Below are 57044 nucleotides of genomic sequence, written 5' to 3'. Positions count from 1 at the left end.
CCGGATGATCGCTGACGCCTTGGAAGAGGGGCAGGCGCAACAGATTTGGACGGAACGCTCACCTGGTCACTATCGTTTCCGACATGCGATGCTACGCAACGCGATTTATGACATGCAACTGGTTGTGGTGCGAAGAAACCTGCATCGCCAGGCCGCACAGACATTAGAGAGCTTGTCTGGGGAGGGTGACCTCGACCGGATGGAGGCCCTGGCCTATCACTTTGAACAGGGGGAAATGCCGGAAGAGGCGCAGCACTACCTTCGGAAAGCCGGTGACATGGCGCATCAAAGGCTGGATGCTCCAAGAGCGATCTATCTTTATCGGCGTCTCTTGAAATACAGCATAGAGCTGGACCTGCAAGTTTCCATCAGTGCGCGCCTGGGAGCGTTACTGGCTCTGACAGGGGATTGGGAAGAGGCCGTCCAAGTGCTGGAACACGGCCTTTCCGGCATTCTCGCGGCCGAAGACCCTAGGCAAGAAATCGACATGCTGATCGTTCTTGGTGATGTTCTGCGCCAATCGGGGGATGTTGCCAGGGCACGGGAACGACTGGAATTGGCTTGGGCCATCGCGCGCCGCGCAGATGATCAGGAGATGGTCGGCAAATCTCTCAGCATGCTTGCGGGAACTTACAAGTACTCCGGAGATTATTACCACGCGCAGGAATTCTATCGGCAATCCCTCGCGGTCGGTGAGCGGCTTGAAGACCAGAACCTGATTGCAATTTCGTTGGCCGGTATTGCTTCGGCTCACGGGCTCTTGGGCTCTTACAGACAAGCGATCGAAAACAACCGACGCGCTATCCCTATACTCGAGCAGCTCGGCAACAAACAGGAACTGGCCTATCCCATCGGAAACCTCGGGATAGACCTGTTCACTGTTGGAGAATACGACGAGGCGCTTGAAGTGCTGGAACGGGCGCTCAAGGTGTCCAATTCAATCGGGGATCGGCCGGGGGTCTGGTTTGCCAATCATTTCATAGGTCGCGTTCATCACGAGTGCGGGAAACTGGGTCTCGCCATCAAAGCCTATGAGCAGGCCATGCGAGAGCGACGGGTGCTGGGCGGAGATGCCATTCCCTATGAGACATTGCCGCATTTTGCTGCTGCTAAGGCGTCCTTGGGCGCGGACGCCGAGGCCATTGACGCTCTTTCCGCGCATCTGGACATGTTGCAAGGCGGCGAAGCCGACCATGAACACGGACTCACGTATCTGGGAGTTGCGAAGCTTTTGAGAAAGAGATCCAGCTTGACAGCCGAAGCCCGATCCAAACTGGATCAACTGTCGCGTCGCGGACTTGGAACCACCGGATTGGTGTGGCTACGCAAGGCGGACCAAAGCGCACGGGCCGGGCGTGCCATGGGACTTGGCTCCAGAATTCGGGTCTTGGTCGAATGTGCGTCGCAATGGATTGAGCCAGGGGAAGACCAACGGATGGCTATAGGTTGCCTTGCCGCCGCGCATCAGCTTGCCTCTGACTACTCTCTTGCCGGAGAGCGCAGATTCGTCTTGACCGCGGTGCGGGACATGGGGTTGGACATTGAAGCATTGAAGCGCGTGCCAGCGCTGCTATTACCATTCGCCAAGGATTGAAATAAAAGGCAGTTAATCTGCCGTGGCATGGTCAGCACGCTTTTCAAACACCATCAACTGCATCGCCAGCGGAATCGTCGCTGGTTTGTTTTTGTGCGCATCAAACAACTTTAGGACCGCCGTTCGAACGCGGTCTCGCCCGGAGTGGCTCAACAGTTCCCAAAGGTACTCTCCCTCGAGAAAACTCAAGTACTCCCAAGATGCCATTCTCAGCAGTAATTCAAAAGGTTTGACATCGTTTTCCAAAATCAGATCGGTGTGCCGGGCCGTCAGTTCACACAGAGACACGGGGTCGCAGACCCTTTTGTCGCCGGTGGCATGCAAAATCAGGTCTGGTTGTTCTTCAGCGACGGCTTGATAAATGATTTTCGCATACATTTGGTCGATCGTGTCCGGTCGGGCCCGTCCATCGACGATGATGGCAAGTTTCCCACCAGGAGGCAGAACACGGTTGATTTCGTTCAGTGTGCGCTCCAGTGGTAGCATGGTTGCCAACCCCATGTGGATGACAATACGATCGATCGAGCCGGAGCCGAACGGCAGATTCTGAGATTGTGCGCAGATCAGTTTGACTGCGGTGTCACCCAGACGTTGCTTTGCGCGGGCGATCTGCTCGGGTACGAAATCAACACCGTGCAGGTTTTCTTGCGGAGATCCAAGTTCGACAAGGATCTGCAACAGCCGTCCAGAACCGCAACCAAGGTCCAGGATCACCGGCGGCTTTCCCGAGTTTGTCGGTTGCAGTGCAATTGAACTCAGAAGCATGTAACTGCTCGGCCCGAGGGTTGAGGGCACTTCGGGAAACGATCCGTCAAACATCTTGTGGAAATGATAGACAAGATCCCGGGTTGTGGCAGAACCACTCCTGTCCGGACCGGCGGTGTCGGCTGGGCCATTCATATGCTTTACGGGCTCCTGAAAGTGAAACGATGCAACCGTTCAATAAATCTTTCGCTGTCGTGCAGTCCAATAGCCTGTCCGAGTTCAGTGGCGGTTTGATCCAGTCCCAAGCCTGCCTGACGGCAATATCGCTCCAGCACCGCCCGGTCGTCACCCTCACAAGGGCGCAGGCCGTCGCTTTGATCGCAGGCCACCGCTTGGCCAAGGACGGTGTCCAAACGCCCCTCTAACCGCAAGGCGTCAACAACTTCGTTTGCTCGGCCACCAGCTTGGGCAAGCGCGAATGAATCCGCGCCCGGAAACAACCTGTGGCCGTGCAGCCGGTAAAAGTCTGCCAACACGCTGATGGTTATGCGCGTATCGCCATCACGCGCCAGACAGGTATCCTGTTCCACGAGCCGGTCGAACTTGCTGGTCCGGTTAAACCGGAAATCCGGTGTGTCTACACCAGTGGCCGGGCCTTGGGCCATTCGTTCCAGCATTTCCAGAGCATCGCGCCGTTTCTGATCCACCCGTTCGCAGCGTTCCAGCGCTTTCAGCTCGCTGGCGGACAGTCCCAGTTTTTTCCCATCGGCCAGAAGCCTGTCAAAGCTTCTTTCCCAATAAGGTGTCGCCGCGCAGGCCTCCAACAGGGCTATGGCACTTTCTTTCGAAAGCTCGATGTTGCGAACCGCAAGATCAAGGGTGGCACGGATATTGACCATCGCTTCGCTCAGGGGGTGGTGGCCGATCTCGAAAGGTGAATGGATGACCGCGACCTCGTCATCGGCCTCCAGGAATCCGCTCCGGTACCACTGATAGATGCGCCCGACACCAACCATGCCGAACGCGTCCAACTCGGCGGCGCGCAGCGCGCCCATGCTGGCTGCCCCCACAACCGGAATGCCTTTGTCCAGCGCGTATAGGATCTCCTTGTGCCAGACGGCAGGCACGAGTTGAAAATATCCGTCGATGATTCCGATGGCCCGGGGGTTTTCATTCGCAACCGAGATTATGTCGCCCTGCGAGACAGGCGGCAGGAAATGCGCATCAAGGGCTCGCCTGGCTTCTTGGCGGGAAAGTGTAGGTCCCAAAAAGACGACAATGTCGTTCATGCCAGGTACCCCATGCGCCGCTTGTCGTACATCCCGGCCATGGACAGGTTCAACCGTTCAAGAAAGCCGTCGACCCTTTTGCCTCTTGGCGCCTGGTTCCCAATCGTCGGTTCGACCAGTCCCGGAATGATGACTTTGACAACCGGAATGCCGATCCTGGTCAAAGTGAGGTCAACCGATACGACCTGGTCAAAGCCCTGACGTGCGAGCATTTCAAGCATTGTCTCTAGGTCGAAAGACACGGCGTCGCTTGCCCAGCTTGGCGAGTGGCGAAAATCAATCATCGGGCCTTTGCCTTCCAGCCAGGAAAGCCAGCCACGGCGATTGCGGGCCGTTTGGATGCTGGCGTAATCGTCGCGAAACAAATCGTCGCGCGCCCCAGCGATATAGGTCAGCCGGGATTGGACAGCTTCGGTGATTGCGCGTGAGAGGGCAATCCCTCGGTCAGGATGGCATCCATATCCTTGGAATGTGCCAATCGGCGCGCCGGGAAACTTACCGCCGTGGCTGTCCGAAATCGCACATCCGAAAGAAGGTATCGGCAAGTCGCTAAGTTGGACCCATACATGCAAGTCAATTTCGGCGCTTGTGATCTGCTCCATCAACCATAGGCACAGGGGATCGTCTATCGTATCGGGATCGACCAGGGCCGGTTCGCCGCCGAACCGACCGCTTGCGGCCTGATGCAGACATGTCGCGTCGCGCTCGACGACTTCGCAGACAGCGTGAAGAATTGCTTCTTCATTTGTGTTTCCCGCGCCAAGCCCGTTGGAACTGGTCAGAAAGATTCCATCCGTCGGGGCATCGCGACGCAAATCACAGCTGACAAGATCGCGGGGCACGTGGACGAGGCGGTCATTGATCAGGTTATGGCCTTGGACCCAGTGGATCGGTATGCCCGACAATCCCCGGGCCTCGCCCCGAAGAAGGGACAGGTCGCGCGGGTCGACCGCGTTGCCACGTCCTATTCGTGTGAAACTGGTTCTTTCAACGTCACCAAGTGTTCTTTCGGCATGAAAGAGCTCTATCGCCTCCATCGCTGCGGAAACCCGTGCCTGTGGTAACCCGACCCCTTTTCCCTGGGAAACAGATAAAGATCGGGCATTCGGACGGATCGCATTGCAAACAGGAATCCCAATGCAATCCAGGCCGGTGACATCCGCGACCCGAGTTATTCCAATGTCCGGGAATAGTGGCTTAATGCGCGCCCACGTATCTGTGGGATCGGCCGTTCGATGTGTGCCAGACAAAAAGCACTTTTTAACAGAAGACACGTTACGCGCGGTTGGCATGAAGAAACTATACTCCCATTATTCGGAGAGAGGGAAGATCTTAGGTTTCAGATAACTATCCCGATTTGAGTTTCCATTTCTCTCTCAGATGGAGAGGTCCAGGCATGAAAAGACGCAGTACCGCCAAGCACGCAAAGGAAGTGCGCATTCATACCCGGAGTGCGGCTGCTTCCGAACAGGTCAGATGGCGCGCACCTTTCACGCATGATCAGCTTGCCACATTTGAGCGGCAGGTTCGAGGTAGGGTGGTGGTTCCGAGTGACCCTGACTATGAGATAGCCCGCCAGGTCTTTTACCGGCAATTCCAGTGCTTTCCCGAAATCATTGTCTATTGCGAGTGTTCCAGCGACGTTCGGAACTGCCTCGCCTTTGCCGCAACACACGATCTGAAACCTGTTTGCCGGTCGAGTGGTCACAGTTCGGCAGGTTTCTCGATCAACAACAGCATGGTCATTGACCTAAGCCAGATCAATTCAGTGTGGGTCGACCGGGTGATGCGGCGCGCAATTGTCGGCGGCGGAACGTCCTTTCACCGTCTTAACGCAGTGCTGTCCGATTTCGGCCTGCACGTGCCCGGTGGCGGCTGTGACGATGTCTGCGTCGGCGGGTATATGCAGGGCGGCGGATACGGGTTCACCTCGCGCGAGTTCGGGATGAATTGCGACAATGTCATGCAGTTCGAAATGATGTTGTGGAACGGTGGCATCGTCGTCGCTGATGAAACGACCAATTCCGATCTCTATTGGTGCGTTCGCGGCGGAATGGGGAGCAATTTCGGCGTCCTTCTCAGTATCACGTACCAGCTTCACGACGTGGGGGAGATGTACGGTTTCGGGCTGAGCTGGGACACCGCCGATGCCCCGGCAGCGCTGGTGATGTTACAGCAAGACTACATAGTTGGCCCGGCGCTTGAAAAACTGGGTTACCAGTGTGCGGTGATGATCGCCGATACGCGGCCGCGGTTTTACATGCGAGGCCTTTACAATGGTGATCAACGAAGCTGCGCGGAGATGATCGAGCCTTTGCGTGACCTACCCGGTACACATTTGGATATCCAAATGACCGGGCGCTATGTCGAGTTGAATCACAGGTTACTGGACGAGCCGGTGCCGATCCCGTCCGCTCCCGACTATGTGTTCGAAGAAAAACAGTCTGGCTACATCGACAAGACGCTCGACGCGAAGGACTGGAAGGCGATGCTTGACTTCATGGCGACCTGTCCGAACCCCTGGAACGATATCGGCATGGAGCCATATGGCGGGGCGATCGCACGAAGCGATGATCCGAATTCCTTTGTTCATCGCGATGCCTATATGAACTTTTTCCTGGAAGTCTTCTGGTTCAGGCAGGAGGATTATCAAACGAACATCGACTGGCTGAACGATTTCATGGAGTTGATGGCGCCGTTCATGAATGGCCAATCCTACCAGAATTATCCCCGGCCGGGTTTCAAGGATGCCGAGAACGCCTACTGGGGCGATTACCTGGGTACGCTTGCGCAGGTGAAATCCAAGTACAACCCATTCGACTGGTTTGCCAATCCACAGCATATTCAGCCTCCAATGACCGAGCCACCGGGCGCACCTCCGCCAAAGGGGCCCAAATTTCCGGACACGCCGATTGTCTATTCACAAGCGCCGCTACCATAGAAGAAATGTTCGGAGGCCTCACCAACAGCCTCTGGTTCGGATTGTACCGGGTCTAGAAGAGAGAGCCGACCCTCGACCTGATCGCTTCGCACTGGAGGACGGCGAAGCTGGGTGTTATGGGTTCTAAAACCTCGTTTGGGAGACACACAAATGACCATCACCCGTATCGGCACCGGCCAACGCATGAGCAAGATCGTCAAGCATAACGGCACCGCCTATCTGTGCGGGCAGGTGGGCGATGGCGCAACCGTGGCCGACCAGACCCGCGATTGCCTGTCACGTGTCGATGCCCTGCTGGCCGAAGCCGGCTCGGACCGGACACGCATACTGCAAGCCATCGTCTGGCTTGCCGACATGGGTGATTTCGCCGAGATGAACGCGGTCTGGGATGCCTGGGTGCCCGAAGGGCACGCCCCCGCGCGGGCCTGCGGCGAGGCGCGCCTGGCGCGCGATACGCTCAAGGTCGAGGTTATCGTCACCGCTGCCTGCGACTGACCTTGGTCGGCGTCGGGTCAGATCAGATAGCGCTGCTTGCGCGTTTGGCTTGGCCCTTCGCCGAAGCGGGCCGCATACTGGGCTGAAAACCGGCCCAGATGTGCAAAACCGGCGGCCCCCGCGATGCTGGCGATTGTGGTTTGTGGCGGGCTTTCCAACAACAGATAGCGCGCGTAATTCAGGCGCAGCAGCCGCAGATAGGCGAGCGGCGTCATCTCCAGCAACTGGCTGAAGCCGAGTTGCAGGTTTCGGGGCGAGGTTCCGGCCGCCGCCGCGATATCGCTCAATGTCAGCGGGTCGGCCAGATGCGCCTGCATGTATTCACGGGCGCGCCGAACATGCGGCGTCAGCGAGCTGGTTTCGGGGCGTTCCAGCAGGGGTGAGATCGAACTCGGTTGAGCCTGAAGGAACCCTATGATCAACTCGTCTTCGACCAGAGTGCGGCTCAGCGCCTGATCGGGGTCCAGCAACCCACCGTGATCCACCGCCGAGACCGCGCGCCGGAACAGCCCCAGCCAGCGCTGCATTTCGGGGCGGGTACGGTCGATGCTGGGATCAAAGCGAACCGGAGCCTGAAGGCTGTTTCCGGTCAATGCCTCTGCCACCGAGTTCAGCCGCGCCTTGTCTATCTGGAGGAGCACCTGTTCGCAGCCCTCCTTCCACCGCATCCGGGTATGCCGGTCGGGGTTGAGCACAGAGGCGGTTGCGGGGCCGGTCTCAACTTCGCTGGTGCCATTGCGGATCAGCGCGTTGCCCCGGATCGGAACCTGTATCAGATAGAACGATCCAAGCTCACCGGGTTCGATCGTGACGTCGGCGCCGTAACGGATGTAGTTGTAGAACAGCCCGTTGCCGCCCGCCCGGTGCTGGCAGGCATCGAGCCGGTCGGCGCGTGATTCTCTTTCAAGGCGATGCCCGCAAAAATTCCGGGCCACCAGCGCGCGCGCCTCGTCCAGTTCCCGTGTTTGGAACTGTCTGAACCGCAGTAGAGGCGTTTTTTCCGGTTTGCTGAGCATGTGAACAGCATGACTCGGGGAAACCGAAACACAAAGTGTTTCCACTTTCCGACCCGTAAAGATGCGCGGAAAATTTCGCTTTTCGGATATTCGGGGGCCGCGCCGCTTCATAGCGTTTCCCAAAATACCTCGCAAAAAGGAGAACAGGGAAATGGAAACAACTGCCGGAGTGACATCCGCCAAGGCCGGGCTGGAGGGGTTGGCCTGGAACGTGGTGGGTCAGACCTACACGCCAAAGCTGCACAGCGACAACGTGTTCATGTGGCATGCCGCGGTCCCGGCTGACACGTTTGTGCCGCCACATGTGCATCCGACGCAGGATGAATGGATCCTGGTGCTGGACGGTGAACTGGAAGTGGATTTTGGCTTCGAGACCGGAAATGTGACCGCGAACAAAGCCGGTCCCGGTGACGTTGTGCGGATGCCCAGAGGGGTCGCGCATGGCGTCTTCAACCGCTCGGGCAAGGATGCGACCTGCGTCTTTGGCGTGGCACCGTCGCGCAAGCTCTTCGATCTGTTCAAGGCGCTCGATGGGGTGACTGACCCGGCGGAACTGGTGCGGCTTTCAGCGCTGCACGAGGTTGATTTCCTGCCGCCGCCCGACGCCCAGTAAGCAGGAGACAGACCCATGGTAAAACGAAAGAACGTCGCCGTCATCGGCGGCGGGGTGTCGGGTCTTGCCGCGGCAAAGGCGTTCGATGAACGCGGGCATCGTGTTTTCGGGTTCGAACGGACCCATGATTTCGGCGGGGTATGGGAGCTGTCGCGCTCTTACCCCGATGTCCAGACCCAAAGCCCCAAGGATCTGTATTGCTACACTGACCTGCCGATGCCGGAGGATTATCCGGAATGGCCCAAGGGGCCACAGGTGCACGCCTATCTGCATAGCTATGCCCGAAAGCATGACCTGACCCGGCTGTTTCAGCTCAATACCAACATCCTGTCGATGGACCGCAGGGCCGATGGCAAATCGGGCTGGACCCTCACCATCGAGGCGGCAGGTCAGGTGCGGCAACAGGATTTCGACTTTGTCGCGATCTGCACCGGGCAGTTTTCCGACAAGAACATCATCTCCCATCCGGGGCAGGACGAGTTCGTGGCCGAGGGCGGGCAGGTGATGCACTCGTCGGAGTACACCGACAGCAATCTCGCACGGGGCAAGCATGTGGTGGTTCTGGGTGGGTCGAAATCGGCCACCGACCTTGTCGTGAACGCGGCCCGCAACGGCGCGAAATCAGTGACCTTTGTCTATCGCGAACCGGTCTGGCGGGTGCCCTACTTCGTGGGCGGGATCAATTTCAAACGGCTACTCTACATACGGGCGCAGGAGCAGCAGTTCAACCAATGGGGCAAGTCTCCGCTGCAACGGGTGATCGCCGCCGTTCTGAAACCGCTGGTCTGGCTGAACTTCCGCGGGCTGGAGATGATGCTGAAGGCCCAGTTGGGGCTGAAGAAATGGAACATGGTCCCCGATGTGCCGATCGAAAAGGACGTCTCGTGCTCAATCCCGATCGTCACGCCTGGCCTGTTCGAAGGGTTCAAGGACGGCTCGATCCGCCCCATACAGGGCACATACGACCATTATGAAAAGGGCCATGTGGTGTTGACTACGGGCGACCGGGTACCTTGTGATCTGTCGGTTCTGGCTGTGGGTTGGAAGCTGGGTATCCCCTATCTGGCGCAGGAGTACCTTGACAAGCTGATCGAGGCGGACGGCCAATACCGCGTCTATCGTCTGTCGGTAAATCCGGATGTGCCGGATATGGGATTTGTCGGGTTCAACTCGTCTTTCTGTACGATCCTGTCGGCCGAGATGATCGCCAACTGGCTGGTGCGCTATGCGGACGGGCAATTGGCGAACCAGCCCACGGCCCGGCAGATGAACGACAACATCGAGATGATGCTGAACTGGAAACGCAAAGAACGTCCGGCTGCGCAGGTCTATGGCGGGCTCTGCTCGGCACCGTTCCACTTCAAACATTTCGACGAGCTGCTGGCCGATATGGGGGCCAAGGTCCGCAAACGGGCAAATCCGCTGGCCGAGCAGTTCTCGTATCCCAACGCACAGGCTTTTGGGCGTTTCCTGGCGTCAACGCCGCAGTATCAGGCGGGATGAGCGTCGCGCGGGCAACCCATTGGGTTTGCCCGCGCAAAAGTGACTTACATCTGCCGAAAATGGCATGTTATCCTGACCCGGAACCTAGCAGGAGGCAGTGCAGATGGCATTGACAGTTAAGGACATGATGGCGGCGGCAAACGCGGCTGTGCCGCGTATCGACAGCGCGCGGGCAGAAGATCTGGTTGCGAAAGGCGCACTTTTACTCGATATCCGCGATGCGCCGGAACTGCAAAAGACGGGGCGCGCCGCGGGCTCGCATCACATTCCGCGTGGCATGCTGGAGTTTCGGGCCGATCCAGAAACTCCGTTCCACGACCCTGAACTGCGCAAGGATCGGGTGATCGTTCTGCACTGCGCCTCCGGCGGGCGGGCGGCGCTGGCGGGCAAGCTACTCAAGGATATGGGCTATGCCGAGGTCTACAATCTGGGCGGTTTCTCCGACTGGGAAGGCGCGCGGGTCGAGCCGGTCGATCCCGGAATGTGATCGAGATCAAGGAAATCACATTCGAATCTTAAGATATCACTGCCGGACGCGCCTGATTTTCTGGAGTACCGGCCATGATGCGCCTTGCCTCGATTCTGTTTAGCCTGATCTCGACCGCTCTGGCGGGCACAGCCGTTATTGCGGTGCTGACCGCCGGGCTGGTTTCGCTCAACGCGATCCTGTTGGCGGCCGCTGCGGGATTTGTCGTTGCGGCGCCCGTCAGTTGGTGGGTGGCCCGGCGGCTCTACGACCAGGAGGTCTGACTGCTGGCAGGGCACAAGTGGGACCGGCCCACCGGATTCCCGGGAGTGTTTCTTAGCAGAAAGAAGAAAATAGCGCTTTGAAAACCGCGCTCAGGCGTTCAGGAAGGTGCGCACGGCGGCTTCGAACTCGCGCGGTTTGTCCGCATGCAGCCAATGGCCGGCACCCGGTATCTTGGCAAAGCGGGCAGCGGGGAAGAGCGCACGTATACGGTCGCGATGCTCGGGGCGGACATAGTCGGACTCGGCTCCGGCTAGGAACAGGGCGGGTCCCGCCCAATGTCCTGACCGCTCGGGAAACGACATGATCGCGGGCATGTTCGCGGCCAGCGCGTCGAGGTTCAGCCGCCAGCGTTTGCCGGACAGGTCGAGCGACTGGGTAAAGAAGCTCTGCAACGCCTTTTCGACACCCTGTTCGGCCAGCATATCTTCGGCGTCCGAGCGGCGCTCGACCCGGGACAGGTCAACGGCACGCATTGCCGCGATGAACGGCAGCTGGGTGTGCGAATAGGGGACCGGCGCGATATCGGCCACCACGAGGCGGCGCACCACCTCGCCGTGGTTCAACGCCAGCATCATAACGGTCTTGCCGCCCATAGAATGGCCGATCACATCCGCTTGACCACCATGGTGGGCAATTACCTCGGTCAGGTCCTCGGCCATGCTCGGATAGTCGTGTCGGTCTGACCAGGGGCTGTCGCCATGGTTGCGCATGTCGACGGCGATGACTTGGCGCTGGTCGGCCAGACGCCGCGCGATTACGCCCCAGTTGCGGCCCGAACCATAGAGGCCATGGGCGATGAGCAGGGGAGGGTGTTCGGTTGGTGAGCCGTGGATGATCGTGTTCAGCATAGGGACGTGATATCGCGCCCGCTGTGGCGCGACCAGCCCCATTGAGACCGGCGCACAGAATGTCTAGGGTATCTGCCGGGGGATCCGGCGGATGACAGAACAGAACCAGATTCAGGACCAGATCGCGGTGACGGTGGCCTTGCTTCGCGAGCGTTTGGGCGTGCGTGGCAAGTCGCTGCGTCAGGCGTTGCGCCGGGCCAAGCACAGGCTGCCGCGCCGCATCTATCGCCGCGCCATGGATCTGGCGCGGATTGAGGCCATGGTCGATCATCCGAAACTGCGTCTGACGCTCGACAGCCCACACCTCTTGTCGGCTGCCGGAGAAGTACAGACACATTTGCGCAGCATAGACCTTGCAGATCGGCGCAAGGGATGGTGGCTGGGCATGCTGGGCGGGCTTGCGTTCAACCTGCTCGCTTTTGCTGCATTGTTGCTGGCCTTTCTGGCCTGGCGCAAGATCATATAGAGGCACCGCCCTCTGCGCGACATCCGGCTCAACGCCTCGGGGCGCATCTGTGAAGCGGAGTGAGGGGCCGAGTGTATGCTCTTTGTCTTGCCGAATAAACAACGCCGCCTCCGCGAATAGGCGGAGACGGCGCTGCAGTCAGCCTGTGGTAGACCCGATCAGAGATTCGGGTAGATCGGGAAGCGGGCGCAGAGCGCGGCCACCTCGGCCTTTACCTTTTCTTCAACAACGCTGTTGCCGTCCTCGCCATTGGCGGCCAGCCCATCCACGACCTCGATGATCCAGTCTGCGATCTGGCGGAACTCGGCTTCGCCGAAGCCGCGCGTGGTACCGGCGGGCGAGCCCAAGCGGATGCCACTGGTGATGGTCGGTTTTTCCGGGTCAAACGGTACGCCGTTCTTGTTGCAGGTGATATGGGCGCGCCCCAGCGCCTTTTCGGTGGCATTGCCCTTCACCCCTTTGGGGCGCAGGTCGACCAGCACCACATGGGTGTCGGTGCCATGGGTCACAGTGTCCAGACCGCCCTTGATCAGCTGGTCGCTCAGCGCTTGGGCATTGGTGACTACCTGCTGGATGTAGCTCTTGAACTCGGGCCGCAGCGCTTCGCCAAAGGCCACGGCCTTGGCTGCGATTACGTGCATCAGCGGTCCGCCCTGAATACCGGGGAAGATAGCCGAGTTGATCTTCTTGGCGATGTCCTCGTCATTGGTCAGGATCATGCCGCCGCGCGGGCCGCGCAGGGTCTTGTGCGTGGTGGTGGTGGCCACATGCGCATGTGGGAAGGGCGAGGGATGCTCGCCCGCAGCCACCAGACCGGCGAAATGCGCCATGTCCACGTGCAGATAGGCACCAACCATGTCGGCAATCTGGCGCATGCGGGAAAAGTCGATCTGGCGCGGGATGGCAGACCCGCCAGCGATGATCAGCTTGGGCTGGTGTTCCTTCGCTAGTGCTTCGACCTGATCGTAGTCCAGCATGTTGTCCTGCTTGCGCACGCCGTACTGCACGGCGTTGAACCACTTGCCCGACTGGTTGGGGGCCGCGCCATGGGTCAGGTGGCCGCCAGCGTCCAGCGACATGCCCAGGATGGTATCGCCCGGCTTGATCAGCGCCTGGAACACGCCCTGGTTGGCCTGGCTGCCCGAGTTCGGCTGCACATTGGCAAAGCCGCAGTTGAACAGTTTCTTGGCACGCTCAATGGCCAGGTTCTCGGCGATGTCCACGAACTGGCACCCACCGTAGTAGCGGCGGCCGGGATAGCCCTCGGCATATTTGTTCGTCATCACCGAACCTTGCGCCTCCATCACGGCGGCCGAGACGATGTTCTCGCTGGCGATCAGTTCAATCTCGTCGCGCTGGCGGCCGAGTTCCTGGGTGATCGCGCCGAACAGTTCGGGATCGCGGTCGGACAGGGCTTGGGTAAAGAAACCGGTGTCACGAAGATTGGCGTTCATGGGGGCTCCGCATGGCTGGGGGTCGATTTTTGCGATTTCCTATAGGAAACCGGACGTCCGCAAAAGGCTGTAAAGCGACGAAATGGCCAACTGCGGCGTCAAGTCTGGTCTAGGGCGGAAAGGTATGATTGTTTCGGAACCGAATGCGCAGCACCGGAAACTTGATTTGATGCCCCAGAGAATCGCCTTTTTGGCCAGCGATGCCCCGGTGGCCCAAACCGCCCGTGCCACGTTAGTGGGCCGATACGGAAATGTCGCCCCCCGGGATGCCGAGGTCATTGTCGCGTTGGGTGGGGACGGGTACATGCTGCGCACTCTGCACGGTACGCAACATCTGGATGTCCCGGTCTATGGTATGAATCGTGGCACCATCGGGTTCCTGATGAACGAGTATTCTGAAACCGATCTGATGGACCGGCTTGCCGCAGCCGAAGAAGAGATCATCAACCCGCTTTCGATGACCGCGATGGATCAGTCAGGCCAGATTCACAAGGCGCTGGCGATCAACGAGGTTTCGCTGCTGCGCGCAGGGCCGCAGGCGGCGAAGCTAAAGATCACGGTGGATGGGCGATTGCGCCTGGCGGAACTAGTTTGCGATGGTGCGCTCCTGTCCACACCTGCTGGCTCGACTGCGTACAACTACTCTGCGCATGGGCCTATTCTGCCGATCGGCTCGGATGTCCTTGCCCTTACGGCAATTGCCGCGTTCCGGCCTCGCCGGTGGCGTGGTGCGCTGTTGCCCAAGACTGCCAAGGTTCGATTCGACGTGGTTGATGCCGACAAGCGCCCGGTCATGGCGGATGCCGATTCAACCTCGATTCCCGATATCGACTGGGTGGAGATCCGTTCTGAGCCTACGATCCGGCACCGCATCCTCTTCGATCCCGGCCACGGGCTGGAAGAGCGGTTGATTTCCGAGCAGTTCACCTGATTTCCAGTTGTTTACGATTTTTTGCCGTTCTGTGACCAATATCACAGGCACATAAGGTTTTGTCTGTCAGTGTCGCAGGTGTCGGCGCACTTTGTAGGGTGGAGGTGAGTGGCCACCTTACTTGGTTTTTCGGGACGAGTGTGCATGTTTCGCGGGCGGGCGCAGGAACTGACTTGCGTCCGCAGCCAGGCCGCCGATGGGTGTATTCTAGAACTATATGACCCCGGGGTAACTCGCTAGTTCACCCGGGGTCAATTACGTTGAATTGGTACGGCAAGCGAAGCGAGTATTCTGTTTTTCGAGCTTTCTGTGCCATTCGTCTGAAAGAATCGCTTGCGCCTGTTACGTTCGGCCTTCTGACACGATGATCAGGGGGCGGAATACCTCACCGCCAACTGCCGTCATTGGGTGCTTGAGAACCCCGGCATATCCGGCCGCTCCGGACGGGGTGGTTGGAATACCTAGTTCGGTGACCGCATCGGCTGCGGCTGCGCCTTCCGCTTCGGAGAGTGCAAAATAAGTGACCCCGGCCGCCTCAAGCGCGGCCCAAGCGACGATGGAGGGCTCTTTGCAGTCAAGTCGCCCCATGTCGGATTCTGGGCCGTCGGCGCGGGCCGGGTGACCGGCGCGATGGCTGGTCTGCAAGCAGGCAGCGAATTCAGGTTCGACGACGATCAACTCGGGCTGTTGCGACCAGTTCAGACGGATCATGTACGCCATGGCGGCGGCCAGCCCGCCGACACCCGCCTGAAGAAAGACATGGGTCGGCCACTGGCCGGAGGCTTCGAAGCTTTCGCGCAGCTCTTCGGCGATGACGCAGTACCCTTCCATCACCCATTTCGGGATTTCTGTATACCCCGGCCAGGTGCCATCGGCGAGCAGGACGGCGCCGGAGCTTTCGGCATCGGCGACGGCGGCGGCGACACTTTCATCATAGACCTTGCCCGAGCGGACCACCTCAGCCCTCAAGGCGCGCAGACGATCCGCAAAACCGCCGGGCACCGTGGCCGCAAGATGGATACGCGCCTTGGCGCCCATCGCGGCCGCACCTGCGGCAACGCCCATTCCGTGATTGCCCGCGCTGGCGCAGACAAAGGTGAACTCTGCCGCGAAGGCACGCACATCGTCATCTTGATAGCGCGCGGGCGTCAGTGTCTCGCCGGTTTGCCGGTGCCAGGCGGCGTCCAATATGCGCGCAACGGCATAGGGCGCGCCCAGGGCCTTGAACGCTCCCAGACCCATCCGACCGGTTTCGTCCTTGGCAAGGACCGTAATGCTATCCCGTCCGGTCAATTGGTGCAGGGGCGAGACGGTATAAGACGCCTGAGTTCTGAAAAACCGCAAGGCGCGCGCGAAATCGGGGGTGAAGTCGAGGGATTGTGCGTGTGTCATGATCGGCAAATTACAGAAGGTTTGCGAGCCGATGTGTTCATATCTGGCCGGAAGACCGATAATATTTCTCGACATCCCGACCCATAGCGTAAGGATTCGACATGTCCCTGGTTCTCGATGACGCTGACCTGACGGTTCTGCGCGTGTTGCAGAAAGACAGCCGTGCCGGGCTGGAGCAGCTGGCCTATGAATGCGGCCTGTCGGTCCCCTCGGTTCAGCGCCGGCTCAAGCGGATGCGCGATGCAAAACTGATCCAGAGGGAAGTCGCGGTGCTCGACCCGTCGCAGTTCGACTGTCGCATGACATTTGTCGTTCTGGTCGAACTGGAACGGGAATCGCTGCAACAACTGGATCTGTTCCGTAAACGGGCCAAGGCCGAACCGCAGGTGCAGCAATGCTACTATGTGACGGGCGAGGCGGATTTCATTCTGATCTGTACCGCCCGCGACATGCAGGACTTCGAGGCGCTGACGCACCGGCTGTTCTTTGAGAATTCGAATGTCAGGCGGTTCCGGACATCTGTGGCGATGGAGCGGACAAAGGTCGGGCTGGAACTGCCGATCTGAGCAGCGCCCGGAAAGAGCTATCGAAACCGGTCGGCAAACCGCCCGTTCGCGAAAATCTTTTTGCCGCAGTGACCGCCCGGTGATGCCTAACCCGCAATCGATTGCGCTATGAATGGTGCAACTGGCCGGAAGGGACCTGGATGGGCGATTTTGAATCTCGGATGATGCTGCTTCGGCGCGACCTGCATCGGCATCCCGAGCTTGGGTTTCGGGAAGATCGTACAAAACGGGTCGTCGCCGCGTTCCTGCGCGACATCGGACTGGAGGTGCACGAAGGGGTGGGTGTTGTCGGGGTTCTGAGGAATGGCACCGGCAATCGTGCGATTGCGCTGCGCGCGGATATGGATGCGCTTCCGATCACCGAGACCTCGGCGCATGACTATGCCTCCGAGACCTCAGATGTGATGCATGCCTGTGGCCATGACGGCCACACGACCATGCTGCTCGGCGCCGCCGAGCGGCTGGTGGCCTCGCCGGATTTCGACGGCACTGTGGTCTTCCTGTTTCAACCGAACGAAGAACACGGGCTGGGTGCACGCGCCATGCTGGACGAGGGCGTACTGGATCGGTTCCCGGTGGAAGAGGTCTATGCCATCCACAACCTGCCCGGAGCACCGGTGGGGCAGGTGTCGACCCGTGCCGGGATCATCTGCAACAGCGAGACCTTGTTCGAGATCGAGATCAAGGGGCAGGGCGGCCATGCCTCGATGCCCCAGACCGGTGTCGATGCCATCACCGTCGGCGCCGAGATCGTGACCGCGCTTCAGACGATTGTCTCGCGCAAGATGGCCCCGGGTGCTGGGGTAGTGGTTTCCGTCACCGAGTTCCTGACCGACGGTCTGCGCAATGTGCTGCCGGGCAAGGCCACGCTAAAAGGTGATTTCCGGTCCCGGTCGCCGGAGGATCGGGGCACCGTGGAGCATCTCATGCGACAGATGGCACAGGGCGTCGCGGCAGCACATGGCATTTCCGCCGCTGTGGCTTTCGATACGCAGTTTGTCGAAACGATCAACGCCCCCGTCCCGGTCGAAGCTGTCTACAGGGCGGCCGAGGCCGCTGGCTGCGATCTGGTTCGCGACCGCGCGCCGATGAGTTTTTCCGAGGATTTCGCGCAATTTTCGGCCAAGGTGCCGGGGTGTTTCCTGCTGCTTGGTAATGGTGAAGAGGGCGCGCACGGCCAGCCGCTCCATTCCTCGAACTACGATTTCAACGATGCGCTGTTGCCAATTGGCGCAGAATTCTGGGTCAGGCTGGTTCAGGACCGGCTGCCTTGCCGACAGGAGCACGAATGACCACGATACCCGAAAGAGGTTTCCCCGAGGCCGAATTTGCGACGCGCACCGCCAAGGCGCAGGCAGCCATGGCCCGGGACGGGTTGGCGGGTCTGTTGCTGACTACGGAACCCGAGATGCGCTATTTCAGCGGGTTTCACACGCTGTTCTGGCAAAGCCCGACACGTCCCTGGTTCCTGTTCGTGCCCGCCACGGGCAAGCCGGTGGCGGTCATCCCCGAGATCGGAGCCGAACTGATGCGCGCAACCTGGATCGAGGATATCCGGACCTGGAGCGCGCCGGCACCTGACGATGACGGGATCAGCCTGCTGACCGAATTGCTTGCACCTCATGCGTCGCGCAGGGAAGTCGTTGGTTTGTTGAAAGGGCACGAAACCCATCTGCGTATGCCGCTCAATGATTACGAACGGCTGCTGGCCGGGCTTGCCGGGCTGCGGATCGCGGATGCGACTGGTCTGATCCGGGATCTGCGCATGGTGAAGTCCGAGAGAGAGGTCGAAAAGATTGGTTATGCCTCCGCAATAGCCTCGCGCAGCTTTGCCCGATTGCCCGAGATGGCGTATCAGGGGCAGCCGCTGGAGGATGTGTTTCGGACCTTCCGCCGCGAGATGCTGAGGCAGGGGGCTGATGACATTCCTTATCTGGTGGGTGGTGCCGATCAAGGCGGATATCACGACGTGATCTCGCCTCCCTCGCGCCGTCCGCTGGCGCGGGGCGATATCCTGATGCTCGATACCGGGTCGACCTGGGATGGATATTTTTGCGATTTCGACCGCAACTGGGCCATAGGCAGTGCCGACGACGCCTCTCGTCGGGCCTATGACGTGCTCTGGCGCGCGACCGAGGCCGGTTTGGCCACGGCACGCCCCGGAGCGACATGCCGAGATATTTTCAAGGCAATGCAGGGTGTTATCGCCGAGGTGGACAGCCGGGGTGGCGATGTCGGGAGGCTTGGGCACGGCCTGGGCATGCAACTGACCGAATGGCCGTCACATGCCGCTTGGGATACAACCGAAATCGTGGAAAACATGGTGCTGACGCTGGAACCATCGCTCAGCTATGGGGACGGGCGGATCATGGTGCATGAGGAAAACATCGTGGTGCGCAAGGGCGGGGCGCAACTTCTGACGGAACGGGCCGCGCCCGAGCTTCCCATCATCTAAGAGGTTGTAATGAAAATAGATTTCACCACTGACGAGGGGATCGGCACGCGGGCGACATTGGGTGTTATCGTGCTCGAGACCGACGAAACGCTGGAGCCTGAGTTTGCGCGAATGATGGATTTGGCCGGGGTCGCGCTCTATCACAGCCGCATCCCGATGGTGCCCGAGATCCGGCCCGATACTCTGGCGCGGATGGAGCAAGATTTGCCCGCTTCGGCCCGGCTGATGCCATCGTCGCTGCGCTTCGATGCCATCGGGTTCGGCTGCACCTCGGCCTCGACCGTGATCGGTTCGGCGAATGTGGCCCGTGCGATCGAGAGCGTATGCGCCGGAGCGCGGGTGACCGATCCGCTGGCCGCGATCATCGCGGCATGTCGGCATCTTGGGGTAAAAAAACTGGGTTTTGTAACGCCTTACATTCCCGAAGTTTCGGCCGGGATGCGTGGAAAACTGGAAGAGGCCGGGTTCGAGATCGCCGGTTTCGGTTCGTTCGAGGAAGGTGACGACCGGGTGGTGGCGCGGATTTCCGAGGCGTCGATTGCCGCAGCGGTCGAACGGGTTGCGGGGCAGGCGCCTTGCGATGCGGTTGTCGTATCCTGCACCAATCTGCGGTGCCTGAATGTCATTCCCGCCGTCGAAAAACGTATCGGTGTGCCGGTGGTGTCAAGCAACCTTGCCCTTGGTTGGCACATGCTGCACCTCGCGGGTATACGGGACAGCAGGCCGGAATTGGGCCGGTTGTTCAGTTAGAGCCGCCGACCAAAAACGGAACCAAATCAAACATGGCTGCCTTTCAATCAGGCCGGGCGCCACCGATCTGAGACCAGGCGGCCCACGATGCGGGCTGCCACCACGACAACGCCAAGGGTTGCCAAGATCCCCGATCAGAGCCCCAAATTGACCGTTTTGTACGTGCCTTTGGCCCCGGATTGACCGTTTTGTACGCCGTCGCGGAGCGTTTTCCGTGCTCCCTGACAGGTGAGAATGGCGGGCATTACCCCGCCCCCCACTTGTCAGGGCCGGACCCTCACCCCAGCAGGTCGAACACGTCGCCACCGATTTGCAGGTTGATCGAGGACTGCCCTTGCCCATCGACCAATGCCCACATGATCTGTCCGGTGGGCCGGTAGATCACAAAGGCCTCTTGCACCGCGTCATCCCCGGCGCGCTCGCCCTCGGCGCTGGCGGTATGGGCGAAGTTGACCTGGAAGTCGGCGCGGGTAGCGGCAGCATTGCCGAACAGCAGCACGTCGCCCTCGGCGGCATTATAGTCCTGCACCCAGTCAGAGCCATGATCAAAGATGCCCAGGTGATAGAACTTGTCCGCGCCGCTGCCGCCATTGATCCGATCATGCCCGAACCCCCCATTGACGAAGTCATTGCCCGCACCGCCGAACACCAGGTCGGAGAAGGCCGAGCCGGTGATGACGTCGTCACCGTCTTGGCCCTGGATCTCGTCGACCCCAAAACCCCCCGCGATGGTGTCGTTGCCGCCCTGGCCGAAGATCAGGTCATTGCCGGAGCCTGCGTCGACGCTGTCGTTGCCTTCGCCGCCAAAGATCACGTCGCGTAGATCCGAGGCCGTGTCGCCACCAAGGATGAGGTCGTCACCGTCGCCGCCATTGAGCGTGTCGGCGCCATCGCCGCCCCGCAGCGTGTCGTTGCCGCCAAAGCCGCGCAGAACGTCATTATCGCCCAGGCCCGAGAGGTCATCATCGCCCTCGCCCCCTTCGAGCGTGTCAGGGGCAGGGGTGCCGACAAGGGTCAGCGACCCGCTGGTCACCGGCACGGTGGCCGCGCTGGTGACGCTTTCGTTGGTGCCTAAGTTGTCGGTGTAGCTGTAGCGCACCGAGATCTGGGTGCCGATGTCGGCAGCCACCAGGGTATAAGTCTCGCCCGTCGCACCAGCGATAGGCGTGCCGTCACGCAGCCATTGGCCTGTCTCTGTCGATGTGTCTATGCCGTCGGCATCCGACACGCCGTCGGAGTTGGCGGTCAGGGTTTCCCCAACTTGCGGGGTGCCCGAGATCGTCACAGCCCCGGTGGGCTCGGAATTGCCCGCCACCCCGGTCAAGGTCATGGTCGATCCATCGCCCAGGGTCATGACACGGTGGCCGCTGCCATTGGTCGAGAAGGTGACTGCATCCCGTTCGGCTGAGGACAACAGCGAGAAGTCTATGCTGTCCTCGCCCAGGGCGAAGTCGGTCACGACATCGTTGCCCATGCCGGTTTCGACCATGAAGTGATCGGCGCCGCTGCCGCCGGTCAGGCTGTCATTTCCGGCCCCGCCACGCAGGGTATCGTCGCCGCCGCGGCCGTTAAGGTTGTCGACATTACCGCCACCGAAGAGGTTGTTGCCTGCGTCATCGCCCAGCAGGTCGTCGGAATTGTCGGTGCCGATCAGGTGTTCAACGCCGGTGAACGTGTCGCCCGCGGCCTCGCCCGCGTTGGCGCTGTTGTCTTCGAGGTCGACAACCACAAAGCTGCCGCCTGAGTAAGAGACCGTGTCCGATCCTTCGCCGCCGTCAAAATTGTCCGTCCCGCCGTTGCCATGCAACAGGTCATCGCCGGCCATTCCGGACAGGGTGTTATCACCGTTGGTCCCGGTGAGCGTGTCGCCGAAGCCCGTACCCATCAGGTTCTCGATGTTGGAATAGGTATCGCCACGGGCCTCGCCGGTATTGCCTGCGGCATTCGACAGGTCGGCGTTCACTCCGGCGGTCGCCTCGGAGTAATCCGCAGTGTCAGAGCCGGTGCCGCCGTTCAGCCCGTCTTCGCCCGTGCCGCCCCGAAGGGTATCGTCGCCGCCTTCGCCGAACAGGGTGTCGTTGCCGGTACCGCCCTCAATCAGGTTGGCGCTGGAGTTTCCGGTCAGGTTGTCGTCGAAGCCGGACCCCAACAGGTTTTCTATCGAGAGGTAGGTGTCTCCCGCTGCTTCACCTGTGTTCGAGCCGGGGTTAAGGAGAACGACCATCAAACCACTGGTCGCATCGGCATATGAGGCTGTGTCTGTCCCGGCCCCACCGTTCAGCTGGTCGGCGCCCAGACCGCCATTGAGGATATCGTCTTGATCGTCGCCGCGCAGGGTGTCATTGCCGTCACGCCCGATCAGGACATCGTCGCCGTCATCGCCGCGCAGATCGTTGCCGCTGGTGTTGCCCGCGAGCGTATCGGCCAATTTGCTGCCGATCAGTCCGATAATCTCGGAATAGGCATCGCCGGCCGCCTCGCCAGTATTGGCTGTGCGGTCAGCCAAGTCGGCAACGATACCGGTGGTGGCGTTGCGATAGCTGGCGAAGTCGTTGCCGGTGCCCCCGATCAAATTGTCGGCGCCGAGGCCACCATCGAGCGTGTCGTTGCCCTCGCCGCCGTTGAGCAGGTCGTCGCCTTCGTTGCCTTCTAGCAGATCGATACCGGCGTTGCCGGTCAGACTGTCGTTGCCGGAGCCGCCGAATATGTCGTTATTGTTGCTGTCGCCGACCAGCTCGTCGGCAAAGGCCGAGCCACGCAGGTCATAGACGGTGTTGTAGGTGTCGCCTGCCGCATCGCCGGTGTTTGACGAGGGGTTGCTCAGGTCCACGCGCAGGCCGGTCGTCGACGTGGAATACGATGCGACCGCGTTGCCACCGATGCCATCGAGCGCGTCGGCGCCGGCGCCGCCTTCCAGCTCGTTGGTGCCGCTGCCTCCGTAGAGAACATCATCACCGCTATCGCCGAAGATCGTGTCGTTGCCGTCGTCGCCGCGCAGTGTGTCGTCGCCATCATCCCCATGGATGAGGTCCGCATTGCCGCCGCCGCTGATCGAGTCGTTGTCTTCGTTGCCGTTCAGCGTGTCGATCCCGGCAAGCCCCAAGATCGTGTCATTGCCGGCGCCGCCGGATAGCACGTCATTGAACCCGGTACCGTTCAGCGTGTTGTTCGCAGAGTTCCCGGTCTGGACCTCGCCGCCGAAGTCGGTCGACTGAAGCTGACCATCGATGACCCGCATCTGCCAGACACCGGCCACGCCGGTATTGCCGACGAGGGTTTCGAGATCGGCCGCCAGGCCCAGCGGGTCGGTGGCGCTGCCGCCGGTCAGGTAGATCGGCAAGCCGTCATCGGTCGCCGCGCCCATCTGGAAGCCGGAATTGCTGCCCTGCATGTCGAAGAAGCGGAAGATCAGCTCGGCATCTCCATCGCCGAGATCCATGATCTCGAGCTGGAACGTGTTTGGCGTCGTCACGTTGTTCGAGAACCGCCCGATGTTGTTCCAGGTGACCACGACGGAATCGCGATCCGTGTTCGTGTCGAAATAGACACCCGGGTTGGGTCCGGGCGGGAGTGTCCGCGTATCCATGTCATCGTTGAACGGCGCGATGGAGAAGGGGACACCCAACAGGGTGTTGTTTATATAGACCTCCGGTACATCCAGATTGAAGGTCACGCCGCCATTGGTGCCAATGATCATTTCGGTGAATGTCTGGCTGCCAAAGGTGAAACCGGATTCGAAGATCGCCGTGATGTCGAACGGCCCCTCTTCGTTGTCGTCGCCCTGGGCAATCAACGTGCCGCCGAAAGGCAGAAGTGAGTTGTCGCTAACAGTGGTAAAAAGGCTCGGATCGACCATAACTTAACTTTCCCAGGCTATAGAACATTAATTGAAAAGGAATCATTTCTGATCCCGACCTTAACACAAAAACCGAGACCTCGGCAGAGTCGCCGCTCGGTTGGTCATCGGTTGGTACGGGCCAGACGGCGGTGAGGACACGTTTCCCGGCACCCTCGCGTTGTGTTGGCGTTTTCCGGCGCCTCAGCTCTGACCGGCGGTGGTCAGTTCCTGTTCCAGCGCCTTTTCGACGGCGCCGCGTGGTTTGGTATAGCGGGCGAGCAGATCGTAAAGCACCGGCGTGGCCGCCAGCATCAGCACCGCCGACAGGCCCAGCCCGGCGATGATGACGGTGCCGATGGCATTGCGGCTTTCGGCGCCCGCACCAGAGGCGAGGACAAGGGGCAGGGCACCGAGGATGGTGGAGACGACGGTCATCGCGATGGGCCGCAGGCGCAGCACCGAGGCGGTGATGACCGCGTCGCGCACCGGTTTGCCCTCGTCGCGGAGCTGATTGGCGAATTCCACGATCAGGATGCCGTTCTTGGCTACAAGACCTATCAACAGGATGATGCCGATCTGACTGTAGACGTTGAAGGACAGCCCGCCCGCCGACATCGCATAGATCGCCCCCGCCACACCCACCGGGACGGTCAGCAGGATGATGAACGGATGTACGAAGCTTTCGAATTGGGCGGCGAGGACCAGGAACACGATCAGCAGCGCCATGGCGAAAACGGTGACCGCGCCCGCCGAGGTATCCTTGAACGTGCGCGACTGGCCGTCATAGCCCAGCTTGCCGCTGGCCGGGATGATTTCGGCCGCCTTCTGTTCCAGTTGTCCCAGCACGGTTCCAAGGTCGGCGCCCGAGGCCAGCGCGCCGGAGAGCTGGATCGAGGGCAGCCGGTCGAACCGGCGCAGAGATGGGGATGCGGCGTTTTCGGACACGCTGACCAGCGCGCCCAGGGGGACCAGCGTCTTGCCGTCGCCAGAACGCAGGTAGATGTTGTCGATATCCGAGGCGGCGCTGCGGTCGCGCTCCTCGGCCTGGAGCAGCACCGGGTATTCGCGGCCTCGGCTGACAAAGGTGGTGACCTGGCGCGAGGCCAGCATCGACTGCATCGTGGTGGCGATGGCGTCGATCGAGATGCCCAGATCGTCGGCCCGTTCGCGGTCGATGCGGACCTCAAGCTGCGGCAGGTTCTGTTCGAAGTCGATCTCGGGGTTGACCAGCCCCTCAATCTCCTCGGCGCTGGCGAGGAGGGTTGTGGCCCACCCTTTGACGCTGTCGAAATCGGGGCCGCTGACCACGACGCGGACCGGGGTCGAGTTGCCGCGCAGGCCAAGCCCCGCCGGGGTCACAGGGAAGCCACGCGCGATGGTGACCTCGCGCATTTTCGGGGCAAGCGAACTGGCCACATCGGCGGCACTCATGTCGCGGTCTTCCCAGGGGGTCAGGCGGAACACGACAAAGGAGCGGTAGGCGCGGTTGCCCCAGCCGGTAAAGGTAAAGACGGTTTCGACCACGCCCTGATCGCGCAGCGGTTGCAGCAGCGCCTCGACCTGACGCGCCGCCTGGTCGGTGTATTCCACGGTGCTGCCCTGGGGGGCGGTCAGCGGCACGAAACCGACGCCGCGATCCTCGCGCGGGGCCAGCTCGCGCGGGAGGGAGCCGTAAAGCAGCGCGGCGCCGCCGGTTACTGCCGCCGTGAACACCAGGACGACAAGCGGCATGCGCAGCGCGTGCCTGAGGAAGGCGGCATAGGTCCGCTGCACGGCGCCCCGGGGTTCGTCGGGCGCGTCCCTGGCTTCGCCCTTGCTTTTGACCAGGAGTTTCGAGGCCAGCGCCGGGCAGGCGGTGAGGGCGACAAAGGTCGAGATCGCCACGGTGCCGGCCATGACCCAGCCGAACTCGATAAAGAGGCGGCCGACCTGGCCGGGCATGAAGGAGAGCGGCACAAAGACCGCGATCAGCGTGACCGAGGTGGCGATCACCGCAAATGTCACCTGGCGCGAGCCTTTGACGGCGGCCACCAGCGGGGTTTCACCGTTTTCGATCCGCCGCTGGATGTTTTCCAGCACGACGATGGCGTCGTCGACGACAAGGCCGATGGCCAACAGCAGTGCCAGCAGCGTCAGCGTGTTGATCGAGAAGCCCCAGGCCCCGATCAGCACGAAAGCCCCGATCAGCGAGACCGGGATGGTGACCGCAGGCACCAGGGTGGCGCGCAGCGAGCGCAGAAAGACGAGGATGACCGCGACGACCAGCGCCAGCGAGATCAGGAGCGCGATGACCACCTCGCGGATCGAGGCGCCCACAAAGAGCGCGTCATCGGAGCCCACGAGGATTTCCATCCCCTCGGGCAGGGTCGGGTTGATCTTGTCGATCTCGGCGCGCACCGCTTGCGAGATCTGCAAGGTGTTGGACTGGCTTTGCCGCTGGACCGCGACGCCCACCGCATCGCGCCCGTCGCTGCGGGCGATGGTGGAATCGTCGGCGACGCCGGGTTCGACCCGGGCCACGTCGCGCAGGCGGACGGGGTATCCCTCGATCCGGTCGAGCACCACGTCACGGAAATCGTCGATGCTTTGCAACCGGCTGTTGAGGCGGACGGTGAGTTGCCGGTTGGTCGAGGCGACCTCGCCCGCGGGCAGTTCGACATTGTTGCGGCGGAGCGCGCGTTCGACATCCTCGACCGTCAGGCGGCGCGCGGCCAGCGCGCGCCGGTCGAGCCAGATGCGGACGGCAAAGGCGCGCTCGCCGTAGACGCGCAGGTTGGCGACTCCATCCAGTGTCGCCAGACGGTCGGCGATGAAGCGGTCTATGTAATCGGTGATCTCGGCCGTGGTCATCCGGTCCGAGACCACTGCCAGGCGCATGACGGGATCGGAGTCGGCGTCGCTCTTCTCGACCTCGGGCGCGTTGGCCTCGTCGGGCAGGTCGTCGCGGATGCGGCCGACCGCATCGCGGACGTCATTGGCGGCGATATCGACATCGTGGCCAGCGGCGAATTCGATCACCACCCGCGACCAGCCCTGACGACTTTCGGAACTGATCGAGCGGATGCCCGAGATCGAGGCGACGGCGCCTTCGATGGTTTCGGTGATGTCGGTGTCGATCACCTCGGGTGCGGCGCCGCGATAGGTTGTGGTCACCGTGACAACGGCATTGTCCACATCCGGTAGTTCACGCACCGGGATATCGCGCAGCGCGGTGATGCCCATCACGATGAGCAGCAGGTTGGCGACGGCGGCCAGCACCGGGCGTCGGACGGAGAGATCTGTCAGTGTCATGAGTCGTTCTTCGCCGCCTGGGGCGGGTTCAGCACCTCGACCGCGCCGCCATTGCGGACGCGGTGGAGGCCACGGATAACGACTTCGGCGCCTTCATCGAGACCGCGTTCGATGGTCACGACCCCGTCGCGGCGCTGGCCGGTGCTGACCGTGACCTGCTGCGCCTTGCCGTCGGTGACGACAAAGACATAGGTTTCGGCGGCCTGAAAGACGATCGCCTCTTCGGGCACGACGATGCGGTCGCTTTGCGACAGGGTCAGTTGCAGCGACATGAACATCCCCGCAGGCAGTGTGCCGTCGGAGTTGGGTATCACGGCGCGGGTGCGAAACGAGCGGCTGACCGGGTCTATGCGGGTGTCCACGGCCTCGATCTGTCCAACGAATTCCCGGTCGGGAAAGGCCGGGCTGGTGGCGGTGATCGCCTGTCCCCGGGTGATCTGGGAAAACAGGGTTTCGGGCAGGGAGAATTCGACCTCGACCTCGGACAGGTCGTCGAGCCGGGTGATATAGGTTCCGGCCGTCACCCGGGCGCCCTGATCGACATCCGCAAGACCGACCGTACCGGCAAAGGGCGCGCGGATGACACGTTCGGCGAGCCGCTGTTCGGCCCGGTCGAGCTGGGCGCGGGCCTCGGCCAGCCGGGCGATGGCCTCTTCGAGCGTCGCCTCGGAGACCGTGCTGGAGCCGCGCAACTGGGTCACGCGTTCGAGCACGCGTTCGCGTTCGATCAGTTTTGCGTCGGCCTCGGCCAGATCGGCGCGGGCAATGGTGTCGTCGAGTTGTACAAGGGTGGCCCCCTTTGACACCTGCCGGCCGGGTTCGAACAGGATCTTTTCGACGCGGCCGTCGGCCTCGGGCACGATGTCGATGGACTGGCGCGCGCGGGTGGTTCCAACCGCTTCGACCGTGTCGCTCAGGGTGCGGATCTCGGCCCGGGCAAGTTCGACGACCGCCGGTGTGCCGGAGCGGCGGTTTGCGCCCTCGGAGGTGGCGCCAGTGTCGCCCAGAGAGCGCTGATAGTATTCATACCCGGCGTAAGAGAGACCCACGGCCAGCAGGATAATCAGAAACTGTCGCCAGATGGACATGAGCTGTGCTTTTCCAATCGGGGTCGCAAGGTGGGGCGGACGTGGGACTGAGGATAGAACACCACCTTCCGCTGGCAACGTAAAGCGTGTTGGAAATTTGCAGGGCCGGGCGTCTGTCAGCCCTCCTTGACCAGAGAGACGGATTGGCGGACTTCGAGGAAGGTCCAGATCGAGCGCGTCACCCGGTTCGAGCGTTCCTTGTTGCGGAACATGCGGATCGACAGGTCGACCAGCCAGTCGGGCTTGCCGGTGCGGACCAGGATGCCGCTTTCCAGGTCGGGCAGCACCAGGCTCTTGGGCAGCCAGGCGACCCCGTCGCCGGAACGCGCGCGGATGCGCAGCGCCCCAGCCATCGAGTTTTCATAGACCGTTCGCAGGCAGTCGGATATCCTGTGTCGCTGGAACAGCGGTTCCAGATGCGTTCCGATCGGTGCGGCGTCGCCGAAGCGCAAAAAGGGCATGCGCACCCCGGGGGTGTCGAAATCGAACAGCGGCGAGCCGTCCGCGTTGGGTTTGCAGACCGGGACAAGCTGGTCTTCGCCGATCTTGATCGACTCGACCATCCGGTGTTGCGGCGTGTTGGCGCCGACATAGGCGATCACGAAATCGACGTCGCCGTTTTGCAGGTCACGCATGCAATTGGGGAAATCGTCGGCCCGAAGGCGGGACAGGACGGGGCCATAGGCATCTTCGAGCTCTTGCAGCCAGGCGGGGTAGAACCGCCAGCCGATGGAGTGTTGGGCGCCGAAGGTGACGACATATTTGTCGGGAAGCGACAGCGCTTCGAGGATCTGGCTGCGCTCTTGCTCGATCCGGGACAGCGCCTGCAACCCGGCTTCGAGCATCTGCTCGCCCGCGATTGTCAGGGTGACCGGCTGGTGTGTCCGGTCGATCAGGGTGGCGCCGACCCAGGCTTCGAGCGCCTTGATCCTGCGGCTGAACGCCGGTTGGCTCAGGTTTCCTAGGGCGGCAGCCTGGGAGAAGTTGCCGGTCCGTTTCAGACGCTCAAGGTCTTTGAAGTGGAGGATGTCCATTTTTTCCGATCTCATGCAAATTTTGCATAATGTCATCCAAACATAGCATTGGATCGGTGGAAAGCCCTGTCGCAGTCTTGTGCCAACGAAACTCGCATCAGGATTTGTCATGTCCAACATCGAAACGCTGCCGCGTGGCGCCGCCAGAATTGACTTCGATCGTTTTCCGCGCACTGCGCTGTGTCATCGCCCAACACCGATCGAGCCCTTGCCGCGACTTAGCGCGTTGTTGGGCGGGCCTTCGATCTTCATCAAGCGGGACGATTGCACGGGTCTCGCGATGGGCGGCAACAAGACCCGCAAGCTGGAGTTTCTGGTCGGCGAGGCGATGCAGCAGAAGGCGGATATGCTGGTTACGCAAGGGGCGGTGCAATCCAACCATGTGCGCCAGACCGCGGCGGCAGCGTGCAAGGTCGGCATGAAGTGCCACGTGCTGCTGGAGCGGCGGGTGCCCGGGCGCGACGCGAGCTATGAAGAGACAGGCAACGTCCTGCTCGACAACCTGTTTGGCGCCACGCACGAATTCCGGCCCGCAGGTCTCGACATGAACTCCGAGGCAGAGTCGGTCACCGCGAAGCTGCGCGAGCAGGGTCATCGGCCCTATTTCATTCCGGGCGGCGGCTCGAATCCTACAGGCGCGCTGGGATATGCCAATTGCGCCCAGGAGATCGTCGATCACACCCGTGAGACGGGTCAGGCCTTTGACTGGCTGGTGATGGGTACCGGGAGCACCGGCACGCAGGCCGGGCTGGTCGCCGGGTTCCATGCGCTGGACCATGCGCTGCCGGTCATGGGTGTCAGTGTCCGGCAACCGCGCGAGCGCCAGATGAACGCGGTGCATGCACTGACCCAGAAGACGCTGGAAAAGCTGGGCGCCGAGGGCATCCCGCTGAGCAAGATCCTGGTCGATGACGGCTATGTCGGCGAGGGCTACGGGATTCCGGCCGAGAGTACTCTGGAGGCAATCCGCCTGCTTGCGCGGCAGGAGGGCATTTTGCTCGACCCGGTCTATTCGGCCAAGGGCATGGCGGGTTTGATCGGAATGGTGCGGCAGGGTTTCTTCAAACCCACCGAAAGGGTTTTGTTCCTGCACACTGGCGGGTCGACGGCGCTGTTTGCCTATCAGGACCAGTTGCTTGCTTCACTGAACTGAAAAGACGCCGAACAACGGCGATAACCAACAGAGGAGACGAAAATGAAATCCAAGTTTCAGGCGCTGATCCTTTCAGCGGCAATCAGCCCCCTGGCGCTGGCGGCGCAGGCCGAAGAGGTCAAGATCGGGGTGCCGTCCTGGACCGGGGCGCAGGCCATCGCACATGTGCTGGGTGAGGTGGTGACAAGCCGTATCGGCGGTACCGTCGAATATGTGCCGGGCAACAACGCCACGATTTTCCAGGCGATGGACCAGGGCAAGGGCGATATCGACGTGCATCCCGATGTCTGGCTGCCCAATCAGGAGAGCTTTACCAAGGAATATGTCGACGGCAAGGGCACCGTGACCCTGTCGTCGAACCCCTATGAGGGCAATCAGGGTTTCTGCGTGAGCCAGGATTTCGCCGCCAAGATGAACATCACCGATATCGCCGACCTGGGCCGCCCCGATGTGGCCGCAGCGATGGACAGCGATGGCAATGGCAAGGGCGAGATGTGGATCGGCGCGCCGGGCTGGGCCTCGGCCAATGTGAACGAGGTGAAGGTGCGCGATTACGGCCTGCTCGATTTCATCGAGCCGATCCGGGCCGAGGAAGCGGTGAAGACCGCGCGCATCAAGGACAGCATCGCCAAGGGCGAGGGCTATGCCTTTTACTGCTACGAGCCGCATGCGGTGTGGTTCATGTTCCCGGTCGTGATGCTGAGCGAGCCCGCCTATGACCCGGCCAAATACGTGATGGTGCAGCCCTCGGACGATGCCGACTGGTACCAGAAGTCGATGGTCGCCTCGAAGGATGCGCTGAAGCAGGTGCAGATAGCCTGGTCGAACTCGCTGGCCGACCGTTCGCCCGCGATTGCCGAATTCTTTGGCAAGTTCCAACTGAGCGCATCGGATGTGAGCGCGCTGGCCTATGAGATCAGCGCCAAGGATCGCGATCCGGCGGAAGTGGCCAAGGAATGGGTCGCCGCGAACTCGGATCGCGTGGACGCGATGCTTGGCCTTTGACGTCACGGATAGGGAGGGCGGCGGTGTTGTCCGCCGCTTCTCCGCTGCCTTGAACGCGCCCGGTAGGACATGATGGCACAAGAAAAAGTTATTGAGCTTTCAAACGTCTGGAAGATTTTCGGCGGCAGGCCGGAGGCGGCGCTTCAGGCCATTCTGGAGCGGGGCCTGAGCAAGGCCGAGGTGCTGGCCGAGTTCAACGCGGTCGTGGGCGTGGCCGATGTGAGCCTGTCGATCAATCGCGGCGAGATCTTCTGCATCATGGGCCTGTCGGGCAGCGGCAAGTCGACATTGGTGCGGCATTTCAACCGGTTGCTGGAGCCGACGGCGGGAAAGATCGAGATCGAGGGCACCGATGTGATGGCGCTGGGCCCGGGCGAGTTGCAGAGGTTCCGCAATCAGAAGATCGGGATGGTGTTCCAGAATTTTGCGCTGATGCCGCACCGGTCGGTGCTGGACAACGTGGCGATGCCGCTGGAAATCCGCAAAGTGGCCAAGAACGAGCGGATGCGGCAGGCGGCGGCCATTCTGGATATCGTGGAACTCGGCGCCTGGGGCGCCAAGTTCGCGCACGAGCTGTCCGGCGGTATGCAGCAGCGGGTCGGGCTGGCACGCGCGCTGGCGGCCAACCCCGATGTGCTGCTGATGGACGAGCCGTTCTCGGCGTTGGACCCGCTGATCCGCCGCCAGTTGCAGGACGAGTTCATCCGGCTGTCGAAGATCCTGAAGAAAACCACGGTGTTCATCACCCATGATCTGGATGAGGCGGTGCGGATCGGTGACCGGATCGCGATCATGCGCGACGGCAAGATGGTTCAGATCGGCACGGCCGAGGATATTGTGATGCATCCGGCCGATGATTATGTGGCCGATTTTGTCGCCGGGATTTCGCGGCTGAAGGTTGTGCATGCGCATGCGGTGATGCAGCCGATTGCCGAATATGTGAGCCGGGCCGGGCCGCTGCCCGCCGATATGCGGCGGGTGGACGAAAGCGAGACGCTGAGCAACCTGATCACCCTGGCGATAGACGACGACAATCCCATTCTGGTGCAGGCGGAAGGTGCCGATGTCGGTGTGATCACCCGTGCCGATCTGCTGCGCACCGTCATTGAGGGAACCGAAGTATCATGACGGATCTCGGCATCAATCCACTGGAAGATACGCAAAGCGAAGCGGCGCTGGCCTATGCCCGCAAGCGGCGCGAGGACATCGCCACCTTTGTGCGGACGAACCCGGAATACTATATCCGGAACTTTGACAAGATCGGTGCCTCGGCCCGGTTCACGCCGACCTTCAACCTGTTTGCGGGGCTGTTCGGGCCGATCTGGTTCGGGGCGCGCGGGCTGTGGTCCTGGGCGCTGCCGTTCCTGATCCTGGAGGCGATTGCTTTCGTCCAGATCGCCCGCGGGCTGTTCGGCGATCTGGGCGCGGATGCGATGGCGCGGATCGCCTCGATCGAGGGGACGCTGGAACTCAGGCGCCAGCAACTGGCGGCGGCGATCGAGAGCGGGTCGGACAAGGTGGATGTCTATACCCGCACGGTGGAGTCGCTGGAGGCCAATATCGGCGGTATCCGGGCCGAGGCCGAGGCGCTGGCGGCGCAGGGGCCGTCGATTGCGCTGGCGGGACTGGCCATTCTGGTGCTGGCCAAGCTGGCGCAGGCCATCGTGGCCAATACCGCGCTGGAATCGCGGTTCTCGGACTGGCTGAGCGACCGGACGGTCCGGTTCGGCATGCCGGTGCCGCAGATCGTGTTCAGCGCGGTATTCATGGCGCTGATCGTGGCGGCGGCCATGCTGCATTACAGTTTTCCGGGGCGTTTCCCGCTGCTGGCCAGCTTTCCGACCGATCCCGATATCCGGCTGATCAGCATCGACTGGGTCGAGGCGTTTTTCAACTGGGCGGTGCTGAACGGCGAGGCCTTGTTCGATGCGATCACCTATTGCATCCGGCTGATGCTGGACGCGCTGGAGATCGTGTTTGTCAGTACGCCCTGGATCGTGATCGCCAGCCTGATCATCCTCTTGACCTGGTTGACTGCGGGGGTGCGCATGGCGATCTATTCCGGCGCCTTCCTGGCCTATATGGGGTTCCTGGGGTTCTGGGAAAAGGCGATGACGACGCTGGCGCTGCTGGGTACGGCGGCTTGCCTGTCGATCCTGATCGGTATTCCGCTGGGCATGTTCGCGGCGCGGCGGCCGCGGTTTTACGCGGCAATCCAGCCGATCATGGATTTCATGCAGACGATGCCCGCCTTTGTGTTTATGATCCCTGTGATCGCCTTTTTCGGCACCGGCAAGCCTGCTGCGGTCGTCACCACGATGATCTTCGGCGGCACGCCGGTGGTGCGCCTGACCGTGCTGGGGCTGAGGGGCGTGCCCGAGAGCGTGCGCGAGGCGGCGATCAGTTTCGGTGCCAACAAGTGGTACCTGCTGACCAAGGTGGATCTGCCGTTGGCGGCCCCGTCGATCAGGGCCGGGATCAACCAGACCATCATGCTGTCGCTGGCGATGGTTGTGGTGGCCTCGCTGATCGGGGCCAAAGGCTTGGGTGAGGATGTGCTAGAAGCGTTGCAATATGCGAATGTGGGGCAAGGGATCCTGGCCGGGTTCTCGATCCTCTTCTGCGCCATGATCCTGGATCGTATCGTGCAGGGCGGGCGCAGATGAGGCCGCTGGTTCTTGTCCATGGGTTCATGGGTGGGAGCGCGCAATGGGAGTTGCAGTCGCCGCTGGGCTGGGATCGTGCGGTTCATGCTGTCGATCTGCCGGGGTTTGGCGAAAACGCGCAGATGGCGCCGGTCTCGACCATCGCAGGGTTCGCGGCCTGGGTGCTGGAAGAGACGGCGCGCCTGGGTCTGGAGCGCTTTGACTTGTTGGGCCATTCCATGGGCGGGATGATCGTGCAGGAGATGGTCCGGCAAGCGCCGGAGCGTGTGGTGAAGCTGGTGCTTTACGGTACAGGTGCCATCGGAGTGCTGCCAGGGCGGTTCGAGCCGATCGAGACCTCGATGGAACGGGCCCGAAAGGACGGGGCTGCAGCCACGGCGCGCCGGATCGCGGCCACCTGGTTCTTGCAAAAGGAGGCGGCGGCGGAATATCCCGCTTGTGCCGACATTGCCGAGAAAAGCGCGCTGGCCGCGATACTTTCCGGGTTGCGTGCTATGCAGGTGTGGTCGGGGGTGGAGCATCTGCCGTCGATCAGTGCCGAGACCCTGGTTCTGTGGGGCGACGGAGATCGGACCTATCCCTGGTCGCAGACGGAACGGCTGTGGCGGACGATTCCGGGGGCGCAACTGGCGGTCGTGCCCGGGTGCGCTCATGCGGTGCATATGGAACGTCCCGCCGTGTTCAACTTGCTGGTGGAAGAGTTCCTGGCGCGGGGTTGAGGTTTTCTTTTGTCGCAGGGCGGCGGCGCTGGGCGCCGCCGGTCCTTTGATTGCTTGGTCAGGCCAAGAGGTCGAACACTTCGCCGCCGATTTGCAGGTTGATCGAGGACTGCCCTTCGCCATCCACCAATGCCCACATGATCTGGCCTGTTGGGCGATAGATCACAAATGCCTCCTGCACTGCATCGTCGCCTGCACGCTCGCCTTCGGCATTGGCGGTGTGGTTGAAGTTCACCTGGAACTGGTCGCGTGTAGCTGAACTATTGCCGAACAGCAGCACGTCACCCTCGGCGGCGTTATAGTCCTGCACCCAGTCCGAACCGTGGTCGAAGATGCCCAGGTGATAGAACTTGTCCGCGCCGCTGCCGCCATTGATCCGGTCATGGCCGAAGCCGCCATTGACAAAGTCATTGCCCGCACCGCCGAACACAAGGTCGCTGAACGCCGAGCCGGTGATGACGTCATCCCCGTCCTGCCCCTGTATCTCGTCCACGCCGAAACCACCGGCGATTGTGTCATTGCCGCCCTGGCCGAAGATGAGGTCGTTGCCCGCGCCCGCATCAACCGAGTCGTTGCCTTCGCCCGCGTAAATGATGTCGCGCAGATCGCCCTCGCCCGGGCCGCCGATGATGATGTCATCGCCATCGCCGCCATTCAGCGTATCGGCGCCAGGCCCGCCATCGAGACTGTCGCTGCCGGCATCCCCAAGCAGACGGTCGTTGCCGCTGCCGCCGGTCAATGTATCGCTTCCAGATGTTCCGGTCAGATCCAGCGGTGGATCGGTTGGCGCCGGGATCAGATCAGCGGCTGCGACCAGGCGGTCGGAGAACTGAAAGAACTCGACATCGCGGACAATGTCCGTCCCTTCGGCCGAGGTTACCTCATAGCCGCCAGACACCGCCTGCGATGTCGCGGAAGCGAAAGTGACATTGAAAATCGCGGTATCGCTGCCATCGCCACCCAGCAACAGGTCGTTGCCGATCCCCCCGTTCAGTTGGTCGTTCCCGGCGCCGCCGTCCAGCGTGTCGTTGCCGCCGTTGCCGAGGATCGTGTCATTGCCGTTGAAGCCGGGCAATTCGTCGGATCCGGTAGCGGAGCCGTTGATCTGATCCGCGCCCGCCAGCATGATCCGAGCCGCGCGCACCTGGTTATCCTCGATCTCGATGGCGCGATAGATGACGTTGGCGTCAACGGTCATGCCGGTCAGACTGTAGAAAAGCGCGCCCCCCCGATACTCAAAAATCCCGGTCAAGGTGCCAAATACTTCTCCGGCCAGAGAGTAGGTGAAACTGCCCCGGTAGGTTTCAGAGCGAAACCCGTCCGACAAGGTGATCTGTGTTGCGGTGGCGGATGTTACTTCGCCGTCCCAGTTTTCCAGTGTGCTTAATCTGAATTCAGTGTTTGCATTGAAAACAGCCATGTTTCCCCCCTCTGATAGACTTGCGATCCGGGCGTTGCAGGCCGAAGCAAAAGAGTTTGAGACCTAGTACCGGTGGCTGACGAATGCAGTCGGGCAATTTTTAACGCGCATGCGGAAATGGCCTGGGCAGCGCGGATCGTCAGGCGAGCCTAGCAGAAACTGCACGGAAAATCACCTTTTGGCTGTGCCGACGGGGCAGGACGAGTGTTTGGGGGCTATCGTTATTCGGCTTTTGCCCCGGCAGGTGCGGGGGGAATGACGGTGGGCGGATCCCTTCGCCGGCTTCCCATTGACCTGAGAACGGGCAGAGTGCTTTATCAACGGAAATCCAAGGGAGGTTCGAAGATGGTATTGAATTTCAAGGCAATGATCGGCGCATTGGCCGTTGGGGCGATGATGGTGGTTCCCGCCGCGGCCGAGACCCGGGTCACCTATAAATCGGCCAAGGCCGGCACGTCCTATTACCAGATGGGGGTCCAGATCGCCGAGGCGATGAAGGCGGGATCGGGCGGCAATATCATCGTGACCGTCGAAGAGGGGCAGGGCTCGGTCCAGAACGTGATGGAGGTGCGGGCGCGCGGGGGCGACTATGTGTTCACCACGCCGCCGGTTCTGGTCGGTCTGGCGCAGGGCGGCAAGGCGATGTTCGAGGGCAAGGGCGATCCGGCCTTTGACGAGATCCGGGCGCTGTTCCCGATCCCCTCGCTGACCATGCATTTCGTGATGTCGGCTGACAGCGGTGCCACTGGGCTTGCCGATCTGGAGGGCAAGACGATCCTGTTGGGCAAGGGCAGCTTTGGCGCCACCGAGGGGGAGAAGTACCTCAAGCTGTTTGGTCTGGAGGGCAAGGTCAATATTGCCGACGCGGAACTGTCGAATGCGGTGGCCGCTCTGAAGAACGGCCAGATCGACGGGTTCGTGACGGCCGGGTCCTGGCCCGCGCCGAACGTGGTGGAGGCCGCGGCCTCGGCCGGGGTGACGGTGCTGTCGCTCAATGACGAGCAGATTGCCCAAACCAAGCGCACCCGGCTGGTGATCCCGGCGGGCACCTATGCCGGGCAGGATCAGGATATCGTCACCACGTCGTTGCCGGTGGTCGCCTATACGACCACCAAGATGGAGGACGAGACCGCCTATCAGCTGACCAAGACCTTTTGGGAGAGCAAGGGGTCGATGGCGGAAAGCGCGGCCTGGTGGGGTGGTGTCGATGCCGCGATGATGGGGAACATCACCGGCAAGCTGCATCCCGGCGCGGTGCGGTATTATCAGGAGGCGGGTGTCGCCTTGACCGCGGACCAGATGTAAGCCTCTGACCGTTGCAGCATACCGGGGCCGGGCCAGTTTTGGCCCGGTTCCTTTTTCCGGAAAGGGACGGGGCATGGAGGGAACGGTGGACACATCGGCGGCGTCATGGCGGCGGTGGATCTGGCTGGCGCTGGCGCTGGTGCTGGTCGTGTTTCACATCGGCCTGATCTTTTCCGGGCTGGTGCCCAATCTGGTGAGCCGCCCGCTGCATCTGGCACTGATCCTGCCCTGGGTGTTTCTGTACGGCGTGTCCGGCCGTGGGCGGGCCGTTTCCGGGGCGGTCCTTTGCGCGGTGGGCGTTGCGGCGGCGCTCTGGGTAGCGTGGAATGCCGATGCGCTGGGCGACCAGTACGGGTATCTGGAAAACCGGTTCCAGATCGCGGTCGGTTTTGCGCTGCTGGCGGTGGTGATCGAGGCGGCGCGGCGGGCCATCGGCTGGCCCTTGCCGATGGTGGCCACGGCGGCGCTGCTCTATGCGTTTTTTGGCCATCTCATTCCGGGTGAGTTCGGCCATTCCGGGGTACCGCTGCGCTCGTTCCTGGGGTCGATGACGATTGCCGAGGCCGGGATTTGGGGCAGCCTGACGGCGGTCTCGGTCGGTGTTGTCTCGATCTTCGTGATCTTTGGCGCGGTGCTGAATGCGGGCGAGGCGGGGCAGGGGTTCATGAACGTGGCCGCCGCCGCCGCCGGGCGGCTGAAGGGCGGCGCTGCCAAGGTCTCGGTCCTGTCCTCTGCACTGTTCGGGTCGATCTCGGGCTCGGCCAGCGCCAATGTGGCCTCGACCGGGGCGATCACCCTGCCTGCGATGCGGCGCCTGGGATACCCAAGGCGGCTTGCCGCCGGGGTTGAGGCGGTGGCCAGTTCCGGCGGGCAGATCATGCCGCCGTTGATGGGGGCGGGGGCCTTTGTTATGGTCGAGCTGACCGGTGTCCCCTATACCCAGATCATGGCGGCGGCGCTGCTGCCTGCGCTCTTGTATTTCTGGGCGGTGTGGGTCGGCATCAACGCCTATGCGACCCGGTACGAGCTGAAGGGGCTGGCGCCCGAGGACCGGCCGCGCACGCGCGATGTGGTGGTTACCTCGGTCTTTTTCCTCGTGCCCTTTACGGTTCTCATGCTGGGCATGTTCGTGGCGGGCTATACGCCGCAATATGCCGCCTGCCTTGCCATCCTGACCGGGGCGCTGTTGCTGCTGGTGGATGGAGATCTGCGGGTCGATCCATCCAAGATCAAGGGGCGCGTGTCCGAGGCGCTGCTGACCGCCGCGCGGCAGGTGTCGATGATCGCGGCGATCATCTTTTGCGCCTCGATCATCATCGGGGTGCTGGGGTCGACCGGGCTGGGGGTCAAGATCACCTCGGTCATTCTGGAAGGGGCGGGCGGGGCGCTCTGGGCGTCGCTGCTGCTGACGGCGGTGGCCTGTCTGGTGCTGGGCATGGAGGTGCCGACAACCGCCGCTTATGTGATCTGTGTTTCGGTTGCCGGTCCGGCGCTGATGAAACTGGGGCTGGAGCCGTTGCAGGCGCATCTCTTCGTATTCTGGTTCGCGCTCTTGTCGACGATCACGCCGCCGGTCTGCGGCGCGGTGTTCATCGCGGCTGGCATGGCCGAAGAGAACTGGATCAAGGTGGCCCTGACCGCGATGGCGCTGGGCGTTGGTCTCTACCTGATCCCGGTGGGCATGGTGACCTGGCCCGCGGTCATTCGGGTGGCTGAGGACCCGGTGGGGGCGATCACCGCCTTTGCCGTGCTGGCCGTCGCGCTGACGGCGCTGTCCTTTGCGCTGATCGGGCGGTTCAGCCTGATCGTTCGGGTTCTCTTGTCGGGGGGCGCGGCGGTCTTGCTGTTTGGTCCGGCACTGATGTGACCTGAGGGCTTAGACCCAATCGGGTGTGGCGACCGTCGGGCGGTTGCCTGCCGCCTCGATCTCGGCACCGGCGGCAAGCAGGATATCCTCGCGGTATTTCGGCCCGACAAGCTGCACCCCGGTCGGGATCCCGTCGATCTCGCCCATCGCGACCGAGAGGGCCGGCATGCCCATCACGGGCAGGCCGCGCTGTGTCAGTTGCGCCTCGAGAACGCGGGCGAAGGCCTGTTCCGAGCTGACATCCAGTTGTTGGGCGAAGGGCAGTTCGCCCGACACGGGGCAAATCAGGACCGGGTAGTCGGCCAGGAACAGTTCCCATTCTCGGACCAGCGTGGCGCGCGATTGCAGGGCTTTCATCAGGGTTTCGAAATCGACCTTTCCTGTGTCCTTGAGCATCTGCTGGAAGACGAATTGAGAGTCGGGCTCGGCCTCTTTCCCTATCATCTCCGCCGCACCGAAAAGAGTATCCGCCATCCAGAGTTGGGAGTTCAACTCGGCGGCCTGCCGGATCGGCGCGCAGTCGACCTCGGTCACGGTCCATCCTGCGGCCTTCAGGATTTCTGCGGCCTTGAGCAGCGTCTTTTGCACCGCCTCGGAGACGGGCATGCCATCGGGCGACAGGGTCAGTGCCGCCCGTTTGGGGAAGTCGCGCGGGCCTGTGGGGACGGGCGCATACCACGGGTCGCGCAGGTCCGGGGCGGCCATGGCGGCCAGGGACAGGCCCAGATCCGCGATGCTGCGGGTGATGGGGCCGGAGACGGCCATGATCTGCGCGCCGATGAACCGGTCAGCCGCGCTGGCGTTATAGGCGGGAATGCGGCCCAGCGTGGGGCGCAACCCGTGCAGGCCGCAGGCATAGGCCGGGTAGCGGATGGACCCCGCGATATCGGTGCCGTGCCCCACGGCGCAAAGGCCCGCCGCCACCGCCGCCGAGGCCCCGCCGGAGGAACCGCCCGGGGTGATCCCGCGGTTTCGGGGGTTCAGCGTCTGGCCGTGCAGGTTGTTCTTTGTAAACCAGCGCAGCGAAAAGGCGGGCGTGTTGGTGCGGCCGAGGATGACCCCGCCCGCCGTGCGGATATTGGCGACAACCGGGCTGTCATGCTCGGCGATCAGGTTTTCCTGGAGCCTCAGCCCGTTGGTTGTGGCATGGCTTTTCTGGTCCACGTTGACCTTGATGGTCACCGGCACGCCGCAGAGGGGGCCGGGGTCTTCGCCCCGGGCGATGGCGGTATCGACCTGCCGCGCGGCGGCCAGCGCTTCCTCGGGGAATTCCTGCACTACCGCGTTGATGCTGGGGTTCACCTGTTCAAGGCGGCTCAGATGCGCCTCGGCAACCTCGACCGCGCTGAGTTTGCCTGTGCGCACCGAGGCGGCGATTTCGCTGGCGGTCATTTCCCAGGGGTGTTGCATGGTCTCTCTTCTCTGATCGGGGTTCGGGCCGGATGGCGGGCATCTGCGGGCACTGTGCACCGCTGGGCGGCATTTGCCAACGCACTGCGACTGGGTGGCCGCGCCACGAAACTAGACAGATAACATAGAAACATTCTACCATCTTTATGTGTTGTTATCTGGGGGACTTCGCTGTGATGGCAGTCTCTTTGGGAGGAGAGAGGGCGCAATGGTGGAAATCTGGAAAGAAATGGCGGTGGAGTCGGCCGACTTCTACATTGCCTGGGGCGGATTGCTCATCGGTATCGCCTTTGGCTTTATCGTCTATCGCACGAACTTCTGCACCATGGGGTCGATTTCGGACATCCTGTCGTTCGGAGACTGGAACCGGTTTCGCGCGTGGCTGTTGGCCATTGCTGTGGCGGTGTTCGGAGTCTGGCTGATCGAGGGTGCGGGGATGGCGGACATGACGCTGTCGATGTACCAGGCGCCGACGCTGGGCTGGGGGGCCAATGTTGCCGGCGGGCTGATCTTTGGTTTTGGCATGGTGTTCTCGGGCGGATGCATCAGCCGCAACCTGGTTCGGGCCGGGGGCGGGGACCTGCGGTCTATCGTGGTGCTGCTGATCACCGGCATCTTTGGATACATGACCATCGGCGGGCTGTTGGGGCCGTTGCGGGTGGCGATTTTCGACCCGATGTCGGTGGATCTGGCCGAGGCGGGGATCGAGGATCAGAGCCTGGGCGCGGTTCTGTCGGGCCTGTCCGGCATGTCGGTCGAAACCGCGACAACCGTCACGATGCTGGTGGTGGTGCTGGGGCTCTTGACCTTCTGTTTTGCCAGCGCCAGTTTCCGCACCTCGCCGCGCAATCTGGTGGCGGGGGTCGGCATTGGCCTGTGCGTGGTGCTGGGATGGGCGCTGACCGGGCTGACCTATGACGAGTTTGCGGACAACCCGTCGGTGATCTCGCTCAGCTATGTGCGGCCGGTGGGTGACACGATCGACTACCTGATGCGCTATACCGCGCTGGGCGCGCCGGGCTTCGGGATTGTCACAGTGGCAGGTGCCCTGATTGGCGGTCTGGCCGGGGCGCTGTCGATGGGGCGGCTGCATCTGACGACCTTTGCCGACCAGGCGGATTCGATCCGCAACATGCTGGGTGCCGCGCTGATGGGCATCGGCGGCGTGCTGGCGCTGGGCTGCACCGTGGGGCAGGCGCTGACCGGGGTGTCGACGCTGGCCGTCGGTTCTGTGATCACCTTTGTCTTTATCGTGCTGGGCGGGATCGCCGGGGTAAAGACGATGGAGGCCATCGCCTGACGAGCGTCTGATGTATTGCGCGGCCCCGACTGTTTCGGGACCGCGTATGATCCGGCCTTAGCCTGATTGCGTGGCTTTCAGTTTGTCGATCCCGAGCGCCTTGAGCGCAAGCGACTCGTAGAACGGTTCCGACGTGCCGCGCTTGACCTTGCGGATGAAGTACTTCTCGAAGCCGATCTTGGCGAGGTGAACCCAGCGGCCCGATGACGACCAGTTGACGTTGCGCGGCGGGATCTGGGGCTGGGCCACGAAGGCAACGCCTGAATCGCCGAAATCGGCGAGACAGACGGCGTTCCAGCTTGCGACTTCTTTCGGTTCCTGTCCCGCGACCAGAGAGGCGATGTTCATCGCCGTCGCCGTGACCATGCTTTCGATCATGAAACCGGTTTTCGGCACGCCCACGGGCACCGGCGTGGGTCCGGTCGGCGGGATGGCAACGCCGACGCCGATGCCGAAGACATTGGGGTATTTGGCATTGCGCTGATGCTTGTCGATCAGGATGAAGCCGCGCGGGTTGGTCAACCCCTCGATGTCCTTGACCGCTGGAACGCCACGAAACGCGGGCAGCATCATGGTATAGGCAAAGGGCAGGTCATGGGTGGCGACGACATCGGAATTCTGGCCGACTTCCTCGGCATGCAGCATGCCGTCCTCGACCGAGGTCACGCGGGCGTTGGTGATCCACTTGATGCGGTGCTCGCGCATCTCGCTTTCCAACAGACCCTTGGTATCGCCCACCCCGTCAAGGCCGAGATGCCCGATATAGGGTTCCGAGGTGACAAAGGTCATCGGCACCTTGTCGCGGATCTTGGCCCGGCGGAGCGCCGTGTCGAGGATGAAGATGAACTCGTAGGCTGGGCCAAAGCAGCTTGCCCCCTGTACCGCGCCAACCACCACCGGGCCTGGGTTCTGGAGCAGCTTTTCAAACGCGGCCTTGGCCCGGATCGCGTGGTCGACATGGCAGACGGATTGGGTGTAGCCCTCGGGCCCGAAGCCCGGGATTTCGTCAAAAGCCAGGTCCGGGCCGGTGGCAATGACAAGGTAGTCATAGCTGACGCTTTCACCGGTGGTCAGTTCGACCCGGTTTTCTTCGGGATGCAGGCGAGCCGCCCCTTCGGGGCGCAGCGTGGCGCCGACCCGTTTCAGCGCCTGGTTCAGATCGACCTCGATCTGCTTGCGGTCCCGCCATCCCACGGCGACCCAGGGGTTGGAGGGGACAAAGTGGAACTTGTCGCCCTTGTTGATGACCGTGATCTGGTGACCGGACCCGAGGTGTTCGCGGGCCTCGAAGGCCATGATGACCCCGCCCAAACCTGCTCCTAAGACAACGATATGCGCCATTCGTGAACTCTCCTCCCACGGCTATGCGCGGACTGCGCCGCGCAACCCAAAATGGCTGGCTGCCGCATTCTAGCGGAACTGCGAGAACCCGCGTTGATGCAGGTCAATCCTCGTCGTCCTCGGGGAACAGCCGTGTTGCGACCCGGAGCGCGATGTCGCGGTAATGCCGGGCGTGCACCCCGTCGGGATCCGAGATCACAACGGGCGTGCCGGCATCCGACATCTCGCGGATGGTCATGTGCAGCGGGATCGCGCCGAGGAAGGGCACGCCCAGCCGGCGGGCGTCTTCCTCGGCGCCGCCATGGCCAAAGATGTCGGAGGACTTGCCGCAATGGGGGCAAATGAAGGTCGACATGTTTTCGACGATGCCCAGGATGGGAACATCCACCTGCTTGAACATCTTCAGCCCCTTTCGGGCGTCGATCAAGGCCAGATCCTGCGGGGTCGAAACGATCACGGCGCCCTGCAAGGGCACCTGTTGCGCCATCGTCAGCTGCGCGTCACCGGTGCCGGGCGGCATGTCGAGCACCAGAACATCCAGTTCGCCCCAGTTCACCTCGCGCGTCATCTGCATCAGAGCGGTCACCACCATGGGGCCGCGCCAGATCACCGGGCTTTCCTCCTGCATGAGAAAGCCCATGGACATGACCTTGATCCCGTATTGTTCGACCGGGTAGACCACGTCGTCCTCGATCCGGGGGCGTTCGGTGATGGCCAGAAGGCGGGGCATCGAGGGGCCGTAGATATCGGCGTCGAGCAGCCCGACGCGCAGGCCCAGCGACCGCAGCGCCAGCGCCAGGTTTGCGGCGGTGGTCGATTTGCCGACCCCACCCTTGCCCGAGGCGACGGCGATGATGTTCTTGATCCCCGGAACGGCCGCCGAATGCGGGCGCATGTCGCGGCCGGGCGCTTCGGTCGGGCGTTTTTTCAGCTTTGGCGGTTCGGGGGCCGTGGGTTGAGGCGCGGCCGCGCGTTCGGCTGTCAGCACCACCAGCAGGTTGTCGATGCCGTCCAGGCTTTGCAGCCGCTCTTCGATGAGGGTCTGGACCTGCGCCAGATCGCCGTGAAAATCGGGCGGGACATTGACGGGAATGACGACCTTGCCGCCCTCGACCATGACCTGATCGGGAAGGATCATACCCGAGGTGAGCAGATCCGTCCGGCTGCCCGGGGGCGTGATCAGCGACAGTCTTGCAAGTATGATCTTTTTCATGAGGTCCGTGCCTTTGAGTTTGTCGGGTTGCGGCGCTGTCCGGTCACAGCCGCGCCGCCGTGTCCGCGAGGGTTCTGCTCAATTGGGTGGCGCTGTCTGCGTCGAGGTCGATCTGGGTGATCCGCGTGCCCTCGCGCAGGACAAGGCGGACCATTTTCATGCCGCCCTCGAACTCGACCAGCCGGATGGTGGCCTTGCGGCGATAGGGCAGGTCGAACTGGGCAATCTCGGTGAATTTGTCGGTCACGTGTTCGCCCCCCGGGTAAAGGCGGCCTCGAGCACCCATTGCCAGTTGCGCGGCGTATCGCGGTAGTCTGGCTTGACGTCGAATTCGAGGAACATCTGGCCGGATGTACCGGCGTGTTCCACCAGCTCGACCAATTCCTTGAACGAGGCCACCTCGGGGTGGCCGATGATCAGATCGCTAAGCTGCGCCACGAAAATCCTCCCGTACTCTCTGGTGAAAGCGGATGCGCAGGACGATGCGGGCCTGGGCGCCTTCTCCATCTGTGAAACCGGTCCTGTCATGTAGGGCATTGTTGCACACGATTCCCTGTCCGGGTTGCAACCTGATGCGGCGCCACAGCGGGTCGCCACGGATGAGCCAGTCGCGCAGCCAGTCGGCGGCATCGCGGGTTGTCGGATCGTCGCGCCAGGCGATGGACCTGGTGCGCGCGGTATAGCGCATCTGCAACCGGCCGGTGGCCTCGTCGGCAAAGAACACCGGCCCCGTCGAGGCCGGCCGCAGGGTGCCGTCGTTTTCGCGATTCTCTGGGATGGTCATCGCCGCCGGGTGCATCAGGGCGCGGACATAGGCGGGGTTTTCGTCGCGCAGGCGCAGATAGGCGATTTCCGGGTCGAGCAGGTGGTTTTCGCCACCCGACGCAGCCTGTTGAAAGCAGTGCAGGATGAAGCCTTTTACCGGGCTGTGCGCCGGGTTGTAGTAGCCGTCGGTGTGCCAGTTCATCGGGCGCGGGGTATAGGGGATGTACCCCTTCTTGCCCTCGTCCGAGGAGGTGCGCAGCGCGACCACCTGGGCGTGTCCGGCCGAGCGGTGATTCTCGGTGACGGTCAGGCCCAGCCCCTCGGCAAAGGTCAGCAAGGCGCGGCTGACCGTTTCAAGGTCTGGTGCGGTCGGGCGGGCGTCGTAGAGCGCGAAGTTCTGCATGCTGCACCGCAACAGGATTTCGGACAGGGCCGCCGGATGGGGCCGGTCAAGGCGGGGCAGGGCGACGGGTTCGGCGCTGGTCAGCGCCTGAGATGCGCGAATCTTTGCCGCGCGCCAGTCCTGCCAGCGGTCATTCCGCGATAAGTCCGTCCAGTCGAAATCCCTTATCGTGTTTGTCAGGTTTTCCATAAGCTTTTGCGTGTTCCCGACTTTCTGACCTCACCCGCTCGATGCGGCGGCGCGGCGTAAAATGCTGCACCGCAATAATCGTGCGCCGATGCGTACTATTTCTTGCGTCTCATTCCATATTCGTAAATTATTATGTAATGATGTTTCAACTCGAAACGCCAAACTGGCTACAAAGATCCCTGCCGGATGGGGCGATTGGCCAGAGAGGGCGGTAGCGCCGGCAAGTTCGGTTCAAGGCGAAGACAGGGAGAGCGCCATGAAAGACGACAAGGACGCAATCAACGAGGATCGCAAGATCCACCCGACCCCATTGCTGGATGAGCTTGAGGATGGCCCCTGGCCGAGTTTCGTCACCGGCATCAAGCGGCTGCGCGACGAAGGGTCCGAGGGCAACAAGAAGATCATGAATGACCTTCTGGGTCAGCTCAATCATTCCTACGAGAACCGTATGGGATACTGGAAGGGCGGCACGGTATCCGTCTTTGGCTATGGCGGCGGGATCATCCCTCGGTTTTCCGAAGTGGCCAGCAAGTTCCCGGAATCAAAAGAATTTCATACCCTGCGCGTGATGCCGCCCGCAGGGTTTCATTATTCCACCGATATCCTGCGCAAGCTCTGCGATATCTGGGAACGGCACGGATCGGGCCTGATCGCGTTTCATGGCCAGTCGGGGGACATCATGTTCCAGGGTTGCACTACGGAGAACACCCAGAAGGCGTTCGACGAGCTGAACCAGATCGGTTTCGACCTTGGCGGGGCGGGGCCCGCGTTGCGCACGGCGATGTCCTGTGTCGGCCATGCGCGCTGCGAGCAGTCCTGCTTTGACGAGGTGCGCGCCCATCGCACCATCATCAACTCGCTCTTGGACGAAATGCATCGCCCGGCGCTGCCCTACAAGTTCAAGTTCAAGTTCTCGGGCTGCGCCAACGACTGTGTGAATGCCATCCACCGGGCCGATTTTGCGGTGATCGGCACCTGGCGCGACGATATCAAGATCGACCAGGAAAAGGTCAAGGAACACGTCAAGGAGAAGGGGCGCAAGTACACGATCGACACGGTCGTTTCGATGTGCCCGACGCGGGCCATTTCGCTGAACGATGACGACACGCTGGAGATCGACAACCGGTCCTGCGTGCGCTGCATGCATTGCATCAACGTGATGACCAAGGCGCTCAGCCCTGGCGACGATCGCGGGATCTCGATCATGATCGGGGGCAAGCGGGCGCTGAAGATCGGAGACCTGATGGGGATCATGGTGGTGCCCTTCATGAAGCTGGAAACCGACGAGGATTTCGAAAAGCTCGAAGAGTTCGCCCAGAACGTTGTCGAGTTCTTTGCCGACAACGCGCTGGAGCATGAGCGGATCGGCGAGACCATCGACCGGATCGGCCTGCCGGCCTTCCTGGAGGCGCTGGATATCGAACCCGACCCGAACATGGTCAATCATCCGCGCACCTCTTGTTACGTGCGTACCGATGATTTCGACGAGGAAGCCGCGAAGTGGTTCGACCGGATGGCCGCCGAAAAGGCGGGCAGCACGGCGGCCGAGTAAGTCCAGGCCAGGAGGGAGAGAGAGATGACGACCCAGGCAAAGACCCCCCGCGTCCCGGACGAAGTTGGCGTTCCGGACCCGTTCCAGTACATGCACCCGGTGATGAAGGCCAACTATGGCAACTGGGACTGGCACGAACGGCCGCGTCCCGGCGTGCTGCGCCATGTCGCGAAATCGGGGGACGTGATCTATACCGTGCGCGCCGGAACCCAGCGCCAGATGGATGTGTTCACCATCCGCAAGCTCTGTGACATCGGCGATGCCTATGCCGATGGCCATGTCCGGTTCACCACGCGGTCGAACATCGAGTTCATGGTCGCGGACGAGGGCAAGGTGGCCCCGCTGATCGCCGCGCTGGATCAGGCCGGTTTCCCGGTCGGCGGCACCGGTGCCTCGGTCTCGATGGTCAGTCATACGCAGGGCTGGCTGCATTGCGACATTCCCGGCACCGACGCCTCGGGCGTGGTCAAGGGGCTGATGGACATGCTGCACAAGGAATTCGTGCAGGAAAAGATGCCCAACCGGCTGCGGATCACCACCAGTTGCTGTCAGATCAACTGTGGCGGGCAGGGGGATATCGCGGTCAACGTGCAATACACCAAGCCGCCCAAGATCAACCACGATCTGGTTGCCAACGTCTGCGAACGTCCCGCCGTGGTGGCCCGCTGCCCGGTTGCCGCCATTCGCCCGGCGATGGTCAACGGCAAGCCTTCGCTGGAGGTGGACGAAAAGAAATGCGTCTGCTGCGGGGCCTGCTATCCGCCGTGCCCGCCGATGCAGATAAATGGCGCGGATTCGACCAAGATCGCGGTCTGGGTCGGCGGCAAGCATTCCAACGCCCGCTCCAAGCCCACGTTCCACAAGCTGGCTGTTGCCAACCTGCCCAACAACGCGCCGCACTGGCCCGAAGTGAAGGAGGTCGTGCGCCGGATCGTCGAAGCCTACAAGCACGACGCCAAGCATTGGGAGCGGATGGGCGAGTGGATCGACCGGATCGGCTGGAAACGGTTCTTCGAGATGACCGAACTGGCCTTCACCAAGCACCATCTGGACACGTGGACGGGCGCGCGCAAGACGATGAACATGTCCGCGCATCTGCATTTCTGACGCGAGAGGTTCGGACGTGAAGATCGGAGTAGTCGTCAGCGAAGGGCCCTATACCCATCAGGCCGCCGATACCGCCTATCAGTTCGTGAAGGCGGCGCTGGACAAGGGGCACGAGGTGCCGCGGGTGTTCTTCTATCATGACGGGGTCAATGTCTCGACCCGGTTGTCGGTGCCGCCGCAGGACGAGCGCCATATCCAGAAACAGTGGACGGCGCTGGCCCAGGAACACGAGATCGACCTCGTAGTCTGTATCGCGGCGGCGCAGCGGCGGGGGCTCCTGGACGAGAACGAGGCCAAGCGGCAGGGCAAGGATGCCCACAACATCGCCGAGGGGTTCCGGATCTCGGGGCTGGGGCAGTTGATCGAAATGGGTATCCAGACCGACCGGCTGGTAACGTTCGGGGATTGAGGCAAGGCGATGTCGGATATCAAGAAATTCCTCTACGTGAACCGCAAGCCGCCCTATGGCACCATCTATGCGCTGGAAAGCCTGGAGGTGGTGCTGATCGGCGCGGCCTTTGAACAGGACGTGTCGCTGGCCTTTCTCGATGACGGGGTGTTCCAGCTGACCCGCGGTCAGAACACCGACGCGATCGGGGTCAAGAACTTCTCTCCGACGTTCCGGGCGCTGGGCGATTACGAGGTGACCAAGCTTTATGTCGAGCGCGAGTCGCTGGAAGAGCGCGGCCTGTCCGAGGGCGATCTGCAAGAGATCACCTATGAGGACGAGGATGACGACTGGGAGGAGAAACCTTCGATCCGGGTCGTAAGCCGGGCCGAGATGGCAGGGATCATGGCCGATCAGGACGTCGTGCTGAGTTTCTAGGGGGTAGACATGTCAACCTTGCATACCGTGAACAAGTCACCCTTTGGCAACGCGACGCTCTCCAGTTGTCTGGGCCATTGCCTGCCGGGCGACGCCGTTTTGCTGATCGAGGATGCGGTCTATGGCGCGCTCGACGGGTCCGCGATGGCGGATCAGGTCAGGGCGCGGATGGGGGAGGTCGCGCTTTACGTGCTTGACGGCGATCTCAAGGCGCGCGGCATCGACGCGGGCAAGCTGATCTCGGGGGCAAAACCTGTGGGCTATGACGGGTTTGTCGATCTCGTCACAGAACATGACCGGACGCAGTCCTGGCTTTGAAAGATTTGCCCGGCGGTTCCGGGCACGCATAGGGAAGAGGAAAGAACCATGTCTTACCAGGTCAACGGCCACACCATCGAACATGATGAAGAGGGCTATATCACCACGCTCAGCGACTGGTCCAAGGAACTGGCCGATGAAATCGCCAAGACCGAGAACATCGACATGACCAGCGAGCATTGGGAAGTCGTGAATTTCCTGCGGGAATATTACGACGAGTACCAGATCGCACCGGCGGTGCGGGTGCTGATCAAGGCGATCAAGAAGTCGATGGGACCGGACAAGGGAAACAACAAGTACATGTACGAGCTGTTCCCTTATGGCCCGGCGAAACAGGCCTGCAAGATCGCCGGTCTGCCCAAGCCCACCGGCTGCGTCTGAGGCGAACAGGCTAACACCGCCCCTGACCCTGTTCAGGGGCAAAGCGAGGAGCAACCTGCGTGCTGGGAACCGTCTATGCCATCCTGTTCTATGTCGCGACACTGATCCTGCTGATCGGTGTGGTGCGCAAGATCAGGGTCTATGCGCGTGTTCCCGCCCCGCTCAAGATACCGACGACCCCCGCGCCGAAAACGCGCGGTGGCGTCATCCTGCGGGTGTTCCGCGAGGCCGTGTTCTTTGAAAGCCTCTACAAGTCGAACAAGTGGATTTGGCTTTTTGGCTGGGTGTTCCACATGGCCTTGTGGCTGGTTCTGGCGCGGCACCTGCGGTATTTCACGCAACCGGTCTGGGGCTGGGTCGAGATCGTGCAGCCCTTTGGTACTTATGCCGGTTTTGCCATGCTGGCCGGTCTGGCCGGGCTTTGGGCGCGGCGCATCCTTGTGGAGCGCATCCGCTATATATCGAACCCTTCGGATCATCTGATGCTGGCGCTGCTGATGGGCATCGGCGCTTCGGGCGCGATGACGCGCTTTGTCGCCCATACCGATATCGTGGCCGTGAAGGCGTACATGTTGGGGCTGATGCGGTTTCGCATCGGCGAACTGCCGGCGGACCCGACCCTGCTCGTGCATCTGGGGCTGGTGATCGTCCTGATGATCGTGTTCCCGATATCCAAGCTCCTGCATGCGCCGGGCGTCTTTTTCAGCCCCAGCCGCAACCAGGTCGACAACCCGCGCGAGGTGCGCCATGTCGCGCCCTGGGCCGCCAGGATGGAGAATTGAGCCATGGCCGACGGCGATACCCAGGTTCCCGAGCTTGCCTTTCCGCTGGATATTCCCTGTCTGAAACGGGGCGCGATGGAGGGGACGAAACCCTTTGTCGCACAGGCAGAGCATCAGGCGAAGCTGGGCTTTCCCGGCGAGCTGGTGCCGGACTGGAAGGAAAAGGCGCTGGCCAAGATGCAGGAGCTGGCCGAGAAGAACCGCGCCTTTCAGGTCTATCTGGATATCTGCGTGAAATGCGGCGCCTGCACCGACAAGTGCCACTATTTCCTGGGCACCGGCGACCCCAAGAACATGCCGGTGGCGCGGCAGGATCTGCTGCGCTCGGTTTACCGGCGCTATTTCACATTCGCGGGCAAGCATTTCCCCTGGCTGGTGGGCGCGCGCGACCTGACCGAAGAGGTGCTGAACGAGTGGTATTCCTACTACCACCAGTGCAGCGAATGCCGCCGTTGCTCGGTCTTTTGCCCCTATGGGATCGACACGGCCGAGATCACCATGGCGGCGCGTGAGATCCTCGACAGCGTGGGCGTGGGGCAGAAGTATTCCAACGAGATTATCGGCAAGGTCAAGGATATCGGCAACAACCTGGGTCTGAACCCCAAGGCACTGAGGGCGACGCTGGAGGATCTGGAAGAGGATATCGAGGACGATACCGGCGTCTCGGTGCGCCTGCCGCTGGATGAAAAGGGTGCCGATATCCTGCTGGTCACGCCCTCGGCCGATTTCTTTGCCGAGCCGCATATCGAAGGGCTGATCGGCTATGCCAAGGTGTTTCACGAGGCGGGCGTCAGCTGGACGCTGAGTTCCTATGCCTCCGAGGCCGCCAATTTCGGCCTGTTCATCGGGTCCTATGAGAACATGCGCGAAATCAGCCTGCGCATCCGCAAGGCGGCGCAGGATCTGGGCGTCAAGCGGATCATCTTTGGCGAATGCGGCCATGCCTGGCGGGTGGCCTATTCGTTTCTGAACACGCTGGCGGGACCGTGGGATTTTCTGGATCAATCCTATCCGGTGCCGCAGCACATCCTGGAATTCACCTGGGACGAGATCCAGAAGGGGACCCTGACGCTCGATCCCAGCCGGAACGACCATATCCGGCTGACCTATCACGACAGCTGCAACGTCGCCCGCGCGAGCGGCATGGGCGACTATCCCGGCGGCCAGTTCGAGATCCCGCGCAATGTCATCCGCGCGGTCTGCAACAACTTCTTCGACATGGAGCCCGACACGATCCGCGAGGCCACGCTGTGCTGTGGCGGCGGGGGTGGGTTATTGACCGATGACTTGTTGGACCTGCGGGTCAAGGGATCGGCGCCACGCATGAAGGCGCTGCAGAACGTGACCGAGGAACACGGGGTCACCCACATGGCCGCGATCTGCGCCATCTGCAAGACGCAGTTCGGAAAGGTCATGCCGAAATACGGATACGAGATGGACGCGATCCTGTCGGTCCATCAGCTGGTGTCGAACGCCATCATCCTGACGGGCCAAGAGGGTGAGGACGCCGATGAGGCGGACGACGCCTGAGACGAGAAAGAACCGGAGGAAGACAAGATGAAGGACCACGAAGAACAGGCACTGACCTTCCGCCGGTTTGAGGAAGGCGAGACCCCGTCGGACTGGGATCTGGAGGAAAAGATCTTCAACGCCGACCGCTCGTACAAATGCCCGACCTATGTGCACAAGACGCCGCCCTGCCAGGGGTCTTGCCCGTCGGGGCACGAAATTCGCGGCTGGCTGGCCATTGCGCGTGGCATGGACAAGCCGCCGGTCGAGGGCATGGAATGGCAGGAATACGCCTTTCACCGCATGGCGGCCGCCAACCCGTTTCCGGCGACCATGGGGCGGGTCTGTCCGGCCCCGTGTGAGGCAGGGTGCAACCGCAACGAGGTGGACGATTTTGTCGGCATCAACGCGGTCGAGCAGTATGTCGGCGACTGGGCCAATGCCAACGGGGTCAAGCACGTGGCACCCGGGGCCGATACCGGCAAAAGGGTCGCTGTTATTGGGGGTGGACCCGCCGGTCTGTCGGCGGCCTATTTCCTGCGGCTCGACGGGCATGCGGTGACGCTGTTCGAAGCCAATGACAAGCTGGGCGGCATGATGCGTTATGGTATTCCGGGTTACCGGACGCCGCGCGACATGCTGGACACCGAGATCAACCGTATTCTTGATCTGGGGGTCGAGGTGCGGCTGGGCACTCGTGTCGGCACCGATATCACGATGGGGGAACTGGAAGCATCCCATGACGCGATCTTTTGGGCGATGGGGGCGCAATCGGGCCGTCCGCTGCCGATCCCCGGATGGGAGGGGACCGAGAACTGCATCAACGGGATCGAGTTTCTGGACGCGTTCAACCAGGGCTATGTGCTGGGCACCGCACGGCGGGTGGTGGTGGTCGGCGGCGGCGATACCTCGATCGACGTGGCCTCTGTCGCGCGGCGTCTGGGCCATATCACCGCCGATTACCTGCCCGAGCGCAATGACGGCGCGCTCATTGACTTCACCAGCCATGATGTCGCCTCGTCGCTGACGCGCGAGGGGATGCAGGCGACGCTGACCTCTCTGTTCCCGGTCGAGAAGATGACCGCCGCCGAGCGCGAGCGTGAAGACGCAAAGCGGGAAGGGATCGAGATCAAGGGCGGTGTGATGCCGCTGGAGGTGATCCTGAAGGACGGCAAGGCCGTGGGCCTGCGCATGTGCGAATGCCAGATGAAGGGCAATGTGCCCGAACCTGTCGAAGGCACCGAATTCGAACTGGAGGCCGATATCATCATCGCGGCCATTGGCCAGATGGGCGACCTGAGCGGGGTCGAGGCGCTGGACAATGGGCGCGGGTTCATCGACATCGCCGGGGGCTATCAGGTCAAGGGGCGGGACAAGCACTTTGCCGGTGGCGACATCGTGCGGCCGCATCTGCTGACCACCGCAATCGGGCAAGGCCGTATCGCCGCCGACGCGATCACCGATTTCCTCGATGATGGCGAGATTGCGCGCAGGCCCAAGGTGGATGTGCATCACTTCAACCTGATGGCGGAACTGCATCAGCGCGGCAAGGACCCGTCGCCTTATGACCACTTGGCTGCGCGGGGCACCAATTCGGCTTCTTACGCGATCCACAATTTCGAGGACCGGTCCAGCTCGCAGATCATCCCGCATACCGAGCTGTTCAAGGGGCATTTCAAATATGTCGGACGCGAGCACCGCGAAGAAATCCATATTGCCGCCGATGCGGTGCTGGGGAATTTCGAAGAGCGCATCGTCGGTCTGACCGAAGCGCAGGCGCAGAAGGAGGGCGAGCGCTGCATGTCCTGCGGCATGTGCTTCGAATGCGACAATTGCGTGATTTACTGCCCGCAGGATGCCGTGTTCCGGGTCAAGAAATCCGACCGTACCGTCGGGCGCTATGTAGATACCGACTATACCCGCTGCATCGGCTGCCACATCTGCGCCGATGTCTGCCCCACTGGCTATATCAAGATGGGGCTTGGAGAGTGAGAATGCGCGCGTCGCTGCTGATTGCCGGGTTGATCGCGATGCTGGCCTCGGCGGTCTGGGCCGAGGGGCATGGCGGTCTTGGCCCGGTGATCCCCGAGGCGACGGGCAAGGCGCATCCCGAAGGCAATGATTACATGCGACGCTGGCATATGAGCATGATGCGGCATGATCGCGACGTGACCATGTACGAGGGCAAGCGGGAGCAGAACGCCTCGCTCGGCGGGTGTTTCGAGTGCCATGCGGCCAAGGACGAGACCGGCGCGCCGGTGACCTATGCGGATGAGCGGCATTTCTGCCGGTCTTGCCACGATTTTGTGGCGGTTAGGGTCGATTGCTTTGACTGTCATCGCTCGACGCCCGAAGGGTTCGAGGAACCACCGGCCCATGCGGCGTTGGGTGGGTTTTCCCCATCACTTGGGGCAGATGTGGGCGCGCTGGTGGCCTATCTCGGGGCGCGGGAGGAGGGGCAATGAGCCGCGGTGCAAAGAAAGATGTCTCGCGCCGGGATTTCCTGCGCAGCGGCGCGGCTCTGGCGACATTGCAACTGGCGCCCGGCGTGACCCTGATGGCCTTTGGCGGCAGCGAGGCCCATGCCGCCGCCGATGCCGGCAAACGCTGGGGCCTGTTGATCGACGCGTCGAAATGCGCGCCCGATTGCAATGCCTGCATCACCGCATGCCAGGACGAGAACGGCTGGAAAGGCAGCGGCAATGCCGAGACCGACGTGCAATGGATCCGCAAGGTCACGCTCAAGGACAAGAGCAGCGGCCGGGAAACCAGCCTGCCGGTGATGTGCCAGCATTGCGAAAGCCCGCCCTGCGTCGATGTCTGCCCGACCGGCGCTTCGTTCAAGCGCAAGGACGGGATCGTGCTGGTCGACAAGCATATCTGTATCGGTTGCCGCTATTGCATGATGGCCTGCCCGTTCAAGGCGCGCTCGTTCGTGCATGAACGTGTCACCAATCAGAAGACCCACGCCCCGCGCGGGATCGGAACGGTGGAAAGCTGCACCCTGTGCGTGCACCGCGTCGATGAAGGGCGCATTCCTGCCTGTGTCGAAGCCTGCGAGGCCGCCGGTCACGGTGCCATGGTATTCGGCGATCTGCTCGACCCCGAAAGCGAGATTTCGCGGCGCCTGGCCGAATACCCCTCGGTCGCCCTGCGCCCCGATCTCGATCTGAATCCGGGCGTCCGGTACAGGGAGATCTGAGCCATGGCGATTGACCGGACGCTGTACAGAGAGGTTCCCGCCACACGCGCCCTGTGGGGCGCGGGCCTGTTGTTGGCGAGCTTTCTTGTCGCGGGGCTGGCGTCGTTCTTCTATGTCGAACACCATGGTCATGCCGTGACGGGCATGACCAACCAGGTGGTCTGGGGGATGCCGCATGTCTTTGCCATCTTCCTGATCGTCGCGGCCTCGGGGGCGCTGAACGTGGCGTCGATGGCGAGTGTGTTCGACAAGGTGGTCTACAAGCCCTTGTCGCGGCTTTCCGGCATTCTGGCGATCTCGCTTCTGGCGGGGGGATTGTTGGTTCTGGTGCTGGATCTTGGGCGACCGGACCGGCTGTTGGTGCAGCTCACGCATTTCAATTTCAGCTCGATCTTTACCTGGAACATCCTGCTTTATTCGGGGTTCATCGCTGTGGTGGCGGTGTATCTCTGGGTTCAGATGGACCGGACCGTGCACCCGAAATGGACCAAGCCGGCGGGCGTGCTTGCCTTTGTCTGGCGGCTGGCGCTGACGACCGGCACCGGGTCGATCTTTGGCTGGCTGGTGGCGCGACCGGGATATGACGCGGCGATCATGGCGCCCCTGTTCATCGCCATGTCCTTTGCGCTGGGGCTGGCGGTTTATGTTCTGGTGCTTCAGGCGCTGTGCGCGCTCAGCGGGCGCGCTCTTGGACCCGAACGTGTGGGTGACATGATCCGCTTGCTTGGCCTGTTTGTTGCCGCAGTGCTGTATTTCACGGCGGTGCAGCACCTGACCAACCTTTATGCGACGGAACACAAGGGGTTCGAGCACTTCATCCTGGTGGATGGCGGGGTATATACCACGTTGTTCTGGGGCGTTCAGGTGCTGCTGGGGGGGCTGGTGCCGCTGGCGATGATCTATGCGGGCAAGGCGCGCCGTCAGGGCATGCCGACACTGGTGTCGGCGCTGGTGATCCTCGGCGGGCTGGCGCAGATCTATGTCATCGTCATTGGCGGGCAGGCCTATCCGATGGAATTGTTCCCCGGATATTCGGTGTCGTCGGACTTCTTCGATGGCGCGGTCGCGGCATATGTGCCCAGCCTGCCTGAAATCCTGTTGGGTCTGGGGGGCGTGGCATTTGCCCTGGTCGCAACGGGGGTAGGGGCCAAGGTTCTGCGGGTCCTGCCCTCGAACCTGTCCGATAGCAACCCGGTAACCAAGGGTTGATGCCATGTTGCTGGACCCGATGACTCCACATCCGTTTTCCCGGTTCGTAGCCATTCTGGGCCGGGGCAAGACCAAGCAGCGGCATCTGACCTATGACGAGGCGCTGGACGCCATGCGGATGATCCTGGATCAGCAGGTCTTGCCCGAGCAGATCGGGGCGTTCCTGATGCTGCTGCGGCTGAAGGAAGAAGCGCCCGAGGAAATCGCCGGTTTTGCCCAGGCGGTGCGTGAGCGGCTGGACCTGCCGGACAGTGTGCCACGGGTCGATCTCGATTGGTCCTCTTACGCGGGCAAGCGCATCCAGTTGCCGTGGTTCGTGCTGTCGGTCATGACGCTGGTCAGTCAGGGCACCCGCGTCGTGATGCACGGGACCGAGGGGCAT

At 62.0% G+C, this 57044-nt stretch carries 52 protein-coding genes (2 of these 52 cut by a window edge); 34 read left to right on the top strand and 18 right to left on the bottom strand.

Going from position 1 to position 57044, the window contains the following annotated elements:
• Positions 1-1594, top strand: partial view of a tetratricopeptide repeat protein gene (locus tag OEZ49_RS09185; RefSeq protein ID WP_263388021.1) — the 3' portion only. The gene continues 2306 nt to the left of window position 1, outside the view; the window shows 1594 of its 3900 coding nt (coding positions 2307-3900); its start codon lies off the left edge, out of view; it ends in the stop codon at positions 1592-1594.
• A gap of 12 nt (positions 1595-1606) precedes the next feature.
• On the opposite strand, the gene OEZ49_RS09180 is transcribed toward OEZ49_RS09185, so the two are convergent.
• The 3 genes from OEZ49_RS09180 to OEZ49_RS09170 form a co-directional block, all read right to left on the bottom strand.
• The gene (locus OEZ49_RS09180) at positions 1607-2359 is read right to left on the bottom strand and encodes a class I SAM-dependent methyltransferase (RefSeq protein WP_263388030.1); all 753 of its coding nucleotides are present in this window, start codon (positions 2357-2359) and stop codon (positions 1607-1609) included.
• 140 nt (positions 2360-2499) lie between these two features.
• On the bottom strand, positions 2500-3588 hold the full coding sequence (locus OEZ49_RS09175; RefSeq protein ID WP_263388020.1) for a TfuA-like protein: 1089 nt from the start codon (positions 3586-3588) through the stop codon (positions 2500-2502).
• Positions 3585-4880, bottom strand: a complete 1296-nt coding sequence (locus OEZ49_RS09170) for a YcaO-like family protein (protein WP_263388019.1) — start codon at positions 4878-4880, stop codon at positions 3585-3587. The genes OEZ49_RS09175 and OEZ49_RS09170 overlap by 4 nt, the downstream gene beginning before the upstream one ends.
• A 104-nt stretch (positions 4881-4984) precedes the next feature.
• On the opposite strand from OEZ49_RS09170, the gene OEZ49_RS09165 reads away from it, so the two are divergent.
• Together OEZ49_RS09165 and OEZ49_RS09160 are read left to right on the top strand one after the other, a co-directional pair.
• Positions 4985-6529, top strand: coding sequence for an FAD-dependent oxidoreductase (locus tag OEZ49_RS09165; RefSeq protein ID WP_263388018.1), 1545 nt, complete (start codon positions 4985-4987; stop codon positions 6527-6529).
• A 150-nt stretch (positions 6530-6679) separates the two neighbouring features.
• On the top strand, positions 6680-7024 hold the full coding sequence (locus OEZ49_RS09160) for a RidA family protein (protein WP_263388017.1): 345 nt from the start codon (positions 6680-6682) through the stop codon (positions 7022-7024).
• Positions 7025-7041: 17 nt separating this feature from the next.
• Here the strand turns inward: OEZ49_RS09160 and OEZ49_RS09155 are convergent, their stop codons facing one another.
• Complete coding sequence (locus tag OEZ49_RS09155) at positions 7042-8040, bottom strand: AraC family transcriptional regulator (RefSeq protein ID WP_263388016.1); 999 nt, start codon at positions 8038-8040, stop codon at positions 7042-7044.
• Between the two features lie 151 nt (positions 8041-8191).
• Between OEZ49_RS09155 and OEZ49_RS09150 the strand changes: the two genes are divergently transcribed.
• The 4 genes from OEZ49_RS09150 to OEZ49_RS09135 all read left to right on the top strand — a co-directional run bounded on the left by OEZ49_RS09150 (position 8192) and on the right by OEZ49_RS09135 (position 10906).
• Entirely contained in the window at positions 8192-8653 is a 462-nt protein-coding gene (locus OEZ49_RS09150; protein WP_164130062.1) for a cupin domain-containing protein, read from the top strand.
• A 15-nt stretch (positions 8654-8668) separates the two neighbouring features.
• Complete coding sequence (locus OEZ49_RS09145; protein WP_263388015.1) at positions 8669-10156, top strand: flavin-containing monooxygenase; 1488 nt, start codon at positions 8669-8671, stop codon at positions 10154-10156.
• A gap of 103 nt (positions 10157-10259) precedes the next feature.
• Positions 10260-10643, top strand: coding sequence for a rhodanese-like domain-containing protein (locus tag OEZ49_RS09140; protein WP_263388014.1), 384 nt, complete (start codon positions 10260-10262; stop codon positions 10641-10643).
• Positions 10644-10717: 74 nt separating this feature from the next.
• The gene (locus tag OEZ49_RS09135; protein ID WP_263388013.1) at positions 10718-10906 is read left to right on the top strand and encodes a hypothetical protein; all 189 of its coding nucleotides are present in this window, start codon (positions 10718-10720) and stop codon (positions 10904-10906) included.
• 90 nt (positions 10907-10996) lie between these two features.
• Here OEZ49_RS09135 and OEZ49_RS09130 read toward each other — a convergent pair whose 3' ends face one another.
• A complete protein-coding gene (locus tag OEZ49_RS09130; protein WP_263388012.1) occupies positions 10997-11755 on the bottom strand; it encodes an alpha/beta fold hydrolase in 759 nt (252 codons plus the stop codon).
• 91 nt (positions 11756-11846) lie between these two features.
• Here OEZ49_RS09130 and OEZ49_RS09125 point away from each other — a divergent pair, with 91 nt between their 5' ends.
• On the top strand, positions 11847-12221 hold the full coding sequence (locus OEZ49_RS09125; protein ID WP_164130053.1) for a hypothetical protein: 375 nt from the start codon (positions 11847-11849) through the stop codon (positions 12219-12221).
• A 158-nt stretch (positions 12222-12379) separates the two neighbouring features.
• Here the strand turns inward: OEZ49_RS09125 and glyA are convergent, their stop codons facing one another.
• On the bottom strand, positions 12380-13675 hold the full coding sequence (glyA, locus tag OEZ49_RS09120; RefSeq protein ID WP_263388011.1) for a serine hydroxymethyltransferase: 1296 nt from the start codon (positions 13673-13675) through the stop codon (positions 12380-12382).
• A 169-nt stretch (positions 13676-13844) separates the two neighbouring features.
• Here glyA and OEZ49_RS09115 point away from each other — a divergent pair, with 169 nt between their 5' ends.
• Positions 13845-14606: an NAD kinase gene (locus OEZ49_RS09115; protein ID WP_263388010.1), complete on the top strand. Its 762-nt coding sequence runs from the start codon at positions 13845-13847 to the stop codon at positions 14604-14606.
• Between the two features lie 342 nt (positions 14607-14948).
• Here OEZ49_RS09115 and OEZ49_RS09110 read toward each other — a convergent pair whose 3' ends face one another.
• Positions 14949-15998, bottom strand: a complete 1050-nt coding sequence (locus OEZ49_RS09110) for a pyridoxal-phosphate dependent enzyme (RefSeq protein ID WP_263388009.1) — start codon at positions 15996-15998, stop codon at positions 14949-14951.
• 101 nt (positions 15999-16099) lie between these two features.
• Here OEZ49_RS09110 and OEZ49_RS09105 point away from each other — a divergent pair, with 101 nt between their 5' ends.
• From OEZ49_RS09105 to OEZ49_RS09090, 4 genes are all read left to right on the top strand, one after another.
• The gene (locus tag OEZ49_RS09105; RefSeq protein WP_263388008.1) at positions 16100-16564 is read left to right on the top strand and encodes an Lrp/AsnC family transcriptional regulator; all 465 of its coding nucleotides are present in this window, start codon (positions 16100-16102) and stop codon (positions 16562-16564) included.
• Between the two features lie 140 nt (positions 16565-16704).
• Entirely contained in the window at positions 16705-17856 is a 1152-nt protein-coding gene (locus OEZ49_RS09100; protein WP_263388007.1) for an amidohydrolase, read from the top strand.
• Positions 17853-19019, top strand: coding sequence for a M24 family metallopeptidase (locus OEZ49_RS09095; RefSeq protein WP_263388006.1), 1167 nt, complete (start codon positions 17853-17855; stop codon positions 19017-19019). The genes OEZ49_RS09100 and OEZ49_RS09095 overlap by 4 nt, the downstream gene beginning before the upstream one ends.
• 9 nt (positions 19020-19028) lie before the next feature.
• Positions 19029-19769 (top strand): maleate cis-trans isomerase family protein, encoded by a 741-nt coding sequence (locus OEZ49_RS09090; RefSeq protein WP_263388005.1) that lies wholly within the window; start codon positions 19029-19031, stop codon positions 19767-19769.
• 277 nt (positions 19770-20046) lie between these two features.
• Here the strand turns inward: OEZ49_RS09090 and OEZ49_RS09085 are convergent, their stop codons facing one another.
• From OEZ49_RS09085 to OEZ49_RS09070, 4 genes are all read right to left on the bottom strand, one after another.
• Positions 20047-23625, bottom strand: coding sequence for a beta strand repeat-containing protein (locus OEZ49_RS09085; RefSeq protein WP_263388004.1), 3579 nt, complete (start codon positions 23623-23625; stop codon positions 20047-20049).
• Positions 23626-23808: 183 nt separating this feature from the next.
• Positions 23809-26898: an efflux RND transporter permease subunit gene (locus OEZ49_RS09080; RefSeq protein WP_263388003.1), complete on the bottom strand. Its 3090-nt coding sequence runs from the start codon at positions 26896-26898 to the stop codon at positions 23809-23811.
• Positions 26895-27986, bottom strand: coding sequence for an efflux RND transporter periplasmic adaptor subunit (locus OEZ49_RS09075; RefSeq protein WP_263388002.1), 1092 nt, complete (start codon positions 27984-27986; stop codon positions 26895-26897). Before OEZ49_RS09075 ends, OEZ49_RS09080 begins: the two co-directional genes overlap by 4 nt.
• A 116-nt stretch (positions 27987-28102) precedes the next feature.
• Positions 28103-29020, bottom strand: coding sequence for a LysR family transcriptional regulator (locus OEZ49_RS09070; RefSeq protein ID WP_263388001.1), 918 nt, complete (start codon positions 29018-29020; stop codon positions 28103-28105).
• 109 nt (positions 29021-29129) lie between these two features.
• Between OEZ49_RS09070 and OEZ49_RS09065 the strand changes: the two genes are divergently transcribed.
• From OEZ49_RS09065 to OEZ49_RS09045, 5 genes are all read left to right on the top strand, one after another.
• A complete protein-coding gene (locus OEZ49_RS09065; protein ID WP_263388000.1) occupies positions 29130-30173 on the top strand; it encodes a D-cysteate sulfo-lyase in 1044 nt (347 codons plus the stop codon).
• Positions 30174-30215: 42 nt separating this feature from the next.
• Entirely contained in the window at positions 30216-31178 is a 963-nt protein-coding gene (locus OEZ49_RS09060) for an ABC transporter substrate-binding protein (protein ID WP_263387999.1), read from the top strand.
• Between the two features lie 72 nt (positions 31179-31250).
• Positions 31251-32306, top strand: a complete 1056-nt coding sequence (locus OEZ49_RS09055; protein WP_164130027.1) for a quaternary amine ABC transporter ATP-binding protein — start codon at positions 31251-31253, stop codon at positions 32304-32306.
• Positions 32303-33844 (top strand): ABC transporter permease, encoded by a 1542-nt coding sequence (locus OEZ49_RS09050; RefSeq protein WP_263387998.1) that lies wholly within the window; start codon positions 32303-32305, stop codon positions 33842-33844. Before OEZ49_RS09055 ends, OEZ49_RS09050 begins: the two co-directional genes overlap by 4 nt.
• Positions 33841-34563 carry an alpha/beta fold hydrolase gene (locus tag OEZ49_RS09045; RefSeq protein WP_263387997.1) on the top strand — a complete coding sequence of 241 codons (723 nt, stop codon included), beginning with the start codon at positions 33841-33843 and terminating at the stop codon, positions 34561-34563. The genes OEZ49_RS09050 and OEZ49_RS09045 overlap by 4 nt, the downstream gene beginning before the upstream one ends.
• Before the next feature lie 58 nt (positions 34564-34621).
• Here the strand turns inward: OEZ49_RS09045 and OEZ49_RS22990 are convergent, their stop codons facing one another.
• On the bottom strand, positions 34622-35983 hold the full coding sequence (locus OEZ49_RS22990) for a calcium-binding protein (RefSeq protein WP_317853163.1): 1362 nt from the start codon (positions 35981-35983) through the stop codon (positions 34622-34624).
• A 345-nt stretch (positions 35984-36328) separates the two neighbouring features.
• Here OEZ49_RS22990 and OEZ49_RS09030 point away from each other — a divergent pair, with 345 nt between their 5' ends.
• The gene (locus OEZ49_RS09030) at positions 36329-37288 is read left to right on the top strand and encodes a TAXI family TRAP transporter solute-binding subunit (RefSeq protein WP_397545655.1); all 960 of its coding nucleotides are present in this window, start codon (positions 36329-36331) and stop codon (positions 37286-37288) included.
• Positions 37289-37361: 73 nt separating this feature from the next.
• The gene (locus tag OEZ49_RS09025) at positions 37362-39155 is read left to right on the top strand and encodes a TRAP transporter permease (protein ID WP_263387996.1); all 1794 of its coding nucleotides are present in this window, start codon (positions 37362-37364) and stop codon (positions 39153-39155) included.
• Positions 39156-39164: 9 nt separating this feature from the next.
• Here the strand turns inward: OEZ49_RS09025 and OEZ49_RS09020 are convergent, their stop codons facing one another.
• Positions 39165-40565, bottom strand: a complete 1401-nt coding sequence (locus OEZ49_RS09020; protein ID WP_263387995.1) for an amidase family protein — start codon at positions 40563-40565, stop codon at positions 39165-39167.
• A 208-nt stretch (positions 40566-40773) separates the two neighbouring features.
• On the opposite strand from OEZ49_RS09020, the gene OEZ49_RS09015 reads away from it, so the two are divergent.
• Positions 40774-41865, top strand: a complete 1092-nt coding sequence (locus tag OEZ49_RS09015; RefSeq protein ID WP_263387994.1) for a YeeE/YedE family protein — start codon at positions 40774-40776, stop codon at positions 41863-41865.
• 57 nt (positions 41866-41922) lie between these two features.
• Here OEZ49_RS09015 and OEZ49_RS09010 read toward each other — a convergent pair whose 3' ends face one another.
• The 5 genes from OEZ49_RS09010 to OEZ49_RS08990 all read right to left on the bottom strand — a co-directional run bounded on the left by OEZ49_RS09010 (position 41923) and on the right by OEZ49_RS08990 (position 45776).
• Positions 41923-43206, bottom strand: coding sequence for an NAD(P)/FAD-dependent oxidoreductase (locus OEZ49_RS09010; RefSeq protein WP_263387993.1), 1284 nt, complete (start codon positions 43204-43206; stop codon positions 41923-41925).
• 103 nt (positions 43207-43309) lie between these two features.
• Positions 43310-44419, bottom strand: a complete 1110-nt coding sequence (locus OEZ49_RS09005; RefSeq protein WP_263387992.1) for an Mrp/NBP35 family ATP-binding protein — start codon at positions 44417-44419, stop codon at positions 43310-43312.
• Between the two features lie 43 nt (positions 44420-44462).
• Positions 44463-44666 (bottom strand): DUF6967 family protein, encoded by a 204-nt coding sequence (locus OEZ49_RS09000; RefSeq protein ID WP_263387991.1) that lies wholly within the window; start codon positions 44664-44666, stop codon positions 44463-44465.
• Entirely contained in the window at positions 44663-44857 is a 195-nt protein-coding gene (locus tag OEZ49_RS08995) for a hypothetical protein (protein WP_263387990.1), read from the bottom strand. Before OEZ49_RS08995 ends, OEZ49_RS09000 begins: the two co-directional genes overlap by 4 nt.
• Positions 44844-45776 carry a TauD/TfdA family dioxygenase gene (locus tag OEZ49_RS08990; RefSeq protein WP_263387989.1) on the bottom strand — a complete coding sequence of 311 codons (933 nt, stop codon included), beginning with the start codon at positions 45774-45776 and terminating at the stop codon, positions 44844-44846. The genes OEZ49_RS08995 and OEZ49_RS08990 overlap by 14 nt, the downstream gene beginning before the upstream one ends.
• 256 nt (positions 45777-46032) lie before the next feature.
• Here OEZ49_RS08990 and dsrA point away from each other — a divergent pair, with 256 nt between their 5' ends.
• The 13 genes in view from dsrA to OEZ49_RS08925 are tightly spaced (at most 59 nt apart) and all read left to right on the top strand, a layout consistent with a single transcriptional unit that may run on beyond the window.
• Positions 46033-47328: a dissimilatory-type sulfite reductase subunit alpha gene (gene dsrA, locus OEZ49_RS08985; RefSeq protein WP_164131284.1), complete on the top strand. Its 1296-nt coding sequence runs from the start codon at positions 46033-46035 to the stop codon at positions 47326-47328.
• 24 nt (positions 47329-47352) lie between these two features.
• Entirely contained in the window at positions 47353-48435 is a 1083-nt protein-coding gene (gene dsrB / locus OEZ49_RS08980) for a dissimilatory-type sulfite reductase subunit beta (protein WP_263387988.1), read from the top strand.
• Between the two features lie 16 nt (positions 48436-48451).
• On the top strand, positions 48452-48844 hold the full coding sequence (gene tusD / locus OEZ49_RS08975; protein WP_263387987.1) for a sulfurtransferase complex subunit TusD: 393 nt from the start codon (positions 48452-48454) through the stop codon (positions 48842-48844).
• Between the two features lie 9 nt (positions 48845-48853).
• Positions 48854-49261 carry a sulfurtransferase complex subunit TusC gene (gene tusC, locus OEZ49_RS08970; RefSeq protein WP_263387986.1) on the top strand — a complete coding sequence of 136 codons (408 nt, stop codon included), beginning with the start codon at positions 48854-48856 and terminating at the stop codon, positions 49259-49261.
• A 9-nt stretch (positions 49262-49270) separates the two neighbouring features.
• A complete protein-coding gene (tusB, locus tag OEZ49_RS08965; RefSeq protein WP_263387985.1) occupies positions 49271-49579 on the top strand; it encodes a sulfurtransferase complex subunit TusB in 309 nt (102 codons plus the stop codon).
• 48 nt (positions 49580-49627) lie between these two features.
• The gene (locus OEZ49_RS08960) at positions 49628-49960 is read left to right on the top strand and encodes a TusE/DsrC/DsvC family sulfur relay protein (RefSeq protein WP_164131275.1); all 333 of its coding nucleotides are present in this window, start codon (positions 49628-49630) and stop codon (positions 49958-49960) included.
• Positions 49961-50019: 59 nt separating this feature from the next.
• Positions 50020-50742: a respiratory nitrate reductase subunit gamma gene (locus OEZ49_RS08955; protein WP_263387984.1), complete on the top strand. Its 723-nt coding sequence runs from the start codon at positions 50020-50022 to the stop codon at positions 50740-50742.
• 3 nt (positions 50743-50745) lie between these two features.
• Entirely contained in the window at positions 50746-52272 is a 1527-nt protein-coding gene (gene dsrK, locus OEZ49_RS08950) for a sulfate reduction electron transfer complex DsrMKJOP subunit DsrK (protein WP_263387983.1), read from the top strand.
• Between the two features lie 27 nt (positions 52273-52299).
• Positions 52300-54243 carry an NAD(P)-binding protein gene (locus OEZ49_RS08945; RefSeq protein WP_263387982.1) on the top strand — a complete coding sequence of 648 codons (1944 nt, stop codon included), beginning with the start codon at positions 52300-52302 and terminating at the stop codon, positions 54241-54243.
• A 2-nt stretch (positions 54244-54245) separates the two neighbouring features.
• A complete protein-coding gene (locus OEZ49_RS08940; RefSeq protein WP_263387981.1) occupies positions 54246-54716 on the top strand; it encodes a hypothetical protein in 471 nt (156 codons plus the stop codon).
• Positions 54713-55453, top strand: coding sequence for a sulfate reduction electron transfer complex DsrMKJOP subunit DsrO (gene dsrO, locus OEZ49_RS08935; protein ID WP_263387980.1), 741 nt, complete (start codon positions 54713-54715; stop codon positions 55451-55453). The genes OEZ49_RS08940 and dsrO overlap by 4 nt, the downstream gene beginning before the upstream one ends.
• Positions 55454-55456: 3 nt before the next feature.
• Positions 55457-56662: an NrfD/PsrC family molybdoenzyme membrane anchor subunit gene (gene nrfD / locus OEZ49_RS08930; protein WP_263387979.1), complete on the top strand. Its 1206-nt coding sequence runs from the start codon at positions 55457-55459 to the stop codon at positions 56660-56662.
• A 4-nt stretch (positions 56663-56666) separates the two neighbouring features.
• Positions 56667-57044, top strand: partial view of a glycosyl transferase family protein gene (locus tag OEZ49_RS08925; protein WP_263387978.1) — the 5' end (the start) only. Its footprint extends 642 nt past the window's final position; the window shows 378 of its 1020 coding nt (coding positions 1-378); it begins with the start codon at positions 56667-56669; the stop codon falls past the right edge of the window.

This window comes from Ruegeria marisflavi, from assembly GCF_025673445.1.
Classification (GTDB): domain Bacteria; phylum Pseudomonadota; class Alphaproteobacteria; order Rhodobacterales; family Rhodobacteraceae; genus Ruegeria_B; species Ruegeria_B marisflavi.
The sequence above is the reverse complement of the archived record's forward strand: the minus strand, read 5'-3'. Positions and strand labels throughout refer to the sequence as shown.

Coding starts and splice junctions, on each gene's coding strand:
- OEZ49_RS09095 (WP_263388006.1), top strand. CDS start 17,853: ATGACCACGATACCCGAAAGAGGTTTCCCCGAGGCCGAATTTGCGACG.
- OEZ49_RS09075 (WP_263388002.1), bottom strand. CDS start 27,986: ATGTCCATCTGGCGACAGTTTCTGATTATCCTGCTGGCCGTGGGTCTC.
- OEZ49_RS08990 (WP_263387989.1), bottom strand. CDS start 45,776: ATGGAAAACCTGACAAACACGATAAGGGATTTCGACTGGACGGACTTA.
- dsrO (WP_263387980.1), top strand. CDS start 54,713: ATGAGCCGCGGTGCAAAGAAAGATGTCTCGCGCCGGGATTTCCTGCGC.
- OEZ49_RS09050 (WP_263387998.1), top strand. CDS start 32,303: ATGACGGATCTCGGCATCAATCCACTGGAAGATACGCAAAGCGAAGCG.
- OEZ49_RS09045 (WP_263387997.1), top strand. CDS start 33,841: ATGAGGCCGCTGGTTCTTGTCCATGGGTTCATGGGTGGGAGCGCGCAA.
- OEZ49_RS09010 (WP_263387993.1), bottom strand. CDS start 43,206: ATGGCGCATATCGTTGTCTTAGGAGCAGGTTTGGGCGGGGTCATCATG.
- OEZ49_RS09015 (WP_263387994.1), top strand. CDS start 40,774: ATGGTGGAAATCTGGAAAGAAATGGCGGTGGAGTCGGCCGACTTCTAC.
- OEZ49_RS09125 (WP_164130053.1), top strand. CDS start 11,847: ATGACAGAACAGAACCAGATTCAGGACCAGATCGCGGTGACGGTGGCC.
- OEZ49_RS08960 (WP_164131275.1), top strand. CDS start 49,628: ATGTCTTACCAGGTCAACGGCCACACCATCGAACATGATGAAGAGGGC.
- OEZ49_RS09080 (WP_263388003.1), bottom strand. CDS start 26,898: ATGACACTGACAGATCTCTCCGTCCGACGCCCGGTGCTGGCCGCCGTC.
- OEZ49_RS09065 (WP_263388000.1), top strand. CDS start 29,130: ATGTCCAACATCGAAACGCTGCCGCGTGGCGCCGCCAGAATTGACTTC.
- OEZ49_RS09055 (WP_164130027.1), top strand. CDS start 31,251: ATGGCACAAGAAAAAGTTATTGAGCTTTCAAACGTCTGGAAGATTTTC.
- OEZ49_RS08945 (WP_263387982.1), top strand. CDS start 52,300: ATGAAGGACCACGAAGAACAGGCACTGACCTTCCGCCGGTTTGAGGAA.
- tusB (WP_263387985.1), top strand. CDS start 49,271: ATGTCAACCTTGCATACCGTGAACAAGTCACCCTTTGGCAACGCGACG.
- OEZ49_RS22990 (WP_317853163.1), bottom strand. CDS start 35,983: ATGGCTGTTTTCAATGCAAACACTGAATTCAGATTAAGCACACTGGAA.
- OEZ49_RS09135 (WP_263388013.1), top strand. CDS start 10,718: ATGATGCGCCTTGCCTCGATTCTGTTTAGCCTGATCTCGACCGCTCTG.
- OEZ49_RS08940 (WP_263387981.1), top strand. CDS start 54,246: ATGCGCGCGTCGCTGCTGATTGCCGGGTTGATCGCGATGCTGGCCTCG.
- OEZ49_RS09115 (WP_263388010.1), top strand. CDS start 13,845: ATGCCCCAGAGAATCGCCTTTTTGGCCAGCGATGCCCCGGTGGCCCAA.
- OEZ49_RS09070 (WP_263388001.1), bottom strand. CDS start 29,020: ATGGACATCCTCCACTTCAAAGACCTTGAGCGTCTGAAACGGACCGGC.
- tusC (WP_263387986.1), top strand. CDS start 48,854: ATGTCGGATATCAAGAAATTCCTCTACGTGAACCGCAAGCCGCCCTAT.
- OEZ49_RS09160 (WP_263388017.1), top strand. CDS start 6,680: ATGACCATCACCCGTATCGGCACCGGCCAACGCATGAGCAAGATCGTC.
- nrfD (WP_263387979.1), top strand. CDS start 55,457: ATGGCGATTGACCGGACGCTGTACAGAGAGGTTCCCGCCACACGCGCC.
- OEZ49_RS09005 (WP_263387992.1), bottom strand. CDS start 44,419: ATGAAAAAGATCATACTTGCAAGACTGTCGCTGATCACGCCCCCGGGC.
- OEZ49_RS09165 (WP_263388018.1), top strand. CDS start 4,985: ATGAAAAGACGCAGTACCGCCAAGCACGCAAAGGAAGTGCGCATTCAT.
- OEZ49_RS09175 (WP_263388020.1), bottom strand. CDS start 3,588: ATGAACGACATTGTCGTCTTTTTGGGACCTACACTTTCCCGCCAAGAA.
- OEZ49_RS09145 (WP_263388015.1), top strand. CDS start 8,669: ATGGTAAAACGAAAGAACGTCGCCGTCATCGGCGGCGGGGTGTCGGGT.
- OEZ49_RS09025 (WP_263387996.1), top strand. CDS start 37,362: ATGGAGGGAACGGTGGACACATCGGCGGCGTCATGGCGGCGGTGGATC.
- OEZ49_RS09130 (WP_263388012.1), bottom strand. CDS start 11,755: ATGCTGAACACGATCATCCACGGCTCACCAACCGAACACCCTCCCCTG.
- OEZ49_RS09085 (WP_263388004.1), bottom strand. CDS start 23,625: ATGGTCGATCCGAGCCTTTTTACCACTGTTAGCGACAACTCACTTCTG.
- OEZ49_RS09020 (WP_263387995.1), bottom strand. CDS start 40,565: ATGCAACACCCCTGGGAAATGACCGCCAGCGAAATCGCCGCCTCGGTG.
- dsrB (WP_263387988.1), top strand. CDS start 47,353: ATGACGACCCAGGCAAAGACCCCCCGCGTCCCGGACGAAGTTGGCGTT.
- OEZ49_RS09105 (WP_263388008.1), top strand. CDS start 16,100: ATGTCCCTGGTTCTCGATGACGCTGACCTGACGGTTCTGCGCGTGTTG.
- OEZ49_RS09110 (WP_263388009.1), bottom strand. CDS start 15,998: ATGACACACGCACAATCCCTCGACTTCACCCCCGATTTCGCGCGCGCC.
- OEZ49_RS09140 (WP_263388014.1), top strand. CDS start 10,260: ATGGCATTGACAGTTAAGGACATGATGGCGGCGGCAAACGCGGCTGTG.
- OEZ49_RS09090 (WP_263388005.1), top strand. CDS start 19,029: ATGAAAATAGATTTCACCACTGACGAGGGGATCGGCACGCGGGCGACA.
- OEZ49_RS09170 (WP_263388019.1), bottom strand. CDS start 4,880: ATGCCAACCGCGCGTAACGTGTCTTCTGTTAAAAAGTGCTTTTTGTCT.
- OEZ49_RS09180 (WP_263388030.1), bottom strand. CDS start 2,359: ATGCTTCTGAGTTCAATTGCACTGCAACCGACAAACTCGGGAAAGCCG.
- OEZ49_RS09155 (WP_263388016.1), bottom strand. CDS start 8,040: ATGCTCAGCAAACCGGAAAAAACGCCTCTACTGCGGTTCAGACAGTTC.
- OEZ49_RS09150 (WP_164130062.1), top strand. CDS start 8,192: ATGGAAACAACTGCCGGAGTGACATCCGCCAAGGCCGGGCTGGAGGGG.
- dsrA (WP_164131284.1), top strand. CDS start 46,033: ATGAAAGACGACAAGGACGCAATCAACGAGGATCGCAAGATCCACCCG.
- OEZ49_RS09100 (WP_263388007.1), top strand. CDS start 16,705: ATGGGCGATTTTGAATCTCGGATGATGCTGCTTCGGCGCGACCTGCAT.
- glyA (WP_263388011.1), bottom strand. CDS start 13,675: ATGAACGCCAATCTTCGTGACACCGGTTTCTTTACCCAAGCCCTGTCC.
- OEZ49_RS09030 (WP_397545655.1), top strand. CDS start 36,329: ATGGTATTGAATTTCAAGGCAATGATCGGCGCATTGGCCGTTGGGGCG.
- OEZ49_RS09060 (WP_263387999.1), top strand. CDS start 30,216: ATGAAATCCAAGTTTCAGGCGCTGATCCTTTCAGCGGCAATCAGCCCC.
- dsrK (WP_263387983.1), top strand. CDS start 50,746: ATGGCCGACGGCGATACCCAGGTTCCCGAGCTTGCCTTTCCGCTGGAT.